This window comes from Citrobacter sp. CK185 (assembly GCF_030333565.1).
Taxonomy (GTDB): domain Bacteria; phylum Pseudomonadota; class Gammaproteobacteria; order Enterobacterales; family Enterobacteriaceae; genus Citrobacter_B; species Citrobacter_B koseri.
The window spans coordinates 1-57,671 of the sequence record NZ_JAOWFR010000027.1 but is presented as its reverse complement, the minus strand read 5'-3'; the positions used below and the strand labels follow the sequence as shown (position 1 = coordinate 57,671).

Here is a 57,671-nt window from a genome sequence, read left to right as displayed (position 1 = left end):
TATACGCCGTATATTCATTCTAGATTGATTCATTTTTTGCGAATTACTTTCACTTCCTGATAGTTTAAAAATCATAATGACTACACATACTGGCGCGTTTTCCGAAGGTGACCTGGTAACATCGTCATTATTTGACGGTATTGCTAAAATTGTGAGCATTCTCTCTACTGAGCGTGCGGAGATAGCTTGGTTCTACTCTCCTTTAGAGGAGGAGGTTAACCGTCAGGAGGTGGACATTCACACACTGACGGTTGCTCCTCTATATGAGGAGAGCACCATTTACTTCCGCTCACCAGATAGCGGTATCTGGTGCAGGGGCCGATATGGCGGGCCACGACCAGACAATAAGCATTTGCTGATTATCCGTTCGGGCGACCATGCGGTCGTTGATTTGGCGGAGATGTACTACCCCAACTATGGGCAAGGGCAGGCAATGAACCCCGCTCATTTTCTGGCGGCACGCTCAAATGATGCCCCCTATTTCTACCCCCTGCGGGAAAAATTTGTCAGTGCGTGGATCAAACAGCGTGCTGCCTGTCGGTCAATGTCGTCGTTAATCAGCAGTCGTGTAGAGATTGAACCTCATCAAATAGCGGTTGTTCGCTGCATTCTTCAGGACCAGAACCCTAAATATCTGCTGGCAGACGAAGTCGGATTGGGCAAAACCATCGAAGCGGGACTGGTCATCCGCGAGCATATTCTGGAATGTAAACGTGAAGCCCGCGTACTAGTGGTGGTGCCGCAGGTATTGCAAGGACAATGGACGCAGGAACTGGTCGATCGCTTTGCTCTACAGGAAGTAATGAGCGGAGGGCGAAACAACCAGATCCGCCTGTGCTCTCCGGAAGAACTTTGTCAGCCAGAACTGATCGGCTGGAAGCCCACAATGATGGTAATCGACGAGGCCCATCAATTAGCCCGGCAGGCATGGGTCAATGATGAAGACGAACAGGCACAGTATGCCGCAATGACTGCGTTGTGCCATCAGGCCCGCATTGTGTTGCTCCTGTCTGGCACACCGATGCACGGTAACGAACGTCACTTCCTGGCAATGCTGCACTGCATAAATCCACAGGCGTGGCAACTTAATGCTGTGGGAATCGAAAAATTTATGCGCCGCGTGGCAGAGCGCGAGCGTCTGGGTGGAATTTACAGTTCCTTGACCCCTGAAACGCCAAATGGGGTACTGGAAGAGGTTATCGAAGAGTTACGTCAGCTTTTTGCCGATGATGAGCAACTGCAGGCGCGGATTGATGTGCTGAGTCCTCTGGTCGACTTTTTTGCTCCTGATGAAAGCGAAGAGCGAACAGCGGCCATTCTGGTATTACGCCAGTGGATCGGCGAGCGCTACCGTCTTTTTCATCGCTTGCTACGTAACCGGCGTGAAGATCCCGCGTTGGAATATCTCTTTCCTGGGCTGGCCGGCCTGGAAAAATGTGTCTGGCCCGTCGCTTCGACCGAGCTCACGCTGGATGAAACCTTTGATGCCTGGCGTGCTGCAGCCTTACGTAATCCCGTGCAACACCAACATCTAGATGCCACGACGCTTGATAAATGGGTAGATGCGCTATTTCTCAACCCGCTGGTGATGTCCCGCCTGGCTAAAAATGCACTGGCAAACGGGACTGCCAGCGAAGAAGAGTCCAATTTTCTTGAGCAGATTATTGAAACGTCCCAGCAAGAGCAGAAAGCCAAAGATGCGGCGCTAATGAAGGCGCTGACCGGTTGGTTTGAAAAATGTCCTGATGGCAAAGCGGTCATCTTTTGCGGTGAAAGCTCTGAAGCCGCCTTCCTATCTACCAAACTGCAAATTCAGGCCCCCTGGGCGGTGGTTCGTCATTCGCCGGACCTGCGTAAGCAGAGCGAACTTCCGGATGACAGTTGGCAGGTACTGATCTGTGACAGGCGCGGTGAAGACGGACTGAATCTGCACGGAAAAAATCGTCTTGCGGTCCATTATAGTCTGAGCCGCGACTTTAACCGTTTTGAACAGCGGTTGGGGCGCTTTAACCGCTATTCTGGAAATCTACGCGGCGTTAAGCCTGTGAAAAGCCTGATTTTACTGCCGGAGCGTGATGGGCTACGTGCTGACTGGGTGAAACTACTGGACGAAGGCACGGGATTGTTTCATCGAAGCGTCGCCAGCCTGCAATTTGTTCTGTCTGAACAATTAGAGATGGTATGGCGTGATTACGTCGGGCAGGGGCTTGCCGTCTTCCATGAGGCGCAACAGCGCCTTTCGGGAGAAAACGGCTTCATCGCCCAGGAACGTAAGCGCGTTCTGGCTCAGGAAAACTTGTTATCCATGGAGCAGGAGGTCATTGCTGCACGCGAGTTTTCTGAGCAACTGGCCGAATCTGAAGATGAGGCTGAAGCGCAGGCAAAAGATATGCTGACCTGGATGCGCAAGGCATTAGGGTTTAAGCGAGAGCAATATCCTGAAGGAGGATTTCGTCTGCGCTTCGAGCGTGGCGAATATCAACGGCAAACGCTGGTGGACGTAGGAACGTTTATTGATAACTGCCTGCTTGGTCTGGATTTTTCAGAAGGATATCCCCCTTCCACAGCGTTGATGAGCTTGTCTCGAACGGAAGCCGGTAACCACAAACACGTTTACCCCTTGCGCTATGGACAGCCTTTTGCCGAAACCGTATGGCAACTGATGCAGAGCGATCCGCGAGGAGCAAGTATGGCGCTGCTTCGGGTTCTCTCCCCAGCGGTTGCGCTGAAGCAACCGCGCACCTGGTTCCATTTCCAGTGGCTGAGTGAAGCGCAGGTTGAAGGTGAAAATCAGCTAGCCGCGCAGCGTCGTGGTGATGAGTGCTTCAGCCCGGAGGTTCACAATTTCTGGCTGGATGACGGTGGAAAAGAGGCGGATCCGCAGGTCGTTGTTTCCCTGCTGGATAAACCTTACGATGAAGATGGCAATAGCTTGTTCCAGGATATTAATCTTCGGGAAGAGGTCTGGATGCGAATGCCGGATTGGTTTGAGCCGCATAACTGGAAAGAGACCGTACTTGCTGCCGCGGAGCAGGCCCGGAGAAACGTGGATGCTCACTATGGCGATCGTCCCGTCCGCCATCAATTGCTTGCAATGAAGGCGATTATTCTGTGTACCCGCGACATGCTGTAATCGGAAGCAACCATGGAAAATCAATGGCAACAACTTCGCGCGGTTCTGAACGGAGAACATAGCGAACGCGACGGGCTGAGTGGTCAGTTTTTTAACCGCCTGCTTTACTGTCTGGATGATGTACAGGCGGGAGAATGCGACCGCCTGCACGCATTTTATGATGCACTGCAATGCGCACGGGCATTTGGGCTGATGCCGTTAAGGCTGCCGTACCGACACCTTACCGAAGGCGCAATGCTCCAGCATTTTGGTTTGAGACGGGATCGTGACTACCCAGGTGAACTGTTTCTGACGCGTGAAGCGGAAGAGATTGATCCCTCTCTCTTACCCGTCTGGAAAGGCGAGCAGCGCCGTTTTCTGGAAACCCCACCGCTGGATGTCCTTTTGCCCTCTGTACTCAACGATCCGCGTTATACGCACTACACATCTGCAGGGCAACAGCAGGCGGTACGCACGGTGTTGACCAGCGACAGAGATAAAACGCTGCTGGTGAACCTGCCCACCGGAGCCGGCAAAACCTTTGTGATTCACTCCCAGATGCTGACTTCACCGCGCAGGCTCCTGACGCTGGTGATTGTGCCAACCGTAGCGCTGGCAATTGAACAGGCTCTGCGGGCGCAAGAGGTGATGCAACAGGCCGGGCAGGATCACGGTGGCAGCTACGTCTGGCATAGCGGCCAGTCGATTGAAGAACGGAATATGATGAAGTTGCGGCTGGCATCCGGTGAGCAGCGAGCGTTATTTTGCTCTCCGGAAGCAGCGACAGGCGGGCTCTTGTTACAGCTGTTCTCGCTTGCGGAGCGCGGACTACTGGGCGCCGTGATAGTGGATGAAGCTCACCTTATCGATCAATGGGGGGCGGAGTTCCGTCCCGAGTTTCAGCTACTGGCACCCCTGGTGCGATCGTTGAAGGCTACCTCTTCAGACGGTGTCAAAGTCGTTCTGCTTTCTGCCACGTTTAGTCAAAGCACCCTGAATACGCTCAAAGCGCTCTTTGCCGGTAAACGACAGGCATCAGTGATTGAAGTGAACGGCAGTTTTCTGCGTCCGGAACCCGTGTGGTATGTCAGCGAAGCTGTCAGCCACGAGGATTACCTTACGCAGGTGGAAAACGCCATTGCTCGCTTGCCAGCGCCAATGATCCTCTACACAACCGAAGTGGAACAGGCCAAATTCTGGTACCAGTATCTACGTGAGCGTGGTTATCGGCGATGTGGATTATTCCATGGTGCAACGCCAATGCAGGAACGCGAAGGTCTTATCCACGCTTGGCGTAACGATGGGCTGGATATCATGGTGGCGACGTCGGCATTTGGCGTGGGGATGGATAAAAATAATGTCCGTTCCGTTCTGCATGTCGCAGTGCCTGAAAATTTTGATCGTCTCTACCAGGAGAGCGGTCGTGGCGGTCGTGATGGTAAAGCATCGGTCGCTCACATTATTTTCCATCACAAACAACTACAGATCGCACGCAACATTAACCGAACCAAACTGATCGGGGCCAGCAAAGGATATTTGCGCTGGGCCAAGATGCACCAGTTGCGCGAGCAGCATCAACCGGGTCAGTTCACCGTCCCGCTACGCGCGAAGCATGCCGACATTCGCATGGATTCGCAGAGCAATGTGGACTGGAATCTGCGTACCTTACTGTTAATGCAGCGCGCCGGTTTTATCGATATCACCTATCCACCGCCGGATCTTAGCGCTATCGCCCCGGACGAGCGTGATGAGTCCAGGGTCCATGCGTGGTTTGACCATTATTTCAACCATATTCAGATTTCTGTTCTCTGTGACGGCCATATGGATGAAGCGCAGTGGCAGAAGGAGATTCAGGCCCACCGTTCGCATGAACTGGCGATGCGAAAACAGGGATTTAGCGCGTTAGAAGGGTGGCTCAATGACCACACAATATCGTTGTGCCAGACGTTAGCGCAATTTTATACCCTCGATGGCTTTGTGCCGGAAATAGCCTGTGGCGGGTGTCCGGCCTGTCGGAGTAAAGGGTATCCTCCCTTTACTCCGACGCTCGGTCGTATAGCACACGTGACGGGCGAGACGATGCGGAACGTCATGGGAAATGAGCAACGCGTTTATTATTCTACTACGCTGACGAACCGGTTACTGCTGCGTCAGTGGAGTGACTGGATTGCCCGACTGCTGGCCAATCGCCAGATTCAGGCTATCCGCGCCAGCCAGAGCGTGCTCGCCCGGCTTGGTGAGGTCCTGTCCGCAGGTTTGCCTTTCTGGTGTTCACTTGCCGTTGATGAAGAAAACACCTGCTGGGATGAACTGGTACTAGTGTTGCCCGGCGAAACGATGCCTGAACTGGACATCTTCGCCAGCATCAATCGCATTATTGTTGCACCGGAACGTTTACAAGAACCGGGCTACCGCGGGCGTCGCTGGTGGGATGTTGATACCGGTGCCGTGGCATTAGAACAATTTCAGAGGAATATCAGCTAGTGGCAATTACCAACAACGCTGCCGCAGGGAGCCAGATCCGTCTGCTCTGCATGATCGATCGGGTGCTGAATCGGCGACTCGGAGAGGCCATCCCGATGGCAGATTTGATTGAATTACTGCGCCCGGAGATGCTGCCCGTCAGCGATGGGGCGAGAAAACGCCTGCCTGCCGAAGTCTCTTTCTGGGCAAAAGAAGGGTTATGGAAAAATGAGAGCGCTGGCCTCAGTCAACAGTCGCCACTTTCCAGCGAACGTAATCTGCCCGCACGGGTTTTGCGTACGCTAATTGACAGTGAGAAAACGACGCCGCTGCTGACCGGAACGCGCGGCCAGCCCTTGCTGATGTGCGTTACCTCCATGCTGGCGCAGGACAAATATACGATCCGCGGAAACACGCCGCTGACAAAAGAGGCGGTGCCGTTGGCCGTTGGCCCGATGATTAACAATAAATTAGCCGGTGAGGGGCGACGTAACCTCAACGTCTCTAACGAAGCAGAGCCATTCCTCGATTACTCATATTTCCTCGGTTTTACAGAACCTTATCTGGATGGCTGGGTGATGGACCCTACCCGCGCCATTGAAGGGGTTTTGGATAACCTGTCGCTTACCGCCGCGATGCCAATTCAGACATTCCTCAGCCAACTGGCAGAGCTTCTGCCAATGCTGGATGGAGGAGCCTACCGCCAGCAGGTTGAACCGATGATCTCCGCTGACAACTGGCAACCGCTGGAGAAACATATGATCAGCGCCGCGTTGAGCCAGGCGCTGCTCCGGCTTGAACTGACAATGCAGTTGGTTTTCACCACTCGTTCCGATGACCTTGACGCCATGGTCCTGCAAGCTCCGGATGGCAGTCTACGCCGTATCAGTACCGTGAGCCCAGGGGGGGCAAGAAAATGAGAATGATCGATTACTGGCCTTCCCTGCAAAACATCAATGAATGTATTCGCACCGAGGCGGAAGAGCTGGCGGAGTACACCTTACTGGCAGTGCATCAACCGGTGAATTTGCTGCGTCTCGATAAAGACGGCAACAACCTCGGACATGCGAAAGAAGAAGATTTGCTCAAGCACTTTCTGGAAACGCCGCGCCCAATTCCGATTGTGGGCAAAGCCGGAGTGGGTAAATCACACATCATCCGCTGGCTGGATGCGAAACTGCGGCTGCGTAAGGAGTACAAAGACAAGAAGTGGCATATTGTCCGTATTCCAAAAAGTGCCAGCTTGCGTGAGGTTCTCACCTCTATGCTGGCGGGCCTGGAGGGCGAGATCTTTGACGAAGCGCGGGAAGACATCAATAAGGTGTCGGAAAAACGTACGCCTCGCGAGATCGCTGAATGGCTGCTGATGCTGATGGGGCAAGAGCTGCGTAACCTGCATGAACGTAACAAGCAGGATATGGAAGCGCTGAAAAAACAGATGGCGGGTAGTACGCCTGAGCAGTTAATAGCTATCAAACCACAGGCGACCCGGCTACAGAAAATCCACGTCCACGCTGAAGATAATGCATTGCCAACGCTGATTAACGATGCTTACTTCAAGCAGTTTTTGCTGAAAGAAGAGCATTGTCTCTATCGCCTTGCCAACCGTCTGACCAACGGTGCAACCAGCAGCGATCTCGACGAGGGGGAACAGCAACTCCAGGCCAAAGATCTTGATTTCAGCTTTAATATTAACGATCTCAGTCTGCCTGCGCGTCAGTATATTCAGAAAAGCCGCCTGAATACGCATGAGGACGGGCGCAAAGATGCTTCGGAGATTCTCAACCTGGTGCTGGTTAAAGCGACGCAGGCGCTGTTTAACCAGCTCTTCAACTTCCGTGGCCGCAGTTTCTCTGACCTGTTTACCCAGATCCGTCAGGCGCTACATGAAAAGCAGATGACGCTGATGGTGCTGGTAGAGGATATGTCGCTCATCACCGCGATCGAGGATGTACTGATCGACAGCCTTGAAAGGGAAGGGATCCGCGACGGGAAAGAAGTGCTATGCCCGGTGTGTTCAGCTATTGCTGTTACTGACGGTTATCAGGGGTATGCCCGCCGTCGTCAGGGGATGCTGGATCGCGCGAAGGGTGAATGGGTGATCGAAGAGGTAGGGAGCGGGCGCGAAGAGACGCGACTGCGTATTGTCGATTTTTGTGGTCGATACATCAACGCGGCCCGCTTTGGGGGTGAAGCCTTACGCCAGCGTTGGGAGCAATCTGCTGATAAATCACACTGGCCACCTGACTGGGAAGCCAGCGCAAACGGCGACGAAATGGCCGAAGTGTTTGGTCGCAGCGAGCAAGGCTTTTCGCTGTTTCCCTTTAACACAAATGCTATCCATGCGTTGGCAGAGACATTCTGCCGCGACGATCGCAACGAATTAAAATTCAACCCACGTCAGATCATCAACCAGATTCTGTTGCGTGTACTGCAGCACTGTCGCCGTGATGCCGATGAGGGACGTTTTCCGCCGCCGCATCTTGGCGATGTTGCGGCGCCAGCAGGGCTTCGAAGCTGGCTGTTCCGTCAGGGCTTCGCCGACACCGAGCGTGCTGAATCCGTGGTCGCGCTGTGGGGTTATCCCGCCGATTCCGATGGCACTCTGGCAAGCACTCTGCCGCCTGATGTTGCCCGCAGTTTCGGTCTGGACGATCTGGCGCAGGTGTTGGAAATCACAAAAAGTGCTCCGGTCCATATTCAGCCGGTGGTGCCTACGCGGGTGACCAAAGTTGAGCCGCAGGTTAAAAAAACTGTTAAGCCAGAACCCACAACAGTTAAACCGAAAGTGAAAGAAGATAAAGATACCCTGGCTATCCGAGCGCTGGATGCGGCGGTGGGTGACTGGATGCTGAAAGGTGCGACGCTTGAGATCGATCCCGCGCGTTATATCAAAAGCTCCCTGGCCTTCTTCTTTGATAAGCGCGTCGTGGCGGAATGGGCGGGCAGTACCTATCGGCCAACACTTTGGTTAGGTAAATCCAACTTTGTCGCCGTTGAGTTACCTAACGCACAGGGCAACCGTGGCGTGCATGTGGTGAAATTTATTCCTCAGGCCGAATACGATAAGCGCTCGGTGCAACTAACGGATGCCGCGATGGCGTTAGCACGGTTTGGCTACTACAGAGAAAACTCCTTATCTAAAACCGAGGACTGGAGCTACGTAGATGGCAAAACGGATTACCTGATTATTCAGAGCTTCTGCGATCGCTGGGTTAACTATGCGCTGACGGAACTCGTTAAGCATAAGCGCAACGATCTGCCGCTGCTGCTCAGCGAGCAGATTGCGCTGGCCGACGCGCTGGGGGCCATTAAAACGGCGGATGGTTCGAAAGAGGTGCTTGCACGACTGCTGCAAAACAGCAAAACGCTTTCTGTGCAGTTTCGTTCCGGGATCACGAAGGCAATCACTGAACTGCGGGCAGAGGCATTAGCGAAGTGGGATGATGCCCAGGACGCATGGCTCAGCCTTGTGGCGCTAAACGATCATGCGCTGGAAGGCGATCTCCTGCTAAGTGCGATACAAAAGGCATTGAAGAAACGCTCAAAAAATACACATGCCGCTGTGGTGAAAAAGTCGCTCAGTGAAATCCGCCCCATACTGGATACCGCTGCTCTGTTTGCCGACTGTGAAAATGCGGATGATTTTTCCGAACTCGTCACCGGTTTGGCTACGTTAGTTAAATCTCTTGGGGACAGCGGCGATTATCCTGCGGATATCTCCCCGGACAGCAGCACGCTGACGGATTCACTGAATGCGCTAACTGAGGGGGGCATCTGGATGACGATCCTCAAATTGCGAGGCATTAATCAATCTGAAGATCCGCTGCGTCAATGGCAACTACTTTGCGAACTGGACGGTGTTTTAATTAACCGGCTCATGATGACAATGCAAAGCTGGCAGCAGGTACACAAACGTGTACTGGCGAATATTACCGCCTACAACCATTCACACGGTGGGCATCAGATCAGCGAATTTCGCACGCAGATTGAAAGCACGTTGCAGGAACTTCATCAGGTCCTCGACGCCATGCAGTCCGTTGCAGGGGAACAGTATGACAACGCTTAAGACCCAATTTACGCAACTGTGGGAGCAGTATCAGATAAAACAGCAGGTTCAGTCGCTGGAAGAGGTCTACGATCGGTACCGCACCATACGTGACGGCTTGCTGGATGTTGCCGAACCGCTGCAAAAAGCCCAAAAGAAATTTGAGGTGATCGGCATGCTACCGGAACCACATTCCACTATCGATTTTTCGCAAGAGGCGGCGCTTTTCGGCGGTGCCAAAACGCAGTTGGATGCGCTGACGGCACGCTTCAAAGAAAGTGGCGATAAAACCGAGCAGAGCGGGTTTTGGGAAACGGTGCGGGTTCTGAAGAGTGTACAGGAAAGTATTGATGATAAGGTGGATGCAACCTGGAAAGCGTTTGTTGCCGATCTTGAAGCACGCGCAATGCTGGATTCCGTCTTTCTGGAACAACAGCGCACGCTGGGGAACGTGTTGGTGTATGACGATTATCGCAAAGCGCGCGATAACTTTAATCGGCAGAAGTTAAGCGGACCAGACAGCCTGTCGGTGGTAAAAAACCTGCAGAAGTATAGTGATGAGATGGTCGCGCTTAAACGTTCAATGGACCCGGATGCACCAGACGATGTTCTGCGCTTTTTTGAGGCGTTGGACAGACATAATCATGCCTCGCTTACGCTGCTGACGCCGGGCGTGATTGCCTGGCTGGAAGAAAAAGGTATGCTGCCAGCGTTTAACGTGACACGTAAGAGAATGATTTAATGAAGGGAATCGAGCTTTCGCTTTTGCAACGCGTGCTGGATGCGCTGGAAGAACAAGAAAATGCGCTCCTGGTATGGGGCGACACGGGCGGTTTTTTTAATCTGGATGAGCTGTTAAGCACTATCGGACGGGTGTTACCTGAAGAAGATGCTGAAAAGGTTCTGGATGAGATGCTAGACGCCGCCATGTTGATTCAGGTGCCGCACATCAGTGGCACGCCTGTCTGGCGAACCCGAATGGGGGAAACGGTCCATCTCATGCGCAACCTACGCCAGTGGATGCATGAGCAAAAGCTGGAACAGAGCAAAACGCTGGTATCGGACTATCGCTTTATTCGTCGACCGCGCAGCTATCCCGATCGCGTTTACGAACCGGCAACGCTGATTACCGGCTGGAAAAAACAGCTGAACTTAAGCGATCGCGTCTGTGACATTATGTGCCAGGCCCTGGCGTCAGATAAGCCCTTCTTGCTGGCGGGTTTTCAGGTTCGCGCGACCGAACGCATTATGCAGTGCTGGCTGGAACATCAGGTGAAAAGCAATACGGCCAGCGGGACAATCGTCTGTGCTGGCACCGGTAGCGGTAAAACGTTGTCGTTTTACCTGCCTGCGCTAACTCGTCTTGCCGAAGAGATTTGTAACAACCCTGAGCGCAAGGTGCGCATTCTCGCCATCTATCCGCGAAAAGAACTGCTCAAGGATCAGTTTGCCGAAACGTTTTCACAGTGCCGCAAGCTTGACGAATTTATGCTGACGGCCGCCGGACGCAAGATTCGTATCGGTGCCTTTTTTGGCGATACACCGGTGAAGGCAGAATGGTCGAAGAAAGACGTTAAAGGGAAGGTTGGTCTACCGTTCGGCCTGATGAAATGCCAGCAGCCCCACCCGCAGCATCCTAAGCAGACTTGCGGAGGGGCGCTCATTTGGCGTCGTGAAGACATCTTTGACGAGCGTGAGGTGCTTACCTGTACGCAATGCCAGCATCAGCTGGATCAGAGTGAAATCATGATCACCCGTAATGCGCAGCAACATCGCGGCGACGCCCCGGACATTCTGTTTACTACGACGGAAATGCTGAACCTCCAGATGAACTCCACCTGGAGCAACCATCTGTTTGGTGTCGGTGAAGGCTATGGGCCAACGTTGGTTCTGCTCGACGAGGTCCATACCTACAGCGGAACCACCGGCGCACAAACCGCGCTGCTGCTGCGGCGTTGGATGCAGCGCACCGATTGTTTGCCGCATTTTGTTGGACTATCGGCAACGCTTGCTGACGCGCAGCACTTCTTTGCCAGGCTGGTGGGTGCCCCTGAAGAGGAGGTAGCCCTGATCCAGCCCTACGCGGAAGAGATGATCGAAGAGGGGGCTGAGTACCTGCTGGCACTGCGAGGCGATCCTGTCTCTGAAACGGCATTACTCTCCACCACCATCCAGGCCAGTATGCTAATGGCGCGCATGCTGGATAGCAAAGCGAACAAGTCACAAGGTACCTGGGGGAAGAAAACTTTCATCTTCACTGATACCCTCGACGGTAACAACCGATTGTACCACGACCTCAGCGATGCCGAAGGCTGGGAGACGGGGCCAGGACAGTCGCGCATTGATCATTCACCGTTGGCCGTGTTACGTAGTCCTTTTGATAAAATGGCATCTGAGCGGTCGAAAACTGAACTGGGGCAGAACTGGAAGGCGGCTATGGATATTGGCCACGACCTCGCGGAAAACAAAGTCATTTCCCGAACGTCGAGTCAGGATGCCGGTGTTGATGCATCAGCAGATGTCGTGGTCGCCACTTCTTCTCTCGAGGTGGGATATAACGATCCGTTGGTTGGTGCCGTTCTTCAGCATAAGGCGCCGAACGATGTCGCCTCCTATTTGCAGCGTAAAGGACGTGCCGGTCGTCCAAGAGGCATGCGCCCCTGGATGCTGGTGGTGCTCTCCGAGTTTGGCCGCGATCGTGTTGAGTTCCAGCGTTATGAAGGGCTGATGAGCCCGGAGATCAAACGTCAGGGCCTGCCGTTGGGTAACCAGCACGTGCAGAAAATGCAGGCCGCAATGGCGGCCCTCGACTGGATCAGCAAAGTTGGTAAATTCAAAGATCTGTGGGGCATGCTGAAAAAAGCTGAGCATAATCAGCTGAAATATGATCGAATGTATGCCCCGCTTATCCGACTGATTGAAGAGGTACTGAGTGGTGGAAGACGGCTAAACGAGTTGACGCGCTACCTTCAGGACGCTCTGCAATTATCTGACGGTGCGGTGCAAAATATCCTTTGGAGCCCGCCGCGCTCAATTATGTTTGAGTTTCTCCCCTCCTTACTGCGTAACCTCAGAACGCGCTGGTCGGTTAACGGCGTGGAGTGGGCCGGTCTGCGCCCGAGTCAACCGAATGACGAGAGTGAACAACATCGGAGCAATTCACCCGCTCCGGAATACATCCCGCAAAATCTGTTCAGCGAGTTGAATTTGCCGGAACTGGACATTCGCCTGAAGCGTGGACGTGATGACGAAGAACAGTGGGAAACCCTCTCGTTCTGGCAGGGGATGCGTGAGTTTGCGCCAGGGCGTCTGTCTAAACGCTACGCCATTAAATCGAACAAAAGTACGGATTGGCTGGTCCCGCAAACCTACGAGCCGGTGGCAGGAGAAGGGCGGCAATATGTTGATTTCCAGATAAGCGATGCGTTCGGCGATAGCTGGCAAAAAGAGTGTGAAGTCGAGTATCAGGGAAAAACGATCAAGGTTGTTAAACCGTCAAAGGTCATGACCACCCGGGCTGATATTCGTCGTATAAATGATAAAAGTAATGCGCAACTGCAGTGGGTACTCCACGTCATTAACCCTGCGGTTGCGACGCCCGACGAGGTGCCAAAGGGACCCTGGAAGCACACTCTGCACGATATCACGTTTTACAACCACCAGCATATGACATCGCTGGAACTGGTTCGCTTTTCTACCGGATCGCAGGCGTCGCTCCGGTTCAGAAATAAGGAACGAGCTCACGTTGATTTCACCTGGGTGAATGGTGAGGAACGGGTTGGCGTAGGAAGTCGTCAATGGGTGGATGCAATGCGCCTGCGTTTTAACCTCTCGTGTGATGACGTGATGGGGCTGCTGCATCAGGCAGAAATCCAGCGAGGTATGCGCCCCGTTTATTTTCAACATCTTGTAAGGCAGTCATCTGAATTTGAATTTGATAGCTTTAACGCGGACTGGGCTATTGAATGTTTTATGGCTCAGCTTGCGGAGACGTTGGCAAGCGGCGCTCGCACCTCGGTTGAGTCGGCGCTGCGAGAAATGGCTTCCGAAAAAGGGATGAAAAGGCTGGCTGATATCCCGGCCAGCCTGTTCCAGCCGGATACCGAAAATGAGGCTGGCACTGACCAAGCGCTACAGATCGGCCTCCATAAACTCCTTGAAAGGCCGGATATACAGCAGCTGCTGTTGAACTGCGCGCAGGCACTCTGGAAACCCTTGGCTGAGATCGGCGGCTTTGTTGAATGGGCGCGGCAGGTATTAGCGGACACTCTGGCTGCGGGTGTGCAGCAAACGCTAAGTACGCTACTTCCGGATGTTGATGAGCGAGCGGTCGTAACGGACTCCAGTTGGATGAGCGATCTCCGCACGGGAGCAGAATGGCTGGAAATCTGGCTCTGCGAGATGGAGTCGGGCGGCAGCGGGATTTTGATCCGTTTACAGAAGAAGTGGGCTGAAGACCCTGTGTCCTTCCTCAATGTCCTTGTGCGTAATCTTTCTGCCAGCGACTACGAGCAGATCGATTACGATCTGCGCACCGTGTTGCAGATGCTGCAAACGGATCACGCGCTTCGTATGGCGATCTCCGCCGTTCGTGAAGCCAGTAACATGGACGCCCGGCGGGAGGCTAACAAGAATCTTCATTTGCAGCTTTCACAGCGCGGTTTGCGTCTTTCCCACAGCTTTACAACTGTTCTGTACTCGCGGATCCTGCGGGCGGGTAGCGGCGATGACACAGACGCCCAGCTTTATCAGCTACTGTCGGACTGGTCGTCGCTTGAAACAAGTGCGGGTATTGAGTTCAGTATGAATACCATGGCGCACGCACTGGCGGTGAATGCGCTTGGCGTCAAAACCGATGCGTCCTTCGTATTTAACGCGCAGTGCCGGAACCAAAACCTGCTCTGGCCGCGTGGCTACACGGTCCGGCAGGCAGAACTCGGTTTTTACAATATGTTTTGCTCGCGTAAAGTTACGACTGAGCGCCTGCTTGCCGGCGCGCTATTTAGTGAGCAGATCGAAAAGATCTCCCTTGATGAGGATGACTGGCTTGGGCAACTGCATACGGCATTGTGTAAAGCCGGTCGAGTTGAGCTGCAACTCACGCGCGCGCAGCGAAATCAATTACATCAGGTCATTAACACCGTGCAAATTGAACCAGTCGATCATTTAGGACTGCTGCTGTATCCGCGTCTTGGTGAAGTTCGCCGCGAGCAGGACGTGCTCATTTTACGTATTGAACTGGCGGAGGCGATGCAATGATCGGACGTGCAAAACAGCGCCAGATTTTTTTACACGGTGCCGCAGGGCAACGGCAATTGCGGGAAGTGCTCAGCGCCCAACTTATCGCACTGATTATGCAGCCAGAGCCAATCTGGCTGGTGTCGCCGTGGGTGAGTAACTTCTCGCTGCTGGACAATCGTTCAGGCAACTGGGACAGCATTGATCCCGCGTGGGGAGGCCGGGAGGTGGATTTCATTGAGCTGTTGGCCTGTGCGGTGAATAACGGCGCGCCGCTTTCGCTGGTCACCCGCGACGAACCGATGAACCGTATCTTTGTAAAAGCGCTGGAAAAACGTCTGAGCAACTTTGCGAACTTTCGTCTGGAATGGCGTAATCAACTGCATACAAAAGGTTTTCTGACGCCAAATGTTTTCCTCAAGGGCTCAATGAATTTTACCCACAGCGGCGTTAATCGAAATGAAGAGTTTGTCGAACTGAACTGCGATTCGCATATGATCGGTGAAGCGATAGCCGAATTTGAACGTCAGTATCTTTTTATTGGATCACAGGAAGCGTTCTGATGTGTGCAGACTGGCTGAAAAATTATTACGCTAAAGATAACTATCTGGATTATGACAAGGCGATGCTGGGGGGATACGGCATCCCACAAATGAACACGCTGATTCAACAGGCCGCAACGTTACGGATGCCCTGCATCGTTCCTTCAACGCGAACGAGAAAAACGGTGTTTTATGCCCTGGCAGAGAATGCAAAAAGCCTGGAAGAATTACGACGTATTCTAACCGCGGCGCTGGGTTCCGCTGACACTACTCCTGACATTGCATCGATCTATCACTCTGACGATGACGGGGAACAGTTGCTGCTGGAGAAATCCCCGGACGGAATACTGGCCTTCGATTTCTTACAGGTGCCGGAGGGTTCGCCGCAGCAGGTAAAAGAGTGGCAGGTAGCGCGAATGAAGCGGGTATACGCCATGCTGCAACTGGTGATGGATCTTTATCATCAGCGACCCATCTTACATTCGCTGGTCAGTCGGCAAACCGGACGGATTCTCAGAGATTTCTACACGGCATGCCACGCGCGCGACGGCAAGATTGCCGAACAGTATCTGGAAGAGTTACGTGGTAATCAGGCACTGTCTTCTCTTAATCTCCTGTTTCTAGAACTACAGGGGATGGCGGCTTCGGCAAAATGGGACGCCATTCTCGGCCATCCCCGACTGGAGTTGTTGCTGCGGGGCCGTGTGCCGGAACGTATTCAGCGCCTGCTGTTACGCGCCTCTGGTCATTTAATGCTGAATGCCATTCGTGATGCGCACTTCCCTTTGGACAGTCGAGAAGAAGCCCGGCGGTTGGTGCTGGACTTGCTGCCGTTGTACAAGCATAAGCCTCGCTTTGCACATCAGCCAAGTTTTCTGCCTGACTGGCAACTGTGGGCCATGGGGGCCGCGCTATTAGGAATTGACCAATGGCAAACAGCTAGCCCACTTTTAACGTCTGACTGGATACAGCAGGTCGAACAGTGGACGACAGGTGAGAGTTCGCTGCCTGCTCAGGTAGAAGCGGAAGAAAAGGCGCTAATTCAGGCACCACCTATCATGCTGATTAGCGTGGAAAACGCGACCGACATGTTACTTGAAGCGCTACGGGCCGACGTTGAGCGTGAAACTGAGATCTACGCGCAACTGGTGGCGATGCCTGAAGCGACGCGTCAGGCATTACAAAAATTACCCAAACTCTGGGACGCATGGCTGGCGCTGGAAAAACGCTGTGAACCGCAGGACTATGGCTGGAGTCGCTGGCTTGATGATTTACAGCAGGCCACCGGACCCGAACAATTTGAATCACTGCGCCAGATGGCGTCCGTTTATTACATGGACTGGGCACCGTCAACCTTCAGCGAAACGCAGTGGCTTGTGTTGTTGGGACAGCAGTCCAACGCCCAGTTGAGCAAGGTTTTACGTGATGCGCTGCCAACTCTACTGAACTGGCTGGAAGAATATGATGTTCAGGTCTCTGCCTCTTTGTGGCCGGACTGGCTAATACAACTGGCTGTTGAAGACATTCGTTCAGAAGAAGACGTGCGTCTCGGTGGGATGATTCTGGATAAATTCCTTTCCGGTACCTTCGCTCGCAAGGAATATATCTCTGCGATTGAAGCGGCAGAAATGCTGTGTGCTGAGAACTTGTCGGTGAGAACCTTAGGCTACGCGATTGATATTGCTGAACTTCTGTATGATAAAGTGACTGCCGACGACGCTTCCAGGTTAGGTTTCTGGATCAAGTTACAGGAGTTGCTTAAGCAGCGCTGGGAGCGTCTGGATGTCAGTATGCAACTTTCCGCGCGCATGGTGGAAAGACTCTATCTCGGCGAACATGCCGGACACGTTTTCCCGGAAGAGGACAATACGCCGGGCGTAGCGTCTTCGCTTCATCGCGATCTCGACGGTAAAACGTTGGCAATTTACAGCCTGATGGAAGGTGCGGCGAGACGCGGAAAAGAGGCTCTACTTAAGTTATATCCTGGGTTGAATGTGGAACTCAATCACGATCACGTAGCTACTCCGGCGCTGATAAATCTGGCGGAAAAAGCTGACTACTTTATCTTCGCCAGCGCTAGCTCAAAGCATCAGGCGTTCTATACCGTGACTGATTATCGCAAAGAGATAATCTATCCCTCAGGTAAAGGGGCGTCGAGTATGATCGCAGCCTTCGTCAGTGCGCTGGATTGAGTAAAAAAGGAATAGCTTCTGCTATTCCTTTTTTGTTATTCACCACGGTAGATGCAGCCTGCAGAGCATGTCTCTTTCACGATGACTGCGCTCAGGATCGGGAGTTGTGGTTTAACCTGATTCCAGATCCATTGAGCCAGCACTTCGCTTGTTGGATTCTCAAGGCCAGGAATATCGTTGAGATAATAGTGGTCCAGCCTATCCAGCGTAGGTTTGAAGATCGCTTTTAATTCTGCGAAATCGATAATCCACCCCGTGTGCTTATCCACCTCTCCGGTGATCTCAAGGCGAACAACGAACGAGTGCCCGTGTAAACGTCCGCACTTATGCCCATCAGGTACATTGGGTAGTCGGTGTGCGGCTTCAAATGTGAAATCTTTATACAGAGTCGTTTTCATGAGTACCTCAATTTTTGTTATAATGTAACAAATCAAATCTGAGATAGGAAGTACGTAACTTGAGTATGTTAAATAAAAATCTGGATAGTTTGGCCAAGGTGCATTAACTCATTCATTCGTAAAACAAGTAAGATTGATTGGTTAGTTAGATGTATTGTCCTTACCGGCACCTTTCGTATGACGTATCACGCAACTACGTAGCCCCGCAGGAATGTGACTATACCCACTACGCATTCAGCATTGCGCCAGAGGATTTTGAACCGTTCTCATATAAGCTGAAACAGTCGGGAGTGACGGTCTGGAAAGACAATAAAAGCGAAGGGCAATCTTTCTATTTTCTTGACCCGGATGGTCACAAGCTGGAGTTGCATGTGGGAGATTTAGCATCTCGACTGGCACAATGCCGGGAGAAGCCTTACTCTGGAATGCGTTTCGGATCTGGAAAGTAAGCACGCAACTTTGTGATCTTCCACGCAGTATTCAATTTTATGTCCCATTCTGGGGGCAAACCCCCAAACTAAAATCTCACAACCAATTAATTTTCAACAAGTTAAACGAAAAGGCGAGTCCGGCCTTCGCACTTATCCCCTTAACACCTCTCTCATGTACCATTCTACAAGCCCTTACGGCACATCAATCGGCTTGTCGGCAGAACACAGAACAGCCTGTCGACAATCCTGCCTCCATTCATCATCTTCGACATCTGTATGTGCATAGTCTCGTCTGGTCCAATCGTTCCTTTATCAAAGCTTTTACGATGGGCCACATTGTTTGCGTATCTGTTGGATAGCGAATCCCATCTCGTCAGCAGAGAGTAATGTTCTTCATCAAAACCACTGGCAACTGTTGTGTTCGACGGTCTCTTTTTATTCTCAAACTACGTGAACTTTGCTGCTTATCTACTCTCCCCAAATCCATGCCAAAAAATGTGAACCTCATCCCTGAAGCAAATCGTAATCTCTGAAATCGATCCGTATCGTAAACTTTACTTTACATTTTTGGTGATGTTAGTCACAAAATTAAGCGCGGAGGGTGATCGCAATCTCACAATATCCTGGTATACAAAATCGACAATGTGAGCGGAAAAGAGGCTGGAAAGTTAAGTTTTCACTGCTTTCTCTCTTTTACCGCGTCTGGAGGGAAACTGCAATTCAAAAGATAAAAAATAACTTGTTGAAATTGAGTCAGTAAAAAAATGCTATGTGATTTAAATCACGCGTATTTACAGATTTTATGATTTACGCCAATGGCGAATATTGACGGAGCTATTTTCTTCATGAATTAAATCTTGCATAGTGCCCTCACATTATTTCTCCCCCTGAATCAGGAGGCGGATAGTTATATTCCATCAATCTTTATTGATGGACCAGGTATGCTTTACTTCACATTAATACGAACATGACCACTGTTAACTGGAGAAACAAAATGAATTATCCGGCAGAACCCTTCCGTATTAAAAGCGTTGAAACTGTATCTATGATCTCGCGTGATGAGCGCATCCAAAAAATGCAGGAAGCGGGCTACAATACCTTCCTGTTGAACTCGAAAGATATCTATATCGACCTGCTGACGGACAGTGGTACGAACGCCATGAGTGATAAGCAGTGGGCCGGGATGATGATTGGTGATGAGGCCTACGCAGGCAGTGAAAACTTTTATCATCTGGAAAGAACGGTTCAGGAGCTGTTTGGCTTTAAACATATTGTTCCTACGCACCAGGGGCGCGGGGCGGAAAACCTGTTATCGCAGCTGGCGATTAAACCTGGGCAATATGTTGCGGGGAATATGTATTTCACTACCACGCGTTATCATCAGGAAAAAAATGGCGCCACCTTTGTGGATATCGTCCGTGATGAGGCGCACGATGCCGGTCTGAATATCGCATTTAAAGGCGATATCGATCTTAAAAAGCTGCAAAAACTGATTGACGAAAAGGGCGCCGAAAATATTGCCTATATCTGTCTGGCGGTGACGGTGAACCTTGCGGGCGGTCAGCCGGTCTCGATGGCGAATATGCGTGCCGTCAGGGAGTTGACGCAGGCGCATGGCATCAAAGTCTTCTACGATGCAACCCGCTGCGTAGAGAACGCCTATTTCATCAAAGAGCAGGAAAAAGGCTTTGAGAACAAGAGCATCAAAGAGATCGTCCATGAAATGTTCAGCTACGCCGATGGGTGTACCATGAGCGGGAAAAAAGACTGCCTGGTGAATATCGGCGGGTTCCTGTGCATGAACGATGATGAGATGTTCTCGGCGGCTAAAGAGCTGGTGGTGGTATATGAAGGGATGCCATCCTACGGCGGTCTGGCCGGGCGCGACATGGAAGCAATGGCCATTGGTCTGCGTGAATCCATGCAGTTTGAGTACATCGAGCACCGCGTGAAGCAGGTTCGTTATCTGGGCGATAAGCTGAAGGCGGCAGGTGTGCCGATTGTTGAACCGGTAGGCGGCCATGCGGTATTCCTTGATGCTCGTCGCTTCTGCGAACACCTGACCCAGGACCAGTTCCCGGCGCAGAGTCTGGCGGCAAGCATCTATATGGAAACGGGCGTGCGCAGCATGGAGCGTGGCATTATCTCCGCAGGGCGTAATAAAGAGACGGGCGATCACCACCGGCCAAAACTGGAAACGGTACGCCTGACTATTCCACGCCGCGTTTATACTTATGCGCATATGGATGTGGTGGCCGATGGCATTATTAAACTCTATAAGCATAAAGAGGATATTCGCGGGCTGAAGTTTATTTATGAGCCTAAGCAGTTGCGCTTCTTTACTGCACGTTTTGATTATATTTAATGGTATTGATAGCCCCATTTTTAAATGGGGCTTTTTGTTTTTTATTATCCGAAGATGTACAAATGACAGCCGTAATTATAATTAATAGTCAACAGGAACATTTATCATGGATATTAATGCCATTGAACGACAGAGTTCCCCCGGACTTATTAGCGGGACGATGCTTGTCATCGCAACAGTAGTCGGCGGGGGAATGTTCTCCCTGCCTATTGCGATGGCGGGAGTCTGGTTTCCCGGCGCCTCTGTTATTCTGATCGTTATTGCCATCATGATGTTATTAACCGGCCTGATGCTGGTGGAAGTGAACCTTCACTATGGTGCCGGAGCCAGTTTTAACACCTTTACTCAGGATCTATTAGGGCGAAAGTGGAATATCGTGGTTGGCATCGCCTTTGGTTTTGTACTCTATATTTTAACCTATGCGTATATCTCCGGGTCATCGGCGGTGATGGCGCAGACGGTGTTTAAATATAGCGGTTTTCGTTTCCCGGCAAACATCTCCGTTATTGTCGTCAGTATGCTGGTTGGCGTAATCGCCTGGTATAGCTCGCTGCTGGTCGGGCGGATCACCACCATTCTGATCGTCGGTAAGTTTGTGGCGTTCTTTGCCACGTTCTCCGGGCTAATCGGCCATATTGAGGTGGCGAAACTGGTCGATAGCGTCGCCATCGCACTGCCGAATACGCAATATCTGCCCTATATTCTGATGACGCTGCCGTTCTGCATTATCTCCTTTGGTTTTCACGGCAATGTGCCGAGTCTGGTGAAACTGTATGGCACCCACGGCGTATCCCATATTACGCGTTCCATCGTGATTGGCACCCTGTTTGCCGTGCTGCTCTATATCTTCTGGCTGGCGGTGACGATGGGCAATATCAGCCGCGCCGAGTTTTCGCCGATCATTGCCAAAGGCGGCAATATTGATGTGTTTGTGGAAGCCATCAGTGGGCTGTTTACCAGTCGCTATATGGATTTAATCCTGACCTTTTTCGGTAACTTTGCCGTTGCCAGTTCGCTGCTGGCCGCTACGCTGGGTCTGTTTGATTATATTGCCGATCTGTTCCACTTCCCGGATAACGGCATCGGCAGACTGAAAACCGCGCTGGTGACCTATTTCCCGCCCGCTGCCGTCTGTTTCTTTTTCCCGAATGGTTTTGTCCACGCGATTGGCTATGCGGGACTGGCGTTTACCATCTGGAGCGTGATCCTGCCGCCATTTCTGGTGAAAGCGTCCCGTAAGCGTTTTGCCACGGCGCGTTATACCGCCCCCTGTAACAATACGGTGCTGAATCTGGTGATTGTCGGCGGAGGGATTGTGTATCTGACGGTGGTGCTGGATGTGTTTGGTTTACTGCCGACGTTCCGTTAGCGGGAGGCGCTATGTTTCTGACATTACTCAGGTTACAGCATCCGCTGGTTTATCGTTACGCCTGGCTGAGGGTGTGGGTGGTGGTGTTAAGAAAATGCGGACTGCGCAAGAATAAAACTCACAAAAGCAATCAGGCCTGTCGCTGACAGGCCTGCCTGGATTTACACCCGGAAGTAGCGTGGTGGAATCAACGTTGAGAATGCGTCGATCTTCTTCACCATCTTTTTCCAGAACAACATAACAACAATCCTCTGTTTAAAATGCAGGCGCTATTTTAGTCAGCGCAGGCATTGCGTAAAAGATCGCCGCGTCGTTCTTATCGTGTGCGCGGTGTAAAGCTTTTTGTTCACTCTACAAAATGTGGATGAGTAACACGATCGGCAACCCTGACGCCGGGTTGACAAGCGTTAAAATAGTACGGGCAATCCCAGCCCGCGTTTCACTTCCTGTAGCGTTGTCTGTGTGACCTCATGCGCCCGTTCACTGCCTTGTTGCAGTATCTGCATCAGCATGCCTTTATCCTGAATATAGGTTGCCCGCCGCTCGCGCATTGGGGCAATCAACTCCTGCAAACAGGTTTCCAGTTCGTTTTTACAGGTGCGATCGCCAAGCCCGCCCTGTTGATAATGCGCTTTCATCGCCGCGACTTGCGTTTTGTCCGGGTGAAAGGCATCCAGCCAGGTGAACACGACATTTCCTTCGATCTGACCCGGATCGCTGACGTTAAGGTGGTGAGGATCGGTGTACATGGCGCTAACCGCTTTGTGGATCGTCTCTTCACTGGCGGAGAGTTGCAGGGTATTGCCGAGAGATTTTGACATTTTAGCGCCGCCATCGATGCCGGGCAGGCGGCCGGTGTCGCTCAGAATCGCCTGACAGTGGTGTAGCAGCGGGGCAGGCAGCAGGCTGTTCATCTTGTGTACAATTTCGTTAGTCTGCTCGATCATCGGCAACTGATCGTCTCCTACGGGCACATATTCCGCTTTAAACGCGGTGATATCCGCCGCCTGGCTGATGGGGTAGACCATAAATCCGACCGGTAACGAGCGGGTAAAGCCTTTCTGCGCAATTTCATTTTTCACCGTCGGATTACGCTCTACGCGGGCGACAGTGACGACATTCATATACAGCATGGTCAGTTCCGCCAGTGCAGGTAAGGCGGATTGCAGGCAGAGCGTGGTGAGTTCAGGGTCGATACCGGCGGCCAGATAATCCGCCAGCACTTCCGGGATGTTGTCGCGGATCTTTTGCGGGTTCGTACCGTTATCGGTCAGCCCTTGCAGGTCGGCAATCAGCACAAATTGTTGATGAGTATGTTGCAAAGCAACGCGCTGGCGCAGTGAGCCAATGTAGTGCCCGAGGTGCAGGGCGCCCGTAGGGCGATCGCCGGTCAGAATGGTGGGTTTTGTGTTCATCAAAGACTCCTTTACGTGAAAAAACCGAAAGACGTCTCTGGAACGCAATAGCCGCCTTTCGGCGGCTATTAATACGGGGATAAAACAGAACCGTGCCGCCTTTAGTCAGGCAGCCACCAGCGGTTATGGCGTTGGGGAATCGCAGTCTGTTTGTTCATAAAAATGACCGTATCACGGTTAAGCGCAGGGGTAAACCTGCTATGTCAGGGTTGTTAATGGGCAACCTGTTCACTCTGCTTGCCATCAGCGCTCTTCAGCATTCTCTTTTTTGCGTAAACTGCCGCTGCTTAACAAGTTGAATCATGCTGATGACGGCGCCGAAAAATAAGGCCGCAGCGCCGCAAAGCGTTGCGCTGGCGATCGCCTCCGTACCGCTGCCTAACAGGCTGGTTAACAGTGGGCCGACGATCTGACCGATGCCGTAGGTGAGCGTGACAAGACCCAACAGATTGATATTCCCCGGCACGCTCAGTTGCCGCGCCAGCGGCATCACCAGCGAGGTTGTCCCCATGAACGTCGCGCCAAAACCAATGCTGCTGATAATAAGAAGCGGCAGTGCGTCGCTGGCGAGCGTGAGTATGACGCAGACCCCCTGAATCAGCAGATTCGCCGTCAGGCATTGTAATACGCCCCAGCGCTTTGCCGCCCACAGCCAGCCAAAACAACCGGGAACGATCGCCAGTCCCACCAGTGACCAGAGATGGGCGGTGAGTAGCGGCGAGCCCGCGTTTTTCGCCATCAGCGGCAGATAGGTGGCGACGATGATGTAGCCAAATCCGGCGAAGCCATACAGCAGCGCCAGTTGCCACCAGCGCATCAGCGGATTATGCGTCGGCGCCGGAGGGGCGGGCGGCAACGCGTGGGCGCGGGCAGGGGTGAGGAACGCCAGGAGCAGCAGTAACACGGCGGAGATAACGGCTGCGCCTGACCACAGCGCATGGGAAGAAAGCGTATAGCGTAAACCGGCGATAACATACTCGTTGCCCAGCAAGATACCGGCGCCAACGCCGGAGAAAAGCGACGCAATCACAAACGGGTGACGGGTATGTTGCAGGACGATCATCGAGCCAAAAATCATCATTCCGGCGCTGGCGACCCCGGCCAGAAAACGGATCAGCATCACGATGGCAGGTTGCGTAAATATCGCCATCGCAAGGATTAATCCTCCGGTTGCTACCGCCGATGTCAACAGCATTGGCCGTAAGCGAGAAGGGAGGTGAAAGGCGCCGAAGGAGAACAACAGGCTGCCCGCCAGATACCCCGCGTAGTTGGCGCTGGCAATCCAGGAAAGCGCCGCGAAGGTAAACTGACCTTCAGACAGCAGGACTGGTAGCATCGGGGTATACAGAAAACGTCCGATCCCCATTCCCAGCGTTAGTACCATTAAGCCGAAGAGTGCCGTACTGATGGCATGACGGTTTGAATCGGCATTGCCCTGAACCATACTTGCTCTCACTTAGCGCGTTAATTTGTGTTTGTTATATTACATGTGTAAATGATAATAAAAAGTAAAAAATAGAGGGTGTGTGAGAGCCCGGCAAGGTATACGCGTTGGGAAATTCAGCAGGCGTCGATCGTTTTTACGCAGTGCCAGCCATCATCCACGCAGCGATAGATGGATTCGGTATGACCGGGGATAATCCACCGCGTTTCTTCGCCGGGGGTGCAGTGCAGGTAAATACATAACCCGCAGCCGCCGCGTAGCTGGCGCGGAATATCCGCCACCCGAAAGGTCATTCCCGCAGCCTGAAGCGCTTTGCGGGTCTGAATGACGCCCACCGTCGAATGAAATAAAAACAGATATTCCGTCATCCGCGTTTTCTCTGGCGTTGACCAATCAGCGCCGCACCAATGGCCCCGGCAAACTGCGCGTCAGGATGGGTGTAAACCGGCATCGCAACGTGGCTTTCCAGCATACGCGCGAATGCCGCACAGTGGCTGACGCCGCCGGTAAACAGCAAAGGTCCCCCGGCAGACAGTCGGCCGATAAAATTGGCGCTACGTCTGGCCATCGCGTTGATCACGCCGGAAAGAATGGCTTCTGGCGCAACGCCCGCAGAGCGCAGGCTGATCACTTCAGACTCGGCAAAAACCGTGCACATGCTGGTGATGGCATGAGGCTCAACGCCGTCGGTGATCGTATCCAGTTGATCCACGCTGGCGCCGAGGGTGCGCGAAATCACCTCCAGAAAACGCCCGGTTCCGGCGGCACATTTATCATTCATCAGAAAGTCGGTGAGATTACCGTCGTTATCCAGTTGAATAACTTTGCTGTCCTGGCCGCCAATGTCGATGACCGTGCGGGTTTCAGGAGCCAGAAAGCGCGCCCCCAGCCCGTGGCAGGAGATTTCCGTCACCTGTTTATCGGCAAAATCAACCAGCTGGCGTCCGTAGCCGGTTAGCGTCAGAAACGGGCGCGTGTCCAGCCCTGCGCTTAGCGCTTCCCACGCCTGGTGGATAGCATCGGCGGGGCGAAACGGCGTGGGGCAGAGGAAACGGCGTGTGATAACGCCCTCCGCCAGCAAAACGCCTTTTGTCGCCGTGGAGCCGGAATCAATGCCAATCGAATACGTCACGGGCGCTCCTTACAGCATTTCGATAAAGGCCGCGACGCGGGTGCTGAGTTGCCCGATATCCGAAGTGGAGTAGTCCGTTTCGATGGCGATATAAGGGATGTTGTGCTGTTGGCGTACGTGGCGCTTAATCGCCATAGACTCAACGGCATAGGTATGACAGGCCTGCAAAATCACATCCACGACACCGTCCGCCTGATACTCCTCTACCATCTGGCTGAGCAACGTCAGCCGCTGGTCGTTGGGCGAAATGCAGGAACAGCCAATTGCGAGGTATTTGTCGGTCAGCGCGTCATAGACATCGCCCGTCTCTTCAACGCACTGTTCGGTGGCTTTTGCCCCCGTGCAGTTTTCAAATCCGACGACCCAACCGCCGTTTTCTTCAATGGCGCGTACCACTTTTTCTGCCGCGCCGCCAATCGGGCAGCCGGTGATCAGAATACGCGGGCGGGCGTCCAGCCGCTTGCCGTCCTGCCACTCCTGGCGCACGCGGTCAGCCATGCCGTTGAGCTCGTCGATAAGCGCTTCTTTATCAAAACGAAACGTCGCGCCGTACACCACTTTCAGAATATCGCTGCCGCTAAGAGCAGGAGGATTAAGCTGGCCGACGCGGTAGAAATTGGCCAGCGCGCGGCGTTCGCGGTTTTTCAATACGATCGCGTCGCGCAGGGCGGCTTCGCTGATAGGGCGGCCAAAACGCGTTTCCACAGCCTGTTGCAGACGCAGGATCTCTGCTTTCCATAACGCACGGGAGGCGGCGTCATTGGCGCTGTTGGGCAGTTGCATGACGTGTACGGCCTTAAATTCGGCCATGTATTCGTACATTTTCTTTTTGCCGTCGCAGGTGGTTTCGCCCACCACCAGATCGGAAAAATAAAAGTAGGGGCATTTGTCCGTTTTGCCGAAGCCGTAGCTGCTTTTGATCAGAGGACACAGGTTGCGCGGCAGATCCTTTTCGGCTTCTTCGATGGTTTCGTCCGACGTTGAACACAGGGAAACGACAACCGCGCCCGCCGCCATCGGGATCTCCTGCGGCATAAACGTGCAGTAGGTGCCGACCAGTGGAACCCCCTGTTCTTTAAGATCCATAACGGTGAGAAAGCCTTTCTGACGGGCGTCGGAGAACTGGTTAAAAATGGCGGGTAGATCGGTGATAAGCGACATGGTTTTCCTTCCCCGTAACACGGGAGACAATGAAAAGACCACGCATTATAACCCTGTAAAAACCAGGTGTTTATTGATCTGCTTAAAAGTTGGGTAACGTCAGCAGGGACGGTATTTGCGACAGCAGATACAACACCAGCCCGATGGAGCCGCCGACCAGCGTGCCGTTGACGCGGATAAACTGCAAATCTTTGCCGATGTTCAGCTCTATCTGGCGTGACATATCGCGGGCATCCCAGCTTTTTACCGTGTCGCTGATGTGGCGCGTCAGAAACGCGGCGAACTCCGGCGCGACCCGGTGCGCAGCCTGTTCCAGATGGCCGTTGAGCGAAGCGCGAAGGGCATCATCCGCCACCAGCGTTTCGCCGAACCATTGCCCGGCATGGGCGATCCGCTGCTTCACGCGGGAACCCTCTACGTTAATATCTGCCTTCAGCCACTGGCGTAAATCAGCCCAGAGTTCACCAAGATAATGGTTAAACGCCTCATCTTCTTTCAGGTACGCTTTGATGCTTTCCGCCCGGGAGGCCATCTCTGGATCGTTTTTGAGTTTGTCGATCAGCTTAAAGGTGGCGCGATCGAAGGCGTGGCGGATCTGGTGCGCCTGGTCGTGGCTGATATCATCCAGCAGCGAATTCACTGCATCGGAAACCAGTTCTGCGCTGTGTTCCCCCAGCCATTCGGTCGGTAAAATTTTCGCTTTTAGCGGATGTTCCGTCTCCAGCCAGCGCACGATTTGCTGCGCGATAAATGCGCGTGAGCTGTCGCGCTGAAGCAGGGCGATCAACTGCGCGATCAGGGTGTCCAGCAGTACCTGATGACGATCGTTTTTGGTCATGCTCTCCAGCATTAACGCGCTGGTGCCAGAGAAGTCCACTTTATCGATCGCTTTGTGTACCGCCCGCTTGAGCAGGCGCTGAATACGGGCGTCGTCCGTCAGTTCGAGAAAACCGCTCATGATTTGCAGCAAATGCATCCCAACCCGCCGGGCGTTATCCGGCTGACTGAACCAGTTGCCGATCAGCAAGGCCGGTTCATGACGGCGAATGAGCGCGACCAGCGACTGGGTATCAAGAAATTTCTCCTGCACAAACTGGCCAAGATTTTCGCCGATTCGATCCTTATTACGCGGGATAATGGCGGTATGCTGCGCGATAAACGGGATCGGCACCCGACGAAACAGCGCCACGACGGCGAACCAGTCTGCCAGTGCGCCCACCATTGCCGCTTCCGCAATGGCTTTAATGCCGAGTACCCAAAAATTTGGCGGCAGGAAAAGCGTCGTGATGAACGTGGCGGCGGCAATCAGCAGCAGCGAGAGCGCCAGTCGTTTGGCGCGTTTGAGTTCAGCAATTTTATTCATAGCGTTAAGGATAGAGCCAGACGGGGGGATCGTGCAAAAGATCATCCCGGGATCCAGTTATCCCATGCAGGCAAGGTTCCCAGTTCCGCCACCAGAAAATCGATAAACGAACGCACCTTCGGGTTGCTGTATTTACTCGGGAAATAGAGCGCATAAAGGGCGTGCGTTTCGCAGGTGATGGTGCCGTCGAGCATCAGCGGCGTGATCTCCTCTTTCTGGATGTGATCTCCAATCAGGTAGGTCGGCAGATAAGCCACGCCCTGGTCTTCCAGCACCGATTTTAGCAATACCAGACTGCTGTTGGCCTGGATCGGCATATGCAGCTTTAACTGGTGCAGGCGCTCCTGCTCGTCCGCCACTTTAAGCACCGGGGTGAGTCCGGGATAGACCAGGCAATCATGATTCACCAGCTCGACGCGACGCTGCGGCATCCCTTTTTTCGCCAGATAGCCGGGGGAGGCGCACCACGCCCAGCGGATCGGCACCAGCTTGCGCATGGCATAGTTTTGCGGCGGCGCGGTGGAGATGCGCAGAGCGATATCGAAATCCGTTTCGTTCAGATTCACAAAATTATCGTTGAGGTCGATGTAGAGATTCACGTCTGGATATTGAGTACGGTATTTATCCACCAGATTAACTAATCGGGAATATCCAAAGGCAATTGAACAGGTTATGCGTAATTCACCTTGCGGGCTGTGATAATAACCGGAAGTGGTATTTAAGGTTTCATCAAACTCGTTGAGTAATTTAGTCGCACGGTTAAATAAATATTGCCCGGCATCGGTCAGGGTAATACTGCGGGTGGTACGTTTAATTAACGTTGTACCCAGCGTATCTTCCATTGCTGCCAGACTTTTACTTACCGCTGAAGGTGACACGTTAAGCTGGGCAGCGGCTTCAGATAATCCACCGCAATCCACAATCTTGATAAAAAACTCTAAATGCTTCAGGGAAATGGATGTGTTCATTGTTTCCTTTTATTCACAAGTGATTTGCAAAAACGGTACGAATAGGCCGTTACATTCGCGTTTGAAACATGTAACTATTGAATCACAGGAAATAACTTGCTTACAAAATGAAAAAATAACAACTTAAGTGAGTTATGTCACAAATTAAACAGGAGGCAAAAGAAAGAACGCGAAAAATTGTGAATTTAATCTCATTTAATATAATTTAAATTAAAAGGTGCCTGTTATGTGGTCACGACTCGAACCCTACAGATCTTCACTTATTTTATTACTCGCTCTGGTTGTCGGCGGCTTATTAGGTATTTATGCTCCGACGTTTGCAAGTCAACTCCAGCCGATAGGTCAGATTTTCCTGAACCTGTTATTTATGATTATCGTTCCGCTGGTGGGGATCAGCGTAATGTCTTCTATCGCCAGCATGACCGATCTGAAACGTCTGGGACGCATTATGGCGATTATCTTTATCGTCTCTATCGCGATGGCTTTTATTCCGGCCGCCGGAATTGTGGCGCTCGCGCTCTGGTATAACCCGGCGCAGGGGGTGACTATCGATCTTTCGCAATCCGTGCAGGCGGGCAGCGGCAAGATGGATTTTGTCAGTATGATCACCACCAGCGACTTTATCGGACTGTTTTCTAAATCGAATATTCTGGCGCTGATCGTGATGGCGATTATCGCCGGGATCGCCATTGGGCAATCAGAACAGGCGGGCAAACGTATCGCCTCACTGCTGGAAGACGCCAACACGGTGATCATGAAGATTGTGGCGATCATCATGAAGGTGGCTCCCATCGGCCTCGGCTGTTACTTCGCTGCGACGATGGCCAGTCAGGACTCCGGCCTGTTGCTGACCTTTGCCCGGGCTATCGGCCTGTTCATGGTTGCCACGCTGGTTTACTACATCTTCGGTTCTGTTCTTTACTCTTACATTGGCGGCGGGCTACCTGCGGTGAAGGCCTTCTGGCGTAACGCCATTGAACCTTCGGTGACCGCGCTGGGGACGTGTTCCTCGCTCGGCACGCTGCCGGTGACTCTGCGTGCGGGTAAGGCGATGGGCATTAACCCGGAAATCGTTGATGTCTCCATCCCGCTGCTGGTTAACCTCAATAAGGGCGGCGTGGCGATGATTGCCGCATTGAAGATTGTTTTTATCTATTCCGTTTTAGGCATGGAGTTCACCACCGAAACGTTCTTCCTGACGATGCTGATTGCTGTACTTTCGGCGATTATCGTCGGCGGCGTCCCTGGCGGCGCATTCCTCGGTGAGATCTTTATTGTCACCACGCTGGGGTTGCCGATGGAGGCCATTCCAATGCTGGTGGTGCTGGGCACGATTACGGATGCGCCAGCAACGCTTATCAACGTAATTCATGATTTGAACGCGGCGCAGATTGTGGAGCGCTTCGCCGGAAAGAAACCGGTGAACGCTGATATCAACACCACGGACGCAGTAGTCCCGGCTTTCCGCATGGATTAAGGATGTAACAGGAGACGTTATGAAAGATTCAGTTAAGCTCGACACGCAGTTAATTATCGCCGGACGCGACAAACGTTATACCCAGGGAGCGGTGAACCCGGTGATCCAGCGCGCTTCTTCACTGGTGTTTGATACCGTGAAGGACAAAAAATTTGCGACGGCCAATCGTGCGAACGGCGAGCTGTTCTATGGTCGCCGTGGTACTTATACCCACTTCGCGTTTCAGAAGGCGATGAGTGAGCTGGAAGGCGGCGTTGGCTGTGCGCTCTATCCTTGCGGCGCAGCGGCGGTGACGAATGCGATTCTCGCCTTTGTGAAGGGCGGCGATCATCTCCTGATGACCGGTGCGGCCTATGAACCCACGCAGGACTTTTGCAATAAGATCCTGAGCAAGTTTGATGTATCAACGACGTATTACGATCCGCTGATTGGCGCGGGCATTGTCGATTTGATCCGCCCGGAGACCAAAGTGGTGTTCCTCGAATCACCCAGTTCCATCACTATGGAAGTTCAGGATGTACCGGGCATGGTGAAGGCGATCCGTGCGGTGAACCCGGAGATTGTCATTATGATCGACAATACCTGGGCGGCCGGCGTGCTGTTTAAGGCGCTCGACTACGGCGTGGACATTTCAATTCAGGCGGGTACTAAATACACCATCGGCCATTCCGACGGTATGCTGGGAACAGCGGTGTCTAACGCCCGCTGCTGGGATCGTCTGCGGGAGAACTCTTATCTGATGGGGCAGACGCTGGATGCTGATAGCGCTTATAACGGTAGCCGCGGTTTACGCACGCTGTCAGTTCGCCTGAAGCAGCACCAGGAGAGCAGCATTCAGATTGCCCGTTGGCTCTCGGCTCGCCCGGAAGTGGCGCGAGTGAACCACCCGGCGCTGCCGGAGTGCCCTGGACATGAGTACTTCCGGCGTGACTTTTCCGGTAGCTCTGGCCTGTTTTCATTCGTGCTGAAAAAGCGGCTGACCGATGAGCAGATGGCAAATTTCCTCGATAACTTCTCGCTGTTCCATATGGCCTACTCATGGGGCGGATTTGAGTCGTTGATTCTGGCGAACCAACCGGAAGAGCTGAACAGTATCCGTCCTGCTGGCGATGTGGATTTCAGCGGCACGCTGGTCAGGGTGCATATCGGGCTGGAAGATGTGGGCGACCTTATCGCAGATCTGGACGCCGGGTTTGCGCGTATCGCTTAAAAAAGCAGGCCCCGTATAGCGGGGCCTGCTGTCGGCGCAGATAAGCGTAGCGCCATCAGGCATGAGTCTATTTCTCAGTTGCCAGTTCTGTCACCTCATACTGACGCACGCGCTGTAACAGCCCTTTCAATGTGAACACCGCCGCAATTCCTGCCACCACCGCCAGCAGATGAAACGGAATCTTGCCGCCGTTAAACCACAGCCCGCGTCCGACTTCGATAGCGACGGCCATGACTGTCAGGATGACGATATTCAGCGATGCTGAGACGGTGCCTTTAGGCAGAGTGTTGGAAAACAGCGTAAAGCGGAACAACGTCGAGAAAATCATCCCGATCCCGAAAGCGTACAGACTGGTGCCCAGCACTGACCACAGCCAGACATGAGGCCACAACAGATTTCCTGCGATCAGGATGGCCAGACCGACAAGCTGTATCGGCGGCGCGCGCCAGATAAAACGCGGATCGCCGGGATCTTTCACCACCCGAGCGACCATCATATTGGCGATGATTACCGCGCCAAACACCGGCACCTGCGCCCAGGCGAACTGCGCGGTGGTCATGCCGCCCGCGTCGATTAAGATTACTGGCGAGACCGCCACCCAACTCATTAGCGGGATGTAGCTCAGCGAAAGCGTTGCGGCGCCGAAGAGGAAAATCCGGTTGTGAAAGACGTGGCGAAAATCACGGAGGACAGCGGGAATGCTAAACGGCGCCGCGCCGCGTTGTACCGTCTCTGGCATCGCCAGCGCCAGGCCGCACAGGGCGATCAGCCCCATCAGCGCAATAATGCCGAACAGGGCTTTCCAGTGAACAAAGTGCATTAGCGCAGCGCCTGAGAGCGGGCCGATAACCGGCGCAACCAGAACTATTGAGGTGATGATCGCCATCAGTTTTATGGCTTTGGTCTGGCCGAAGGCTTCCTGCACGGTGACGTAACCGACCGTGGCGATAAAACAGATGCTGGTGCCCTGAATGAAACGCGCGACCAGAAACTGCGTCATTGACGTTGTAAGGAGCGTGGCGGCGCAGGCAACGGTGAAAATAAGCGCGCCCGTAATCAGCACTGGTCGGCGGCCAATCCGGTCGGAAAGCGGGCCGAGCAACCACTGCAATGCCATCCCTCCGGCCAGATAGAGACTGACGGATGCCGGAGCCAGACTGACATCGGCATTGAAATCATGCACGACATGGATGATGCCCGGCTGAATCAAATCCGTCGACAGGTAGGCGGCAAAGTCGTACAGAATCAGCGCCATCGGGAAAAATAGCGTTGTCGCGCGCCGGGAGAAAAATTGACGTATCCGTTGCATATAAATCGCACTCCATGTCGGAGAAAACCCTGAACGGGTACAGTGAAACATTTCTGCGTGGCGTATTCAGAAAAAATGTACGCCTTGCAGAAAGGTGAATTTATCGTTGATAGCGCCTCGCAGCAACGCATAATACCGAATGTCGTTGGCATCCTGACAAGGTAAGGTGACGCCGGATAGTGAGATCATGCAACATCGGCGTATTGCCTTGCTGGAGTTGATACAAAAACATATCCGCCAGCGTGACCTGATGGGGCTGGTGGAGCAACTGGCCTCACTTTTGGTGATGGGATACACTACCGACAGCCAGCTTAAAGTGCTGTTTAATTATATGATGCAGTGCGGCGATGCATCTCGTTTTAGCCAGTTTATTCACGAGGTGGCCGAACGTTCCCCCCAACACAAGGAGAGTCTGATGACGATAGCTGAACGATTACATGAAGCGGGTCGCCAGGAGGGTATGCAGCAAGGCTTACAGCAAGGCCAACGGGCTGAGGCGCAGCGTATCGCGCGTACAATGCTGGAAGACGGCATCGATCGCGATACGGTTTTACGTATCACCGGACTTGCTGTTGAAGAGGTTATCGCGCTGAACCACTAAACACATATCCACCAGCGCATCACTGGCCCGGTAAACGCCGTTCTGCCGGGCGGGCTTATTCCATCGCCACTTTCACCGCCTCTCCAAGTTTTTGCATCACTTCACGATGTTTCTCGTTCGGCGGTAACGCACAGTTGATGCGCACGCAGTTGCGATACTTCCCGGAGGCGGAAAACAGTGACCCCGGCGCGACCTGGATTTTCAGGCGGCATAGCTGTCTGGCGACGCAGACCATATCGATATGCTCCGGCAGCTCGACCCATAGCATAAAGCCGCCTTTTGGTCGGGTGACGCAGATCCCGCAGGGAAAATATTCGCGTACCCAGCAGGTATAGATCTCCATGTTGCGCTGGTAGATTTGGCGCATTCGCCGGACATGACGGTGATAGTGGCCCTCGCGGACGAAGGTGGCCGCCGCCAGCTGCGTGGCGGGAACGTTGGTGCCGATGACGGCGTATTTCATATGCAGCAGCCGATCGTGGTAACGACCCGGAGCGACCCAGCCCACGCGCAGGCCCGGCGCGACGGATTTGGTAAACGAACTGCACAATAGCACCCGACCATCGATATCCCAGGAGTGGATGGTGCGGGGGCGCGGGTAATCCGTCGCCAGCTCGCCATACACGTCATCTTCAAAAATCACAATATCGTGGCGCTGCGCGAGGCTGAGCACTGCCCGTTTGCGTGCGTCCGGCATAATAAACCCGAGGGGATTATTGCAGTTTGGTACGAGGATAACCCCTTTAATCGGCCACTGATCCAGCGCCAGTTCCAGCGCTTCAATACTGATACCGGTATCTGGGTCGGTCGGGATTTCAATGACTTTTATTCCTAAGCCGCGCAGGAGCTGCATGGTGCCGTAATAGGCGGGGGATTCGACGGCGACAATATCACCCGCCTGGCAGACGGTCAGCAGCGCCAGCGACAAACCGCTCTGGCTACCGTTGGTGATAACGATATCATCAGCGCTGACGACCGAACCGCTGTCAAGCATCAGGCGGGCGATCTGTTCCCGCAGTTCGCGGTATCCGGCCAGTTCATCGTAGCCCAGCACCGCCCCCAGGTTATGTTGCGCCACGCGGCTTAGTTCGCGCCAGAGCGGTTTCAGGCTGGGTTGGTGGATATCGGGGACGCCGCTGCTGAAAGGAATGATTGATTTGTCGTTGTGCCCTTCCAGCATGTCCAGCACCTGATCCCACTGGGTGATCTCTACCGGTCGCTGTACCGGGCGTGACATCAGCGGCACCGGCGGTTGCGCCTTGCGCGGGGCGACAAAGTAGCCGGAGCGCGGCTGTGGAGTGATGAGCTGCAACGTCTCCAGCGTCTGATATGCCTGCTGTACGGTACTGATGCTCACCCCATGCTCCTGACTCAGGCTACGCACCGAGGGCAATTTTTCCCCGTGGCGATACAGCCCTTGCTCAATACGCTCGGCCAGCAGATTAGCCAGATGTTGGTAACGCGTCATGCTGTATCCCTCACTCTTGCCATACAGATGGAAAAACCAGTACAGAACGGTGGTCGAAATCGCGTTCAGATACCGTTTTAGCCAATCTGTATGGCAAAGAAAAGTATTTTTTGAATCTGTATTGTGGTGGTGAAGATCCGGGAAGATAAAGCCTCTGACCAGGTGGGGAGGTGGAGTATGGAATTTCACGAGAATCGCGCAAAACAGCCGTTTATTGGTTTTGTTCAGGTCTGGCGGGCAATAAAAAGATGGCGACTGCGGGCGCAGACGCAGCGTGTATTGCAACGCATGAACGATGAACAGTTAAAGGATGTGGGGCTGCGACGGGATCAGATTGAGTGATCCACCGTAACACCACAGAGGCTGGGCTGTATTCAGTCCAGCCTTTTTTACATTCACGTAATTTATCAATTGATGCTTCCTTATCAGCTGTTTCTTGATACTTATCCTGATAAGTATTATTTTCCCATCTGCTAAGAGGGGAAAGAGAGATGACTGAAGATGAGCTGTTTGCCCGCCGTCCGATGGGGATGCGCATGGCAATGGTGGTACGCCAGTGGCGTGCAATTATCGATGCTGCCATCACCGATACCGGCCTGACGCAGTCAAGCTGGACGGTGCTGATGCAACTGCATCAGTTGGGTGATAACGTCTCGGTCAGCGAACTGGCGGAGGTGCAGGGCATTGAGCTGCCGCCGCTGATGCGCACCCTCACGCAACTGGAAAAACAGGGCTATCTGGTGCGTTCAACATCGCCATATGACAAACGCATCCGCCTGCTGACGCTGACAGCGCAAGGCCGTTCAAGGCTGGAAGAACTGAACCGGGTGATTGAGACCTATCAGCAACGCGTCACCCGTACTATCCCGGAAGCGGAACTTGCCGCCTTCAGCGCCACATTAAATCAAATCGCCTGCAATCTGCGGTTAATCCGCGAAGAAGATAATTAACTCTAAAAAACTATGATGACCCCAGAACAAAAATTTGCCCGTTGGGTAAGGGTGAGTATTGCCGCTTTCCTTGCAATATTCGCCTGGTTTATTGTTGCCGATATCTGGATCCCGCTGACGCCGGATTCCACCGTGATGCGTGTGGTGACGCCGGTCTCCTCGCGCGTCTCCGGCTATGTCTCGCACGTCTACGTACGCAACAATAGCCAGGTGAAAAAGGGCGACCTGTTGTATGAACTGGACCCAACGCCGTTTATCAATAAAGTTGAGGCCGCACAGATTGCCTTTGAGCAGGCGAAGCTGAGCAACCAACAGTTGGATGCGCAGATCGCCTCTGCGCGCGCCAACCTGCGCACCGCGCAATACACCGCCCGCAACGATAAGCTCACGCTTGACCGCTATCAGCGGCTGAGTGCGATGCAGAATGTTTCGCAGTCGGATCTGGATAAAGTGCGCACCACCTGGCAGACCAGCGAGCAGTCGGTGGCTGCGCTGAATGCCAGTATCCAGAACCTGCTGATCCAGCGCGGTGAACGCGACGACAGTCGCAATGTGACGCTGCAAAAATACCGCAATGCGCTGGAAGAGGCACAGCTGAACCTGGGCTGGACGAAGGTGCGGGCGGAAACCGACGGGACGGTGAGCAATCTCCAGCTCAACCCTGGGCTTTACGCCACCGCTGCCACGCCTTTGATGGCGCTGGTCAGTAACCAGACCGATATTGTGGCCGATTTTCGTGAGAAAAGTCTGCGTCACACCCGCGTAAATACCGATGCCGCAGTGGTGTTTGACGCCATGCCGGGCAAAGTGTTTCCTGCGCATGTGACCAGCAGCGACGCCGGGATTCTGGCCGGGCAGGAAGCGGTTAACGGACAGCTGTCGCAGCCGGAACAGTCGACGCGCTGGGTGCGCGATGCCCAGCGTATGCGCATTCACGTTGCGTTGGATACCCCGCTGGAGAAACCCCTGCCGACCGGTGCCCGCGCTACGGTGCAGTTGTATAACAGCGAGGGGATGTTTGCCCGCACCTTTGCAGGGGCGCAGATCCACCTGGTAAGCTGGCTTCACTATGTCTATTAACACCCTGGCCCACGTCTTTACGCCGCACGGGAACATTGTCTACACCGCCAATGATTTTCGCCAGACTGTGCGTATTTCCGTTGCCGGGACGATAGCGCTGAGTATCTCGACCTTCTACAACGTGCAGTACGGCGTCTTTTTTGTGGTTTATCCGCTGATGCTGTTGTCGCTGGTGCCGGTGTTTAACCGCCATGTGGCTCGTCAGTTTGTATTCAGCGCGGCGGTGAACTGCGTTGAAATGGTGTTGATTGTCGGCTATCTCTCGCAGTGGCCGGTAATTATGACGCTGGTGGTGTTTGTCCTGTACGTGATGCGCTTTCGTTTTATGAGCAGGGGGCCGCTGTTTTTGCTCGGTTCGATGGGCGTGGTGTGCCAGAGCACGATGCTCAACTTTATGAGTTACCCTGGCACCAACTGGCATACGCTGATGTTCTCCAATATGGAGGCCTGCGTGATGGCGGTAGCCCTGAGCGCGCTGCTGCACTATCTGATCCCGGATGTCGAACCGCGTCAGCCGCCGCCGCGTATTGAGAAGGATGATGCCCGTATTCGCCATGAATCGCTGCTTTCCGGCACCGTGGCGACGATGATCTTTGTGATTTTCCAGATCTGCGATTTGAGCGATTCGTTGTCGGCGCTGATGGCGGGAATTTTGATTTTGTTTCCGATGCACTATCGTGGCGCGGTGATCAGCTCTATCTGGCGCGTCGTCGGCGTGGTGCTGGCCTGTCTCTATATTCTGCTGGTGCAACTGCTTATTTATGACTTCAGCAACCATATGCTGCTGATGATGCCGCTGATCGGTCTCGGGCTAGGCTTCAGCGCTCGTCTGCATGTGATGGAAAAGGTCGGCGCGGGCGTCGGTTTTGCCAGTATCACCACCATCGGCATTATGTTCGGCCAGAACCTGCACCCGGATCAGGACCTGGTGTTCAGCGATCTGTACCGCATCACTTCAGTCACCGTCGCGCTGGTAGCGACGCTGACGATGGTGTTTCTGGTCCACCGCATCCTCAACTGCTTTGCAGCGACGCGGTTTGTGATTACTGAGTGAGTGGGGGGAGTGAGTGCCGGATGGCGGCTTCGCCTTATCCGGCCTACAAGGAGCGGGATTTCCAGGCCCGGTAAGCGCAGCGCCACCGGGCAATCCAGAATGAGGGTTACTTCTTCAGCCCCGCAAACGCGGCTCTGATCTCGTCTTCCGGCAGTTGAATACCGATAAACACCAGCGTGCTGTGCGGCTGTTCGTCGCCCCACGGGCGGTCCCAGTCGGCGCTGTACAGGCGCTGGACGCCCTGGAACAGCAGGCGGTTCGGTTCGCCTTCAATCCATAGCATTCCTTTGTAGCGCAACAGTTTCTCGGCGGACTCCAGCAGCAGGTTTTCCATGACGCGGGAAACGTCGCTGATGTCTACCGGATAATCCAGCTCCACCACAATTGATGAGATATCGTTTTGTTTGTCGGCGATAAAGTGGAAGCGCGGTGTGGCGCTGACCACGTTCTCCTCCAGCATAAAGCCGTTGGTGTCGAACAACAGGGAGAGGTCGATATCGCCGTGCGTGACGGTGTAAACCGGGGCGCGGGCGTTGATGCGCGCTAAGCGTTCGCGCAGTTTTTCGCTAACTCCCGCCACGTCGGTTTTGGTCAGCAGGATGCGGTCGGCATAACCGACCTGCGACTGGGCGATGGTGAACTGGTTCATCTGCTTGTCGGCGTGTACCGCATCGACCAGCGAAATCACGCCGTCCAGCAGGTAGCGCTGGCAAATCACGTCATGGGAGAAAAAGGTCTGAATGATCGGGCCGGGGTCGGCCATGCCGGTGCACTCAATCACCAGACGGTCGAAATGGATATTGCCCTGGTCGAGGTTGTCGAGCAGGTCTAACAGTGCGTCTTCCAGTTCACTGGAGCGGGTGCAGCAAATGCAGCCGTTGGTCAGGGTTTTGATCTGGGTGGCGCGATCGCCAATCAGCTGATCGTCAACGGAAACTTCGCCGAATTCGTTTTCGATAACGGCAATCTTGTAGCCGTGTTTTTCGTTAAGAATGTGGCGCAGCAGGGTGGTTTTACCCGCGCCGAGAAAACCGGTGAGTAGGGTAACTGCAATCGGGGTCATCAGTGCCTCCATTAACAGCAGCGCATGCCGCCTTTTCCGTCGCCGCCGTAACGTGCCTGCTGGCGCTCGCGGAAGAATTCTTCATAGCTCATGTACGGCTTGTCTGGATGGTTGGTTTGCATATGCTCGACATAGTTGTCGTAGTCTGGAATGCCAATCAACATCTTCGCCGCCTGGCCGAGATATTTTTTTGCCTGACCTAAGTTACCAAACATTTTCTCATCCAGATATGAATAAAGCCCAGCGAACCGGGCGTTGGTTTTGCCGGATGGCGGCTTGCGCCTTATCCGGCCTACGTTAACTGCATTTTGTAGGCCGGGTAAGCGTAGCGCCACCCGGCATCCGATTAATGGTGTGAAGAGGTCTTCACGCCGCCTTCCGGCACCGGTACATACGGCGTCTCTTTATCGGTACGACCGTTGATGGTGCGGGCTTTCTGCCAGGTACGGAACCCATAGAAGATGATGCTGTACACCACTACCAGGAACAGAATACTCAGGCCTGCGTTGGTGTAGTTGTTCACGACGATGTGGTTCATATTGGCAATTTGCTGCGCGGTCAGTTCGCTGCCGTTGGCAATCTTCTCTTTGTACTGGTTAGCCATGTAGAAGAAGCCTTCCATCTGCGGGTTGGTGCTGAACAGTTTCAGACCCAGCGCCCAGGTGGTGCAGATCAGCAGCCATACTGCCGGGATAACGGTAACCCAGATGTATTTGGTGCGCTGCATTTTAACCAGTACCACGGTGCCCAGAACCAGCGCCACGGCGGCCAGCATCTGGTTGGAGATACCGAACAGCGGCCACAGGCTCTTAACGCCGCCCAGCGGATCAACCACGCCCTGATACAGCAGGTAGCCCCACAGACCGACACAACCCGCAGTACCGATGACGCCAGCAACCAGAGAGTCGGTTTTCTTCAGGAACGGGACGAAGTTACCCAGCAGATCCTGCAACATAAAGCGGCCGGAGCGGGTGCCTGCATCCAGCGCGGTCAGGATGAACAGCGCTTCGAACAGAATACCGAAGTGATACCAGAAGCCCATATCAGCCATCGGCAACACTTTGTGGAATACGTGAGCGATACCGACTGCCAGCGTCGGTGCGCCACCTGCGCGGTTCAGTACCGACGGCTCTCCGATGTCTTTCGCGGTTTGCAGGATCTGCTCAGGCGAAATCACAAAGCCCCAGGAGCTGACGGTTGCCGCCGCGTGTGCGGTGACGTCTTTCAGCTGCGCCATAATCAGCGGCGCGTTCTCGCCACCCATTTCGTGCAGGTTCGGCATGGTGATACCGAGGCCCGCTGGCGGGGTGTTCATCGCGAAGTAGAGACCCGGTTCGATGATAGACGCCGCAACCAGCGCCATGATCGCCACGAAAGACTCCATCAGCATTGCGCCATAGCCGATGAAACGCGCGTCGGTTTCACAAGCCAGCAGTTTCGGCGTCGTACCGGAAGAGATCAGCGCGTGGAAGCCAGATACCGCGCCACAGGCGATGGTGATGAACAGGAACGGAAACAGCGCGCCTTTCCACAGCGGGCCAGTACCGTCGATGTACTGGGTCATCGCCGGCATTTTCAGCTCTGGGTTGAGGATCAGAATCCCCAGCGCCAGACCGACGATAACGCCGATTTTCAGGAAGGTTGCCAGATAGTCGCGCGGGGCGAGGATCAGCCATACCGGCAGCAGTGCGGAAATAAACGCGTAACCGATCAGCGCGAAGGTAATGGTGGTGTCTTTAAAGGTCAGCGCCGGGCCCCAGTACGGGTCGTGCGCAATCACGCCGCCGAAGTAAATAGAGGCAACCAGCAGCACGATGCCAATAACGGAGACTTCACCCACACGTCCCGGACGCAGGAAGCGCATGTAGATCCCCATAAACAGCGCGATAGGTACGGTGGAGCAAACGGTGAAGACGCCCCACGGGCTTTCGGCCAGTGCTTTTACCACGATCAGCGCCAGTACCGCGAGGATGATGATCATGATTAAGAAGCAGCCGAACAGGGCGATGGTGCCCGGCACCGGGCCCATCTCTTCTTTGATCATCTCACCGAGAGACGCGCCGTTACGGCGGGAAGAGATAAACAGCACCATGAAGTCCTGTACCGCACCGGCCAGCACTACGCCCGCCAGCAGCCACAGCGTACCCGGCAGGTAGCCCATTTGCGCGGCCAGAACCGGGCCGACCAGCGGGCCGGCGCCAGCGATAGCGGCAAAGTGGTGACCAAACAGTACGTAACGGTTTGTCGGGACGTAGTTCAGGCCGTCGTTATTAATGACCGCAGGCGTAGCACGCGTTGGGTCGAGTTTCATCACCTTCTGGGCGATGTACAGGCTGTAGTAGCGATAAGCCACCAGATAAACAGAGACGGAAGCGACCACGATCCACAGGGCGCTGACGTGCTCACCTCTGCGTAAGGCGACGACCGAGAGGCAGAATGCACCGATGATTCCAAGAATCACCCAGGGTATGTGCTTGAATATCTTTTTCGTATCCATAGTAAAACCTGGTTTTTAAGATTAATAATTGGCCGAAGCCGTTGGGTTTGAGTCTGTGTTTGAGGAGGTAAATTGACTGCTATGCTGAGGTGATCCTGCCAGAGATACGCGCGCGTAAAGTAAGGTAAATAAGTGAGTGGTTATATGTGGGCTTAAGCGGTCAGGAGTGTCAGTGAGTGGTTTTTCCGACGGCGGGATGTGGCCATTTATGTGATTGAGATCACTAATTAAAATCCAGCATTTCTTTTTCGTCGATCGTGAACGGAGAATCATTCGTGCCGATATCGTCCCAACCAGTACGAATTCGGTAAAGTTTTCCCTTTCCAGGCCGAAAATTCTGGTATCTGTCTAGCGGAAAGAGAAAACATGTTAAAACGAATCAAGATTGTGACCAGTTTGCTGCTGGTCCTGGCAATATTTGGCCTTTTACAACTCACCTCAGGCGGTTTGTTCTTTAACTCATTGAAGAATGACAAAGAGAACTTCACCGTTCTGCAAACCATTCGTCAGCAACAGTCCACGCTGAACGCCAGCTGGGTTGCGCTGCTGCAAACGCGAAACACCCTGAACCGGGCGGGTATCCGTTACATGATGGATCAGAACAATATTGGCAGCGGCGCGACCGTTACCGATCTGATGCAAATTGCGACGACCTCTCTGAAACTGGCGGAAAAACACTGGGCTGAGTACGAGGCGTTGCCTCGCGATCCGCGCCAGAGTGAAACGGCGGCAGTGGAGATCAAGCGTAACTACGATATCTACCACAATGCGCTGGCGGAGCTGATCCAGCTGTTGGGCGCAGGTAAGATCAACGACTTCTTCGATCAGCCCACTCAGGGTTATCAGGACGGTTTTGAGAAGCAGTATGTTAACTACATGCAGCAGAACGATCGTCTGTATGACATTGCGGTAGAAGATAATAACCGTTCATACAGCCAGGCGATGTGGGTACTGGCGAGCGTGTTAATCGTTGTGCTGCTGGTGATCGTCGCCGTCTGGTTCGGTATTAAGCTCTCCCTGATCGCGCCGATGAACCGTCTGATCGAAAGTATTCGTCATATTGCGAACGGCGATCTGGTGAAACGCATTGATGTGGAAGGCTCTAACGAAATGGGACAACTGGCGCAGAGCCTGCGTCATATGCAGGGCGAGCTGGTTCGTACCGTCGGTGATGTGCGTAACGGCGCGAATGCGATTTACAGCGGTGCCAGCGAAATCGCGATGGGCAACAACGATCTCTCTTCCCGTACTGAACAGCAGGCCGCCTCTCTGGAAGAGACCGCCGCCAGCATGGAAGAGCTGACCGCCACGGTGAAACAGAACGCCGAGAACGCGCGCCAGGCCAGCCATCTGGCATTGAGCGCGTCTGAAACCGCGCAGAAAGGCGGTAAAGTGGTGGATAACGTCGTGCAAACGATGCGTGATATTGCTTCCAGTTCGCAGAAAATTGCCGACATCATCAGTGTGATCGACGGTATTGCTTTCCAGACCAACATCCTGGCGCTGAACGCGGCGGTAGAAGCGGCGCGTGCGGGTGAACAGGGTCGTGGTTTTGCCGTGGTAGCGGGTGAAGTTCGCAACCTGGCGCAACGCAGTGCACAGGCGGCGCGTGAGATCAAGAGCCTGATTGAAGACTCCGTCAGCCGTGTGGATGTGGGCTCAACGCTGGTCGAAAGCGCCGGTGAAACGATGGATGAAATCGTGAACGCGGTGACGCGTGTGACCGATATCATGGGGGAAATCGCCTCGGCATCTGATGAGCAAAGCCGTGGTATCGACCAGGTTGGCCTGGCGGTAGCGGAGATGGATCGCGTTACCCAGCAGAACGCCTCGCTGGTGGAAGAGTCTGCCGCCGCCGCTGCCGCGCTGGAAGAGCAGGCCAGCCGCTTGACGCAGGCCGTTGCCGTATTCCGCATTCAGCAGGAACAGCAGCGTGCGCGTGATGCCGCAGCGGTGAAACCGGCTTCTGCGTCTGTACTGCCGCGTAAAGCAGCCGTCGCGGATAGCGGCGATAACTGGGAAACCTTCTAAGCCGTCATGCCGGATGGCGCTGGCGCTTATCCGGCCTACGGGCAGGGAGCTGCTGTGATGCCGGATGGCGCTGGCGCTTATCCGGCCTACGGGCAGGGAGCTGCTGTGATGCCGGATGGCGCTAACGCTTATCCGGCCTACGGTATGGATGCGGTGCTATGTAGGCCCGATAAGGCGACAGCCGCCATCGGGCGCTTCAAACCAGCCTCAGGCGCATGGCGCAGCGTGATTCATACGCCAGACCGTGCGCCGCTTCTTCCTCTCGCTTTTGACGTAACCCTGGCGACAGGTGCTCATCATCCAGCACCACAAATCCCATTCGCGCATAGAGCGGCGCATTCCACGCCACATCCCGAAAGGTGGTAAGCGTCAGCGCATCAAAACCGCTGCTGCGCGCCTGCTCCGCGACATACGCAATCAGTTGACGACCAATGCCTTTCCCCTGCCATTCACGCAGCAGAGACACCTCGGCGATAAACAGCGATGAATCCAGCGCTTCGGCCAGTAAAAAACCGACAGGACGCTCATCGGCCAGCGCCAGCCAGCTCAATCCTTTTGCGGCGTGCTCCCGGTGTTGTTCAACTGAAATAACAGGGCCGTCGGCTATCCATGTCAGCGCAGGCACGTCCCGAAAGCGTTGACCCGCAGAGCGTTCAATGGCGGGCATGACGGTGATATCAGCCAGCGTGGTAGGGCGAAAAGTCATCTTCATGCGCGGGAGTATAGCGTGGATTGCGCAGACCCGATAAACGTTGTGTTATCGGGCCTGTACTAAATTTAGCCTTCGGCATTCACCACTTTAATCTCAACCATCCCGATACCCAGCTTACGCGGGGAGTGGCCGAGAATATTGCCTTCATTGGTCGATACCGGGTCGGGCGGCACAATCACCAGCGTACTGGCATTTGACGGGTTATCAAAATGCAGCGTTGTTGTGGTGACTTCGTTCTCTAACACCAGCGTCTGTTCTTCCTTGCCTACGCGAACAGGAATAGGGCGATTAGCATTCGCGCCAAAGGCTTTGGCGGTGATCACCAGATCGAATTTCTTCGGTAACGGCGTGTTGTATTCAATCTTCACCTCATCACCCAGTTGCGCATTAGACCAGCGCCCCCACGATTCCGGTCGTGAAATCCCGCTGAACTGCTTCACCTCTTCCGGCGCGCCAGCCACGTTAAAGATAAAACTGTCGGCTTTATAACGAATGTCGTTATCGACGATCTTCAACGTATCAACGTTGCCTTTGTAACGCTCCATATCGATAACCGTATCTTTAAACGCCGTTTTGCCTTTCCACTGTGCTTTATCGACGTGCTGGATGCTTTGTTGCCCGCCCAGTTGCCCTTGTGAAACGCACCAGTCGGTGGAGAGCGCCAGCTCCGGCGCCCACAGCTGCGCCATTTTGTAGCAGCGATCGACCCAGACGAAGTTATCGCGCGGGGCAAAATTAGCCAGCTGGAAACGCAGCGGGGCAGAGTATTCACTTTCCGGCAGCGGTTCGACGCGCTTATCCGACACCCGCAACAGCAGCGGCAGGCGGAAGTGGCTCCCTGAGAAAGCGATCATGTCTTTATCCCGATCGACGGTAAAATCCTTCATCTCTTTCGGGAAGTTCCACAGGCGAATAATGTCCGGCTTCATCGCCAGGATCTTCTCTTTGCTGTTCAGGAAGACTTCCGACAGCGACTGACCGGAGAGGCTGCTGCGCCCCAGGCCGATAAAGTTATCCCCGCCCAGAATATCCAGCACGGTCGCGCCGTTATCCATCGTGTTGCGTTTCACCGCCAGCGTATCCTGCTGAGGCTGGTCGCCTCGCAGCACAAAGAACAGGTTGTTGCGATCCTGTTTGTTCAGGTACTTCCACGCGGTGTTGTTCATCGCCAGATGGTCGGAAGAAACCACGATGACGGTATTTTTAAACCACGGCGATGCTTTGATTTTATTGATAAATTCGGCGATATTCTCCTGGCTGCAACTGACGGCGCTAAAGGACTGGTTCGGCTTACCGTCGAAGTCGTAACGCTTGCGGTTACAGGTGCGTGAGATAAACCCGTCCGGGTGGTGAGTATCCACCGTCAGCGTAAACAGCGAGAAACGCTGGCCGGAGCGAGAGAGTTCTTCAAACTTTTTCCATGCCTCGTCGAGCACCGTATCGTCGTAAAAGCCCCAGTCGTTACGATAGCTCGGGTCAGCCACCACGGTTTTTAACTCTTCCGCACCATACAGGTGGTCGAAGCCGTGGGATTTGAGGAACACGTCTTTTCCGGCGAAACGCAGATTTGCGCCCTGCACAAAATAGTTCTGATAGCCGGAGTTTTTCAGGATATCGCCCAGGCAGATATTCTGCGGGAAGAAGCTGGATACGGAAGCCGACGCGTTGCCTTCAAACGGCGCAAACAGCGGGATGCCGCACTGCGAGGCGACCATTCCGGCGATGGTGTAATCTGTGCCCGGCAATTGCATGGTGTGGCTGAAATCCAGCCCTTCGTTTTTCAGCGCGCCGAGTTCCGGCGTGAGATCCGGGAAGGCATCGTTATCAAAATAGGTGCGCTCCAGGCTTTCACCGTAGATATAGACCAGGTTGAGCTGCGGATTCGGGATCGTTTTCGACGGTTCTTTGTAATAAGCCGGGAAGTCCGGGTCGCCATCGCGCGACTGGGATTTGACCAGTTCGGAGATCTGGCGAAATGCCGGGCTGGCATCCACCGATCCCAGCGCCAGTAAGAGCGCCAGCAGGCTGTAGCCAAAATGGTGAGGATGGTGGCGACGCCTGCGCAGAACCCAGCCTAACGCGCCAAATACGGCGGCCAGCGCAAGTACGATGCCGGCGCCGGGCAGAATATATTTGCTGACGCCGGCACCCGTCAGGCTGTTGGTCAGCGTGTAGAGAACCGCATCGTTAATGCCGTCACCGGTAAAGTAATCACTGGCATAGAGCGTAATATTTAAGACAACAAAAAGCCCAAGTACCGCTAAAATGGCGGCAAACCACCAGGTGTTGCGACCCGCTTTCCACGCATAAATCAGCACGGACGCGAGAAACAGGGCGATGGAAAGTAACTCAGACAACTGATGATCCTCAATAAACCTGCATTCGGCAGGCGGCGTAATCTCTTTTCAGGACATACAATGTAATGGCGATGTCATATTGCTGCAATTATGGTGACATTAAAATGTGCAGTGATTAAGAATTGGTTTAGAACCTGGCTTTTTTGATCGTCGTCACTTCCCGTGATGCGGGGAAGGCGAGACAGAGAGAAGTAGAAAGAGAGAGGTCAGGCCGCGCTCAACGCTAAACGGTTGAAACGCGGCATGTTGGCGCATCAGGAAATGAAGTTCATCCCCTGTTTTAACACCAGGTCGCAGGCTTTGGTTTTCACTTTTTCCGCCAGCGGCGTGCTGCCAATGTTATCCAGGCTAAGCTGTTCGCCGTTTTGGGTATTCAGCAGACCCTGAATGCCATCCAGATAATTGGTGTCCTGCTTCTGTTCGGCGGCGCCAAGTCCCAGTTTATCCAGCACCTGGTTTTTAACGTTTTCCGCATCGGTAACGGAAGTCAGTTTCTGTTTCGCGCAATACTGCAAAATACCTGCCGCGTTGTTCATGTTATCAGCGCTTAATGCCTGATTGCCGCCATTCAGCAGGCTGGTCAGAGAAGACAGCGACATGCCGCCCTGCTGTGAAGAGCTGCTTTGTTTGCTCAGTTCGCTGGCGGCGCTGGAGAGAGAATCCTGCCAGGACGCGGCGAAAGCGCTGGTGGCGATAAACGCGCTGGCGGCAACCGCGCAGCACAGAAGACGTTTTGTGGTTTTCATCGTTATGACTCGTGTGTGTGTACCTTTCGTCGCAGTATAGCGCTTGCCTGGGTCGGAATGGTCTTAATACTCTTTGCCGGTGACGCGGCTACGGTAGCTTTCCCAGTTGAAGATCACCCATAGGCTGTTGCCCAGACGCATACGATCCATTACGCGTTCGCCAAGGAGTTTGGTCATCTCATCCATATTGCTGTTGGTTAACATCCCGGTAGGGCGTTTGGATGATGAGCGGCGATCGACGATCTGGTTGATGATCACTTTTTCATAGCGGGATTCGGTCTGCATGCCGATCTCGTCGATCACCAGCAGATCCACATTGCTGAGATCGTTGAGCAACTGCTCTTCGCTGGTTTCGCGATTGCTAAAGGTGCCTTTCATCGCGGACATAATATCGGCGACGGTAATGATCAAAACCGATTTTCCGCGCAGCAGCAGTTCATTGCAGATTGCCGCCGCGAGATGGTTTTTCCCGGTGCCGGGTTTGCCCGAAAAGATAAAGCTGGCGATGTTGCCGTCGAACTCTTCGACGTACTGCCGCGCTTTGCTCAGCGCGTTCATCTGCCCGTCGTTCTCAACACGATAGTTATCAAACGAGCAGTTTTGATGCAGCGGACGGATGCCGGAACGGTTGAACGTGCGCTGCATTTTCATCGCCCGGTTTTCACGCGCCAGCGCTGCCGCACGCATTTCGCCTTGCTCTTTCTGCCATGCCAGCAGTTCTTCGCCCGTTTTGAATGCAGGCTCAACATTTGCTGGCATCATTTTTTGCAGACGTTTCATCAGGTCGCCAACGTTTTTCATCGTTACCCTCGAAAACCAGGTGGAATATGGTCGTCAGGTTCGCTGACGTTGTTCACATCACGTTTCGGCATACCGCCGTTACTGGCCCGGCTGATTTGCACGCTGCGCGCCAGCTTTTGCTGCCACTGGATGTGGTGAAAAATCTTACCTTCCGCTTGCCAGTAAGCCACAAACGAGGCCAGCTCTTCGGCGGTGACGGGTTCCCTTAGCGCGACGCCCCACAGCGCGGCCTGCCGCTGGAAGTCAGCATCCGGCTGCCAGTCTGCGTACATGGCGAATTTCCCCAGCGGAACGGCCACAGGCGCGGCCTGGGAGTCTTCGTAGAGTTGAGCATCCAGTGTGACATCGCTTCCCGGGTGCGATAACTTTTCCTCCAGTGCCAGCAGTTCCGCCAGACGTGCCGGCGTCACGGCATAAAACGCGGGCGCGTTATTGGCGAAGACCGCCACCGCGCCGCTTGCCGATTTTGCCAGCACCGCGTTGTGATCGTGTAATAAGGCGTCAATACCGATGACGTCCGGGGTCAAAATTCTGGAAGACATAATGTTTCTCAACAGGGAACCACAACCGAGAAGGAATACTGTTTTTATAGTAACACACAGACGGGAGATATCGGCAGGGTGAGGGAAAGCGGCCTCACCCTGCCTGAGCGCAGGGAGAAAAGAATTACACCCGTGGGCGTTTGCGATACAGCCACAGACCGGGAACGGAAAGCCCGATGGAAAGCGCGCCGACAATAGAGGAGGCTTTCAGGAAATTGGTCAGCAATGTGATCATCAACGGTTCGCTGTAGCCAAAGTGGCTGATTTTGACGGCGGATATCATTGCCGTATAGGCGGATATCCCCGGAAACATCGGGATGACTGCCGCAACGGTAAAGACTTTGGGGTGCGCCAGATACCAGCGCGACCACTGAATGCCGATGCTCCCTACCAGCAGCGAGGCCATAAATGTCGACCATTCGATATTAAACCCGGCGGTCATCATCACCATGCGTGAGCCGTGGCCCAGCGCGCCGAGCAACGCACACCAAGGGAGCGCCCGGTGCGGCACGTTGAACACCATCGCAAAGCCCACTGCCGGGATTGCGGAGAGAATCATGTCCTGCATCAGCGCCAGAAGAAAATCGATTACACCCATCCGCGTAGCCCCCACAGCGTCATCGACATCACCACGCCGACGCACGTCGCCAGCGTTAACAGACTGGCAATCGCCCAGCGCGCCAGACCGGTATTAATGTGGCCCTTAAACATATCCGCGACGGAATTAATCAGCGGAAACCCCGGCACCAGCAGTAAGACGCTGGCGGCCATGGCGATGGTCGGGGTATGGCTGAAAGTGGGCAAGCGAAGCAACAGGCCGGAAATGGTGGTGGCGACAAAAGCGGTGACGCAAAAGTTGATTTGTGGGTGTAAATGCCGGTGCGCCAGCATCTGGCGAATATACATCGCCACCATGCTGGCGAAAAAGGTGATCACCGCGCCATCCCATCCGCCGTTATTCAGTTTGCAGAAACAGGCGCAGGAAAGCCCGACCATCAGCGACACCAGCCATCGCGGGTAGCGCAACGGTCTGAGCTGGCTAAAGCGCTTCTCTACGCCTTTTATATCCAGCAAATTATGTTCGGCCAGGATGACAATATGCTGCACCTCCGTGACAACGTGCATATTAATGCCGCGATCCTGGTTCTTACGTGTCGATGTCAGACACTGCCCATCTTTAATGGTGGTGAGAACGATAGCGTTGGAGGAGATGGCGCTTTCCACGCTGTCCATCCCTAACGCCAGCCCCAGGCGGGTGGAGAGTTCATCAACCAGCGCGCTCTCCGCGCCGTGTTGCAGTAAAAAAAGCCCGCATTGAATACATAACCGTGTAACCGTTCGCTGTAACGACTGCTCTGTTTGCATGACTCGCCCTGACTGAAAAGACGCGTTGCGTACCATCTGAATGACGAAAGTCTTCTTTGTATCATGAAGCCCGACCCTTTTGGCTCTGGCTAAGATCAATTTTGTGATGAAAAAAGAGGCAGGATGCCAGACAATCAGTCGCTGAATGTCATAATTGCAGTATATTGAATGCCTTACGTCGGACGTAAATGACAGGGAATGAAGTATCGTCTGTAACCTCTGAAATTAATGAGACGATATTCTTTTCTTGTGCTTCCTGAAAGCATAACTATCTGATGCGAAACATAGCGTGAGTTTATTAAATTCCCCTTGCATATGTTAGAAATGCTAATGATCTAATTTAGTTAATTTAATTGTACCGCAATTATTTTTAGCGGTAATTATGCAATAATAGTTTGGTGATTTTATACTATGCGGATCATTGTATAGAGTCGTTATTGCTATAACATTTCAAATAAAAGCCAAGGATAAACAATTCACTTCGTCTATTACCACGTCTGTTTTTCTCATTAATTATATTATTTATTAATGAGTGAACAGGAGGGGAGACCTGTGGATATGGAGGAGATATGTTGCCAGGATGCCGCAAAAACATAATTATTATCAGTAAAATACCTGTTATACAGACGGGGTTAAAAGAGGTGGTGCAGGGCCATTTCCCTGCTTATGAACTGATGTACTGCCGTTCCGTAGAAGAACTGACATTAATGCAGCTGCGCCGCTCCGATGTAGTGATTACGGATTTAACGGGAGAATGTAAACATCCCCGCGCTGTCTGCGAGCAATTTTACGCTTTATTATCTCAATACCATGATATTCACTGGATATTTCTTGTTTCCCGTGCGTTTTACTCACAGGCGATTGAGCTTCTGATGAGCCCCTTCAGTACGTTGCTGTCTGACGTTGAACCGGTTGAGAATCTGGTAAACGTGATTGAAGCAGGCAATGCCCATACGGACAGGATCAGTAAGACGCTGCTATCTCCCGCTCTGCCAGACGTCTCGAGTTTTGGCCATCGTCCGGTTGTTCTTACGCTGTCGGAACGGAAAGTGTTACGGCTTCTGGGTAAGGGTTGGGGGATTAATCAGATAGCGATGTTGCTTAAGAAGAGTAATAAAACGATTAGCGCGCAGAAAAACAGTGCGATGCGGCGTCTGTCAATACACAGCAATGCTGAGATGTATGCCTGGATAAACAGTTCTCAGGGAGCAAGAGAATTGAATTTACCTTCAGTTTATGGAGATGCTACTGAATGGAAAACAGAATTGCCAAGGGAAATGTCGCACTCATAGAGAAGTGCGTAATGAGCAGTATTGGAATGAAAAGTTTATTTGACGCGTTTCCTGATTGCCAATATAAACTTCATATTTTTCCAACTCAATCTGCTTTCCAGAAAGCGATGTTAAGTACTCCCTTTTCCGTCGTTATTTTTTCACTTTCTGCGATGCGGGAAGATCGCCGGATGGGGCTGGCTTATCTGGCGGAACTGGCTGTGAATTTTCCTCGTGTGCGCCGACTGGTCATCGCGGATGATGATGCGGAAGCCCGGTTAATTGATTCGCTGTCGCCTTCGCCGTTAGATGGGGTCTTAAGTAAAGCGTCGTCACTGGCCAGTTTGCAGGAAAAGCTCTTTTTATTATTGAACAGTAAGCGAGAGGTGACGGAACACACTCTGAACCTCTGGTATCTCAATCAGAGTCGAATGATAAGCCCCACTGAGCGTGAAATTCTGCGTTTTATGTCGAATGGTTATTCGATGCCACAGATAGCCGTCCAGCTGGAACGCAATATCAAGACGATTCGCGCCCATAAATTTAATGTGATGTCTAAACTGGGCGTCAGCTCAGATGCCGGATTGCTTGATGCGGCGGATATCCTGCTGTCTCTGCGCGCCGAAAAGCCGGGTCGCTTATCCGCGTAATTCTGTAGTCGCTCTGTATTTACAGGTTGCTTGTGCCGGGTTTATCGCCCGGGCACAAATAGCATCACTGGCACACATCAATCCAGGTTGCTGAAGTGAGTTCTGCCATTCTGTCGGGGGAAATTCGGACTGCACTGTGCGTTGCCCCTGCTGCTGGTAAGACTTCAGCATAATGTTTTAATGAGACGTCGCAATAGACGGGCAGAGGCGTTTCCAGCCCGAAAGGGCAGACACCGCCGACCGGGTGCCCTGTGGCGATCACGACTTCATCGCTGCTGAGCATTCGCGCTTTCGCGCCAAACGTGCTCTTGAGTTTCTTATTGTCCAGACGGGCATCGCCTTTGGCGACAACCAGAATAATGTCGTCTTTCACCTTAAGCGAAAGCGTTTTCGCTATCTGTCCTGGCGCGACATTATGCGCTTTCGCTGCCAGTTCCACCGTCGCCGTACTCTGATTTAATTCGATGATTTCAATATCCGGGGCACGTTCGGCCAGAAACTGCCGTACCGATTGCAGACTCATTCTTTTCTCCTGACGCTGTATTAGCAGTCCTGTTTTTCAGAAAACCGCGTGGCGTAATTTGTCATAAGGAAAGCGGCACTGTAAATAATTTATGTAATAAACCAGCAGCATGAGCGATTTTTCGATCGTCTTCACATTCACGGAAACCGGTTACAGTAACCGGTTGCAGTCCGGCGGGCGGGGATTAATACTGAACCTGTCACTTCCTCTGTATCACATAATAAGAGCCATTTATGAAACTTCATTCTCTCTGCTGTATCGCTGGTGTTCTCCCCGGCGCGGTCGCGAAAAGTAGTAATGGACCCTTACACGGCGGTGCTGCTGCCAGCACGTCTATGTTGTTTTGACTGACAGGAGAACGCTATGTCTACCAACCATGCTGTGTTTAATGTGATTTTTCGGTTTGTCGAAAACTACGTGAGTCCCGTTGCCGGACGTATTTCCTCACAACGTCATGTTATGGCTATTCGTGATGGTTTCATTTCGGCAATGCCGTTTATGATTGTCGGCTCCTTCCTGCTGGTTTTCGCCTATCCTCCTTTCTCACCGGACACCACCTGGGGATTTGCCCGTGGCTGGCTGGCGCTGGCGAAACAGTTTGAAAGCCAGATTTTGACGCCGTTTGATATGACGATGGGGATCATGTCCATCTATATCTGTGCGGCCATTGCCTATAACCTGGGCAAACACTATGTTAAATCGCATCAGTTAGATCCGTTTATGTGCGCCATGCTCTCGATCATGGCCTTCTTGCTGGTTGCCGCGCCAAAAACAAACGGCACTATGCCGGTTGACAGCCTGGGCGGAACGGGGATTTTTACCGCGATTCTGGTGGCGATTTACTGTGTTGAAATGATGCGCTTCCTGAAGGCGCATAACATTGGCATTCGCCTGCCCGACCAGGTGCCGCCGATGATCAAGAACTCCTTTGATCTGCTGATTCCGGTGCTGGTGGTGGTTCTGACCTTGTATCCGCTGAGCCTGGCGATCCAGTCGCAGTTCGATATGCTGATCCCACAGGCGATCATGGCGATCTTTAAACCGCTGGTTTCCGCTGCGGATTCATTGCCCGCTATTTTGCTGGCGGTGCTGATTGGGCATCTGCTGTGGTTTGCGGGGATTCACGGAGCAGCGATTGTCTCCGGGATGCTGCAAATGTTCTGGCTGACCAATCTCGGTATGAACCAGACCGCGTTGGCGCAGGGGGCGCCGTTGCCGCACATTTTCATGGAAGCCTTCTGGACTTTCTTCATCGTCATTGGCGGTTCTGGCGCCACGATGGGGCTGGTGATTTGTTATTTACGCAGCCGTTCCGTACATTTGCGCTCTATTGGCCGCTTAAGCGTCGTGCCGAGTATCTTTAATATCAACGAACCGGTTATTTTCGGGACGCCGATTGTGATGAACCCGGTGTTCTTTATCCCGTTCCTGCTGGCGCCAATGGTGAACGCCGTGCTGGCGTGGGCGGCGATGAAACTGGATCTGATTGGGCGGGTGATTTCCGTGGTGCCGTGGACTGCGCCCGCACCGGTTGGCGCTGCGTGGGCACTGGGCTGGGACTATCGTGCGGCGATCCTGGTGGTCATACTGGCGCTGGTGTCCGCCATCATATACTTCCCGTTCTTTAAGGTTTATGAGAAGCAGCTTCTGGCGCAAGAGGCAGAAGAAGCCGGGCGTGCAGAAGAGGAGAGCCAGCAGATGGCCTGACGTGTTGAACAAGGCGCTGCGGCGCCTTGTTTATTTCAGCGTACAGTCACCGCATTGCTGAACGTCTGGCAACCGGTAGCGTTGACAGCAGGTTCGGCGCACCAGCAGACCTTCGCGAGGGACGACGGTACGCCACAGCGGGTTATCCTGGCCGCTGGAAAGTTGCTTTTCGAAGAAGCAGCTCTGGCGCAGCGTTGCCAGCAATGCTTCGCCAAGTAGCGGTTTCATTTCGGTCAGATACCAGTTGATCAGATACCCGGTGTTACTCCAGATAAGCTTACCGTTAATATCGCCGGTTGATTCCAGCGCCTGAACGACCGGCATCAGCGCAGAGACGATCAGCGTTTCCATTCTCTGTTGAGGAGAATGCGCGGTTGCCCGCTCGTCCTGATGCACATCAACCCAAAAACAGGCTGCGCGTCCGGTTTCGTGGAACTCAACGTGCATGTGCTCGGGCGAAACGTCAATGGCCCTTTCCTGGGTGAGCAGGGCAAGCATCAGAGGCGGTACCATCAGACCGATATACCATTGCGCCCAAAGCGAAATGAGCGGCTTATTTTCGCGTGGTTGCGTCGGTTGATGACGATAAATATGGTCGGAATAGATAGCCAGCAGGGAGCGCATCGTACCCGGTCGAGCCCACTGCGCCAGTGTCATGGCGCCCGTTGGGTGCGGTTCGTCCAGCCGAATAAAATCAAGCAGATGTTCGCGTGTCCGGGTTATCGTTTCACGCACGGCTTCAGCCAGCGAGGGCATCTCAGGCTGGAGATGGGCTCGCCAGGTGATATCTTCAATGATCGGTGCGGAACGGTAAGGCATAGCGCTGTATATAAGGATAGTAATCTAAATGATAATGATTGCTAATCCTAATGATAGCGATAGTCGATGGCAAGCGCTTTGTCGTGACGCTGTGCGCGGTAGCACGATGATATCGCCCTGTGTCAGACCGTACGCAGTTCGTCACTCGCAAGAATGTTGTTGCGCCCCAGGTTTTTGGCTTCATACAGCGCTTTATCTGCCTTGACGATTGCAGCCTCCATGTCCTGACCCAGTAGCGGCGCGATGCCAACGCTGATGGTGACATTGGTCGCCACGCTGACATTAAACATATGTGGGATTTTGAGATCGTAGACCTTCTGGCGAATACGTTCGGCGGTCGTGCGCGCCTCCTGTGGATCGGTCGCGGTCAGCAGGACCATAAACTCTTCGCCGCCAAAACGGGTGACAATATCCCGGGAACGGACAGCGTCACGAATCGCGGCTGAAACGCGAATGAGAGCCTGGTCGCCCATCATGTGCCCATAGTGATCGTTATAAGCTTTGAAGTGATCGATATCCAGCAGCAATACGTAGTGTTCTTCGTGCGTTTCCAGAGCAAGGAGCGTATTCAGCTTATTTTGCAGGCCGCGGCGATTATACAGGCCAGTCAAAGGATCGAGCATACTCAGCCCGTTCAGCGTTTCTCTCTCTTCCAGCAGTTTGTACATCAGTTGTTGAGCGAAATCGTCATAGCGTTTTTGAATAACATGCTGGATGGCAATGCCCGCCATCGGGAGCGCCATGAGATAAATAATCCGTATGCCGTGTTCGCTGCCATTAAGCCACAGGCAGGCCAGAACTGAAGGCAATGAATGGAACGTAAACGCAATGATATTATTAGCAAAGGCGATGGAGCCAATAAATAACACGCAGAGAAGGGCGATGAGTAGAAAAGTATAATCGCTATGGTTCATAGCATTATATTTCAGTGTGATATGCCAGGCCCACAATATGCCTGATATAACAGAAATAAAGGGGATATTAATCTTTTTATGCGTATATTTTCCGTGCCATATCAGAAGTAACGTACTTGCAACAAAGAGCAGTATTGCCGGGACTGAGACAGCCCTGACCTCATAAAGAGGAAAGACAAGCGTAAACAGCCCGGACACCGCATTGAGAAACAGAAAAAGGCGTAAAGAGAATTGATATTTTTTGGTGCGTAGCGCGCGCCAGGATTGAGCTGTCATATCTGAATGTCGTTATTTATCTATGAATTACGCTGGTTGGGGCCAAAATGAAAAATAACGTGCGGGAAAAAGCCCGCATAAATAAACGTTTTTATTGTTTGTAAGTTAACCACTGCCCAATCTATCACCTTGCTGAATTCATGTCATCAATTGTTAAGACAATCTCATGCAAGGAAGTGTGACGAACTGCTGACAAATGAGAAATTTTATCATATGCTATTGGTTATCATTATCGGTATCAGAGGTAAAGCCATGTTGCAGCGTACACTGGGCAGTGGATGGGGGATATTGTTGCCGGGTATTTTTATTACCGGACTGGCGTTTGCCGGCCTCTCCATTGACGCATGGAAGGTACTGATTGTATTAGGATTACTACTGACTTCGTTGATGCTGTATCACAAACGCTTACGGCATTTCGTCCTGCTGCCGTCATGCGTCGCGCTGATCAGCGGCATGGTGCTGGTTATGATGAATTTGAATCAGGGATGAACAAACAAGACGTAAAGCAGAGAAGGGAAATAAGATAATTGGTGCGAGGGGGGGGACTTGAACCCCCACGTCCGTAAGGACACTAACACCTGAAGCTAGCGCGTCTACCAATTCCGCC

44 protein-coding genes and 2 pseudogenes are annotated in these 57,671 nt (G+C 53.3%); 23 read left to right on the top strand and 23 right to left on the bottom strand.

Annotated elements, in window-relative coordinates; translation table 11 throughout:
* The first annotated feature begins 76 nt into the window (after nt 1-76).
* The 8 genes from dpdE to dpdD are packed head-to-tail and all read left to right on the top strand — an operon-like array spanning nt 77 to nt 17,595.
* Nucleotides 77-3,133 (top strand): protein DpdE, encoded by a 3,057-nt coding sequence (gene dpdE, locus OGV79_RS20730; RefSeq protein WP_233596915.1) that lies wholly within the window; start codon nt 77-79, stop codon nt 3,131-3,133.
* Between the two features lie 12 nt (nt 3,134-3,145).
* Complete coding sequence (dpdF, locus tag OGV79_RS20725; RefSeq protein WP_200076055.1) at nt 3,146-5,596, top strand: protein DpdF; 2,451 nt, start codon at nt 3,146-3,148, stop codon at nt 5,594-5,596.
* Complete coding sequence (gene dpdG, locus OGV79_RS20720) at nt 5,596-6,495, top strand: protein DpdG (RefSeq protein WP_086776562.1); 900 nt, start codon at nt 5,596-5,598, stop codon at nt 6,493-6,495. The genes dpdF and dpdG overlap by 1 nt, the downstream gene beginning before the upstream one ends.
* A 2-nt stretch (nt 6,496-6,497) precedes the next feature.
* Nucleotides 6,498-9,644, top strand: a complete 3,147-nt coding sequence (gene dpdH / locus OGV79_RS20715; protein ID WP_200076077.1) for a protein DpdH — start codon at nt 6,498-6,500, stop codon at nt 9,642-9,644.
* On the top strand, nt 9,631-10,365 hold the full coding sequence (gene dpdI, locus OGV79_RS20710; protein ID WP_200076054.1) for a protein DpdI: 735 nt from the start codon (nt 9,631-9,633) through the stop codon (nt 10,363-10,365). Before dpdH ends, dpdI begins: the two co-directional genes overlap by 14 nt.
* Nucleotides 10,365-14,882, top strand: a complete 4,518-nt coding sequence (gene dpdJ / locus OGV79_RS20705; RefSeq protein WP_286468881.1) for a protein DpdJ — start codon at nt 10,365-10,367, stop codon at nt 14,880-14,882. Before dpdI ends, dpdJ begins: the two co-directional genes overlap by 1 nt.
* Nucleotides 14,879-15,424, top strand: a complete 546-nt coding sequence (gene dpdK / locus OGV79_RS20700; RefSeq protein WP_200076052.1) for a phospholipase D-like domain-containing protein DpdK — start codon at nt 14,879-14,881, stop codon at nt 15,422-15,424. Before dpdJ ends, dpdK begins: the two co-directional genes overlap by 4 nt.
* Nucleotides 15,424-17,595 carry a protein DpdD gene (gene dpdD, locus OGV79_RS20695; RefSeq protein ID WP_286468877.1) on the top strand — a complete coding sequence of 724 codons (2,172 nt, stop codon included), beginning with the start codon at nt 15,424-15,426 and terminating at the stop codon, nt 17,593-17,595. Before dpdK ends, dpdD begins: the two co-directional genes overlap by 1 nt.
* Before the next feature lie 35 nt (nt 17,596-17,630).
* Here the strand turns inward: dpdD and queD are convergent, their stop codons facing one another.
* Nucleotides 17,631-17,993 carry a 6-carboxytetrahydropterin synthase QueD gene (queD, locus tag OGV79_RS20690; protein ID WP_064176632.1) on the bottom strand — a complete coding sequence of 121 codons (363 nt, stop codon included), beginning with the start codon at nt 17,991-17,993 and terminating at the stop codon, nt 17,631-17,633.
* 170 nt (nt 17,994-18,163) lie between these two features.
* Here queD and OGV79_RS20685 point away from each other — a divergent pair.
* The 3 genes and pseudogenes from OGV79_RS20685 to OGV79_RS20675 form a co-directional block, all read left to right on the top strand.
* Nucleotides 18,164-18,442: pseudogene (locus tag OGV79_RS20685) on the top strand (VOC family protein); the annotation flags it as partial.
* 976 nt (nt 18,443-19,418) lie between these two features.
* Nucleotides 19,419-20,789 carry a tyrosine phenol-lyase gene (locus OGV79_RS20680; RefSeq protein ID WP_049010418.1) on the top strand — a complete coding sequence of 457 codons (1,371 nt, stop codon included), beginning with the start codon at nt 19,419-19,421 and terminating at the stop codon, nt 20,787-20,789.
* A gap of 106 nt (nt 20,790-20,895) precedes the next feature.
* On the top strand, nt 20,896-22,158 hold the full coding sequence (locus OGV79_RS20675) for an aromatic amino acid transporter (protein ID WP_012134247.1): 1,263 nt from the start codon (nt 20,896-20,898) through the stop codon (nt 22,156-22,158).
* A gap of 407 nt (nt 22,159-22,565) precedes the next feature.
* On the opposite strand, the gene trpS is transcribed toward OGV79_RS20675, so the two are convergent.
* The 7 genes from trpS to OGV79_RS20640 all read right to left on the bottom strand — a co-directional run bounded on the left by trpS (nt 22,566) and on the right by OGV79_RS20640 (nt 29,641).
* Nucleotides 22,566-23,573, bottom strand: coding sequence for a tryptophan--tRNA ligase (trpS, locus tag OGV79_RS20670; protein WP_200076050.1), 1,008 nt, complete (start codon nt 23,571-23,573; stop codon nt 22,566-22,568).
* Between the two features lie 253 nt (nt 23,574-23,826).
* Nucleotides 23,827-25,017, bottom strand: a complete 1,191-nt coding sequence (locus OGV79_RS20665) for an MFS transporter (protein ID WP_275376208.1) — start codon at nt 25,015-25,017, stop codon at nt 23,827-23,829.
* Nucleotides 25,018-25,133: 116 nt separating this feature from the next.
* Nucleotides 25,134-25,385, bottom strand: a complete 252-nt coding sequence (locus OGV79_RS20660) for a putative Se/S carrier protein (protein WP_130028300.1) — start codon at nt 25,383-25,385, stop codon at nt 25,134-25,136.
* Nucleotides 25,382-26,149, bottom strand: a complete 768-nt coding sequence (gene yjiL / locus OGV79_RS20655; RefSeq protein WP_047459158.1) for a putative 2-hydroxyacyl-CoA dehydratase activator YjiL — start codon at nt 26,147-26,149, stop codon at nt 25,382-25,384. Before yjiL ends, OGV79_RS20660 begins: the two co-directional genes overlap by 4 nt.
* Before the next feature lie 9 nt (nt 26,150-26,158).
* On the bottom strand, nt 26,159-27,310 hold the full coding sequence (locus OGV79_RS20650; protein ID WP_058668525.1) for a double-cubane-cluster-containing anaerobic reductase: 1,152 nt from the start codon (nt 27,308-27,310) through the stop codon (nt 26,159-26,161).
* Nucleotides 27,311-27,392: 82 nt separating this feature from the next.
* Nucleotides 27,393-28,673 carry a DUF445 domain-containing protein gene (locus OGV79_RS20645; RefSeq protein ID WP_104869088.1) on the bottom strand — a complete coding sequence of 427 codons (1,281 nt, stop codon included), beginning with the start codon at nt 28,671-28,673 and terminating at the stop codon, nt 27,393-27,395.
* A 41-nt stretch (nt 28,674-28,714) separates the two neighbouring features.
* A complete protein-coding gene (locus OGV79_RS20640) occupies nt 28,715-29,641 on the bottom strand; it encodes a LysR family transcriptional regulator (RefSeq protein ID WP_012134237.1) in 927 nt (308 codons plus the stop codon).
* 226 nt (nt 29,642-29,867) lie between these two features.
* Between OGV79_RS20640 and OGV79_RS20635 the strand changes: the two genes are divergently transcribed.
* Entirely contained in the window at nt 29,868-31,118 is a 1,251-nt protein-coding gene (locus OGV79_RS20635; RefSeq protein ID WP_047459152.1) for a dicarboxylate/amino acid:cation symporter, read from the top strand.
* Between the two features lie 19 nt (nt 31,119-31,137).
* Nucleotides 31,138-32,328 (top strand): cystathionine beta-lyase, encoded by a 1,191-nt coding sequence (gene metC / locus OGV79_RS20630; protein ID WP_286468875.1) that lies wholly within the window; start codon nt 31,138-31,140, stop codon nt 32,326-32,328.
* A gap of 67 nt (nt 32,329-32,395) precedes the next feature.
* Here the strand turns inward: metC and mdtM are convergent, their stop codons facing one another.
* Nucleotides 32,396-33,637 carry a multidrug efflux MFS transporter MdtM gene (gene mdtM / locus OGV79_RS20625; protein ID WP_049009412.1) on the bottom strand — a complete coding sequence of 414 codons (1,242 nt, stop codon included), beginning with the start codon at nt 33,635-33,637 and terminating at the stop codon, nt 32,396-32,398.
* A 166-nt stretch (nt 33,638-33,803) separates the two neighbouring features.
* Here mdtM and OGV79_RS20620 point away from each other — a divergent pair.
* Nucleotides 33,804-34,238: pseudogene (locus OGV79_RS20620) on the top strand (Rpn family recombination-promoting nuclease/putative transposase); the annotation flags it as partial.
* A gap of 55 nt (nt 34,239-34,293) precedes the next feature.
* Here the strand turns inward: OGV79_RS20620 and OGV79_RS20615 are convergent.
* Nucleotides 34,294-35,706, bottom strand: coding sequence for an aminotransferase-like domain-containing protein (locus OGV79_RS20615; RefSeq protein ID WP_047459146.1), 1,413 nt, complete (start codon nt 35,704-35,706; stop codon nt 34,294-34,296).
* Between the two features lie 177 nt (nt 35,707-35,883).
* Here OGV79_RS20615 and OGV79_RS20610 point away from each other — a divergent pair, with 177 nt between their 5' ends.
* The 4 genes from OGV79_RS20610 to OGV79_RS20595 all read left to right on the top strand — a co-directional run bounded on the left by OGV79_RS20610 (nt 35,884) and on the right by OGV79_RS20595 (nt 38,790).
* Nucleotides 35,884-36,048 (top strand): DUF1127 domain-containing protein, encoded by a 165-nt coding sequence (locus OGV79_RS20610; protein ID WP_071818873.1) that lies wholly within the window; start codon nt 35,884-35,886, stop codon nt 36,046-36,048.
* Between the two features lie 149 nt (nt 36,049-36,197).
* A complete protein-coding gene (locus tag OGV79_RS20605) occupies nt 36,198-36,656 on the top strand; it encodes a MarR family winged helix-turn-helix transcriptional regulator (RefSeq protein WP_012134229.1) in 459 nt (152 codons plus the stop codon).
* Between the two features lie 12 nt (nt 36,657-36,668).
* Nucleotides 36,669-37,736 (top strand): HlyD family secretion protein, encoded by a 1,068-nt coding sequence (locus tag OGV79_RS20600; protein ID WP_012134228.1) that lies wholly within the window; start codon nt 36,669-36,671, stop codon nt 37,734-37,736.
* Nucleotides 37,726-38,790: a DUF2955 domain-containing protein gene (locus OGV79_RS20595; RefSeq protein ID WP_286468874.1), complete on the top strand. Its 1,065-nt coding sequence runs from the start codon at nt 37,726-37,728 to the stop codon at nt 38,788-38,790. Before OGV79_RS20600 ends, OGV79_RS20595 begins: the two co-directional genes overlap by 11 nt.
* 106 nt (nt 38,791-38,896) lie before the next feature.
* Here OGV79_RS20595 and yjiA read toward each other — a convergent pair whose 3' ends face one another.
* The 3 genes from yjiA to btsT form a co-directional block, all read right to left on the bottom strand.
* Nucleotides 38,897-39,853, bottom strand: a complete 957-nt coding sequence (gene yjiA, locus OGV79_RS20590) for a GTPase (RefSeq protein WP_286468873.1) — start codon at nt 39,851-39,853, stop codon at nt 38,897-38,899.
* 11 nt (nt 39,854-39,864) lie between these two features.
* Nucleotides 39,865-40,068, bottom strand: a complete 204-nt coding sequence (locus OGV79_RS20585) for a YbdD/YjiX family protein (protein ID WP_024130742.1) — start codon at nt 40,066-40,068, stop codon at nt 39,865-39,867.
* A 131-nt stretch (nt 40,069-40,199) separates the two neighbouring features.
* Entirely contained in the window at nt 40,200-42,350 is a 2,151-nt protein-coding gene (gene btsT / locus OGV79_RS20580) for a pyruvate/proton symporter BtsT (protein WP_047459136.1), read from the bottom strand.
* Nucleotides 42,351-42,716: 366 nt separating this feature from the next.
* Between btsT and tsr the strand changes: the two genes are divergently transcribed.
* Entirely contained in the window at nt 42,717-44,381 is a 1,665-nt protein-coding gene (tsr, locus tag OGV79_RS20575; protein ID WP_012134223.1) for a methyl-accepting chemotaxis protein, read from the top strand.
* Nucleotides 44,382-44,577: 196 nt separating this feature from the next.
* On the opposite strand, the gene OGV79_RS20570 is transcribed toward tsr, so the two are convergent.
* The 7 genes from OGV79_RS20570 to OGV79_RS20540 all read right to left on the bottom strand — a co-directional run bounded on the left by OGV79_RS20570 (nt 44,578) and on the right by OGV79_RS20540 (nt 50,904).
* Complete coding sequence (locus OGV79_RS20570; RefSeq protein WP_286468871.1) at nt 44,578-45,093, bottom strand: GNAT family N-acetyltransferase; 516 nt, start codon at nt 45,091-45,093, stop codon at nt 44,578-44,580.
* 65 nt (nt 45,094-45,158) lie between these two features.
* On the bottom strand, nt 45,159-47,450 hold the full coding sequence (gene opgB / locus OGV79_RS20565; protein ID WP_200053696.1) for a phosphatidylglycerol--membrane-oligosaccharide glycerophosphotransferase: 2,292 nt from the start codon (nt 47,448-47,450) through the stop codon (nt 45,159-45,161).
* A 254-nt stretch (nt 47,451-47,704) separates the two neighbouring features.
* Nucleotides 47,705-48,196, bottom strand: a complete 492-nt coding sequence (locus OGV79_RS20560; protein ID WP_058668533.1) for a YjjA family protein — start codon at nt 48,194-48,196, stop codon at nt 47,705-47,707.
* Nucleotides 48,197-48,259: 63 nt separating this feature from the next.
* Complete coding sequence (gene dnaC / locus OGV79_RS20555; RefSeq protein ID WP_049008305.1) at nt 48,260-48,997, bottom strand: replicative helicase loader DnaC; 738 nt, start codon at nt 48,995-48,997, stop codon at nt 48,260-48,262.
* A gap of 2 nt (nt 48,998-48,999) precedes the next feature.
* Nucleotides 49,000-49,539, bottom strand: a complete 540-nt coding sequence (gene dnaT, locus OGV79_RS20550; protein WP_115182027.1) for a primosomal protein DnaT — start codon at nt 49,537-49,539, stop codon at nt 49,000-49,002.
* Nucleotides 49,540-49,663: 124 nt separating this feature from the next.
* On the bottom strand, nt 49,664-50,137 hold the full coding sequence (locus OGV79_RS20545) for a threonine/serine exporter (protein WP_012134217.1): 474 nt from the start codon (nt 50,135-50,137) through the stop codon (nt 49,664-49,666).
* Nucleotides 50,128-50,904: a threonine/serine exporter family protein gene (locus OGV79_RS20540; protein WP_047459113.1), complete on the bottom strand. Its 777-nt coding sequence runs from the start codon at nt 50,902-50,904 to the stop codon at nt 50,128-50,130. Before OGV79_RS20540 ends, OGV79_RS20545 begins: the two co-directional genes overlap by 10 nt.
* Nucleotides 50,905-51,473: 569 nt before the next feature.
* Between OGV79_RS20540 and OGV79_RS20535 the strand changes: the two genes are divergently transcribed.
* Together OGV79_RS20535 and bglJ are read left to right on the top strand one after the other, a co-directional pair.
* A complete protein-coding gene (locus OGV79_RS20535; RefSeq protein ID WP_058668534.1) occupies nt 51,474-52,196 on the top strand; it encodes a LuxR C-terminal-related transcriptional regulator in 723 nt (240 codons plus the stop codon).
* Nucleotides 52,157-52,825: a DNA-binding transcriptional activator BglJ gene (gene bglJ / locus OGV79_RS20530; RefSeq protein ID WP_049008312.1), complete on the top strand. Its 669-nt coding sequence runs from the start codon at nt 52,157-52,159 to the stop codon at nt 52,823-52,825. Before OGV79_RS20535 ends, bglJ begins: the two co-directional genes overlap by 40 nt.
* A gap of 64 nt (nt 52,826-52,889) precedes the next feature.
* Here the strand turns inward: bglJ and OGV79_RS20525 are convergent, their stop codons facing one another.
* Nucleotides 52,890-53,348 (bottom strand): YbaK/EbsC family protein, encoded by a 459-nt coding sequence (locus OGV79_RS20525; protein WP_012134213.1) that lies wholly within the window; start codon nt 53,346-53,348, stop codon nt 52,890-52,892.
* Nucleotides 53,349-53,711: 363 nt separating this feature from the next.
* Between OGV79_RS20525 and OGV79_RS20520 the strand changes: the two genes are divergently transcribed.
* Entirely contained in the window at nt 53,712-55,055 is a 1,344-nt protein-coding gene (locus tag OGV79_RS20520; RefSeq protein WP_024130738.1) for a PTS sugar transporter subunit IIC, read from the top strand.
* Between the two features lie 30 nt (nt 55,056-55,085).
* On the opposite strand, the gene fhuF is transcribed toward OGV79_RS20520, so the two are convergent.
* Both fhuF and OGV79_RS20510 read right to left on the bottom strand, forming a co-directional pair.
* The gene (fhuF, locus tag OGV79_RS20515; RefSeq protein ID WP_115626327.1) at nt 55,086-55,874 is read right to left on the bottom strand and encodes a siderophore-iron reductase FhuF; all 789 of its coding nucleotides are present in this window, start codon (nt 55,872-55,874) and stop codon (nt 55,086-55,088) included.
* Between the two features lie 122 nt (nt 55,875-55,996).
* Nucleotides 55,997-57,064, bottom strand: coding sequence for a GGDEF domain-containing protein (locus tag OGV79_RS20510; protein WP_012134209.1), 1,068 nt, complete (start codon nt 57,062-57,064; stop codon nt 55,997-55,999).
* A gap of 252 nt (nt 57,065-57,316) precedes the next feature.
* On the opposite strand from OGV79_RS20510, the gene OGV79_RS20505 reads away from it, so the two are divergent.
* Nucleotides 57,317-57,553: a DUF1435 domain-containing protein gene (locus tag OGV79_RS20505; RefSeq protein WP_080516675.1), complete on the top strand. Its 237-nt coding sequence runs from the start codon at nt 57,317-57,319 to the stop codon at nt 57,551-57,553.
* The last annotated feature ends 118 nt before the right edge of the window (nt 57,554-57,671 follow it).

Bases quoted from the DNA above. Each gene is read 5' to 3' on its own strand.
- OGV79_RS20615 (WP_047459146.1), bottom strand. From the start codon at position 35,706: ATGACGCGTTACCAACATCTGGCTAATCTGCTGGCCGAGCGTATTGAG.
- OGV79_RS20535 (WP_058668534.1), top strand. From the start codon at position 51,474: ATGTTGCCAGGATGCCGCAAAAACATAATTATTATCAGTAAAATACCT.
- OGV79_RS20600 (WP_012134228.1), top strand. From the start codon at position 36,669: ATGATGACCCCAGAACAAAAATTTGCCCGTTGGGTAAGGGTGAGTATT.
- OGV79_RS20525 (WP_012134213.1), bottom strand. From the start codon at position 53,348: ATGAGTCTGCAATCGGTACGGCAGTTTCTGGCCGAACGTGCCCCGGAT.
- dnaT (WP_115182027.1), bottom strand. From the start codon at position 49,539: ATGTCTTCCAGAATTTTGACCCCGGACGTCATCGGTATTGACGCCTTA.
- OGV79_RS20505 (WP_080516675.1), top strand. From the start codon at position 57,317: ATGTTGCAGCGTACACTGGGCAGTGGATGGGGGATATTGTTGCCGGGT.
- dpdH (WP_200076077.1), top strand. From the start codon at position 6,498: ATGATCGATTACTGGCCTTCCCTGCAAAACATCAATGAATGTATTCGC.
- OGV79_RS20675 (WP_012134247.1), top strand. From the start codon at position 20,896: ATGGATATTAATGCCATTGAACGACAGAGTTCCCCCGGACTTATTAGC.
- OGV79_RS20640 (WP_012134237.1), bottom strand. From the start codon at position 29,641: ATGAACACATCCATTTCCCTGAAGCATTTAGAGTTTTTTATCAAGATT.
- OGV79_RS20540 (WP_047459113.1), bottom strand. From the start codon at position 50,904: ATGCAAACAGAGCAGTCGTTACAGCGAACGGTTACACGGTTATGTATT.
- OGV79_RS20595 (WP_286468874.1), top strand. From the start codon at position 37,726: ATGTCTATTAACACCCTGGCCCACGTCTTTACGCCGCACGGGAACATT.
- trpS (WP_200076050.1), bottom strand. From the start codon at position 23,573: ATGAACACAAAACCCACCATTCTGACCGGCGATCGCCCTACGGGCGCC.
- dpdK (WP_200076052.1), top strand. From the start codon at position 14,879: ATGATCGGACGTGCAAAACAGCGCCAGATTTTTTTACACGGTGCCGCA.
- OGV79_RS20635 (WP_047459152.1), top strand. From the start codon at position 29,868: ATGTGGTCACGACTCGAACCCTACAGATCTTCACTTATTTTATTACTC.
- OGV79_RS20560 (WP_058668533.1), bottom strand. From the start codon at position 48,196: ATGAAAACCACAAAACGTCTTCTGTGCTGCGCGGTTGCCGCCAGCGCG.
- dpdF (WP_200076055.1), top strand. From the start codon at position 3,146: ATGGAAAATCAATGGCAACAACTTCGCGCGGTTCTGAACGGAGAACAT.
- btsT (WP_047459136.1), bottom strand. From the start codon at position 42,350: ATGGATACGAAAAAGATATTCAAGCACATACCCTGGGTGATTCTTGGA.
- OGV79_RS20585 (WP_024130742.1), bottom strand. From the start codon at position 40,068: ATGTTTGGTAACTTAGGTCAGGCAAAAAAATATCTCGGCCAGGCGGCG.
- yjiA (WP_286468873.1), bottom strand. From the start codon at position 39,853: ATGACCCCGATTGCAGTTACCCTACTCACCGGTTTTCTCGGCGCGGGT.
- queD (WP_064176632.1), bottom strand. From the start codon at position 17,993: ATGAAAACGACTCTGTATAAAGATTTCACATTTGAAGCCGCACACCGA.
- dpdD (WP_286468877.1), top strand. From the start codon at position 15,424: ATGTGTGCAGACTGGCTGAAAAATTATTACGCTAAAGATAACTATCTG.
- OGV79_RS20645 (WP_104869088.1), bottom strand. From the start codon at position 28,673: ATGAATAAAATTGCTGAACTCAAACGCGCCAAACGACTGGCGCTCTCG.
- mdtM (WP_049009412.1), bottom strand. From the start codon at position 33,637: ATGCAACGGATACGTCAATTTTTCTCCCGGCGCGCGACAACGCTATTT.
- OGV79_RS20570 (WP_286468871.1), bottom strand. From the start codon at position 45,093: ATGAAGATGACTTTTCGCCCTACCACGCTGGCTGATATCACCGTCATG.
- OGV79_RS20545 (WP_012134217.1), bottom strand. From the start codon at position 50,137: ATGGGTGTAATCGATTTTCTTCTGGCGCTGATGCAGGACATGATTCTC.
- bglJ (WP_049008312.1), top strand. From the start codon at position 52,157: ATGGAAAACAGAATTGCCAAGGGAAATGTCGCACTCATAGAGAAGTGC.
- OGV79_RS20660 (WP_130028300.1), bottom strand. From the start codon at position 25,385: ATGACGGAATATCTGTTTTTATTTCATTCGACGGTGGGCGTCATTCAG.
- dnaC (WP_049008305.1), bottom strand. From the start codon at position 48,997: ATGAAAAACGTTGGCGACCTGATGAAACGTCTGCAAAAAATGATGCCA.
- dpdJ (WP_286468881.1), top strand. From the start codon at position 10,365: ATGAAGGGAATCGAGCTTTCGCTTTTGCAACGCGTGCTGGATGCGCTG.
- tsr (WP_012134223.1), top strand. From the start codon at position 42,717: ATGTTAAAACGAATCAAGATTGTGACCAGTTTGCTGCTGGTCCTGGCA.
- OGV79_RS20520 (WP_024130738.1), top strand. From the start codon at position 53,712: ATGTCTACCAACCATGCTGTGTTTAATGTGATTTTTCGGTTTGTCGAA.
- OGV79_RS20605 (WP_012134229.1), top strand. From the start codon at position 36,198: ATGACTGAAGATGAGCTGTTTGCCCGCCGTCCGATGGGGATGCGCATG.
- OGV79_RS20680 (WP_049010418.1), top strand. From the start codon at position 19,419: ATGAATTATCCGGCAGAACCCTTCCGTATTAAAAGCGTTGAAACTGTA.
- fhuF (WP_115626327.1), bottom strand. From the start codon at position 55,874: ATGCCTTACCGTTCCGCACCGATCATTGAAGATATCACCTGGCGAGCC.
- dpdE (WP_233596915.1), top strand. From the start codon at position 77: ATGACTACACATACTGGCGCGTTTTCCGAAGGTGACCTGGTAACATCG.
- OGV79_RS20610 (WP_071818873.1), top strand. From the start codon at position 35,884: ATGGAATTTCACGAGAATCGCGCAAAACAGCCGTTTATTGGTTTTGTT.
- dpdI (WP_200076054.1), top strand. From the start codon at position 9,631: ATGACAACGCTTAAGACCCAATTTACGCAACTGTGGGAGCAGTATCAG.
- OGV79_RS20510 (WP_012134209.1), bottom strand. From the start codon at position 57,064: ATGACAGCTCAATCCTGGCGCGCGCTACGCACCAAAAAATATCAATTC.
- OGV79_RS20665 (WP_275376208.1), bottom strand. From the start codon at position 25,017: ATGGTTCAGGGCAATGCCGATTCAAACCGTCATGCCATCAGTACGGCA.
- metC (WP_286468875.1), top strand. From the start codon at position 31,138: ATGAAAGATTCAGTTAAGCTCGACACGCAGTTAATTATCGCCGGACGC.
- OGV79_RS20650 (WP_058668525.1), bottom strand. From the start codon at position 27,310: ATGTCGCTTATCACCGATCTACCCGCCATTTTTAACCAGTTCTCCGAC.